Source organism: Nocardia sp. CA-120079 (assembly GCF_050955745.1).
Lineage (GTDB): Bacteria > Actinomycetota > Actinomycetes > Mycobacteriales > Mycobacteriaceae > Nocardia.
The window spans coordinates 8,755,380-8,813,050 of record NZ_CP192088.1; the positions used below are offsets into that span (position 1 = coordinate 8,755,380).

Consider the following 57,671-nt stretch of genomic DNA (forward strand, 5'->3'; position numbering starts at 1 on the left):
GGCAATACGAATCCGACACCGGGCTCCCGGTCCGCAATAAGCCGCACCACCAGGTGAAATGGGTGCAGCGGATCGACAACGGCCGGCTGCTGCGCGAGCAGGCCAATGAAATGGAATGCCCGAAGGACGCTTTCGCCTGGGTCGCGTGTGACGGCCACACCACGCGGTCGATCGTCAAGGCGCTCAAGACCACCCACGAGCTCCCGAAAACCGCCATCAAATCCCGCGCGTACTGGAAATGACAGCCCCGGCCACCTTCGACTCTCCTCGGCAGCGCCGAGCAGACAGCGGGGCGGGTCATCCTCCGGGATGATCTGATCGCGACTTTGTGTCGACGCATCGGTGCACCCCGATGCGCGATGCTGATGCTCGAATTGCCGCCGGATGTCGGTGGCACGGAAGCGAGCGGGCAATGTCGGTCATCGACGCAGTTGTATCCGCCGCCGCCATCCTTTTCACGATGGCCGCGGCGGTATTTCCCAGGCGGGTCGCCTATGCGCTGCCGGTTGCGCTGCCGCTGTTGGTATTCGGCTGCCTGATCCAGTTCGTGCTGGAAGATTTCTACTGGCAGATGGTGCCGTGCTACCTGGCGATCGTGGCCGCGACAGTGCTCGTCGTAAGCCGATCGCGCCGGACGCAGGTCACCGAGCCGACGCGTAAGCGTCGAGTTCGCACCGTCCTCGCACCCGTGACCGTCGGCCTGCTCGCTGTGCTCGCGATTCTGCCGTGGAGTATTCCGCCGGTCCCGACCCTGCCCGAGCCGACCGGCCGATACCGCATCGGCTCGGCGATCTTTCGCTGGATCGACGAGCAGCGACCGGAGACATCAACCGATTCCACCGCCGATCGACGCAATGTCATTGTGCAGGCGTGGTATCCGACGGACGACACCTCGGGGCGGCAGTGGGTCTATCTCGACGGCCAGGAACGGCTGCCGAGCCGGGTGACACAGATTCCCGGCTTCATCATGCACAACTACGGCCGCATCGATACCCACGCCGACGCCGACGTGCCGATCAGCGCGGAACGCGCACGCTGGCCGGTGGTCCTGTTCTCACCGGGATACGGCGCGCCCCGCGCGTTCTACACCGGACTCGTATCCGATCTCGCCAGCCGTACCGACGTGCCGCTATTCCTCGCCGCGCCGGTGCGATTCGCCGTCGCCCAATTCATCGGCGGTGAGCGCGGACCGGTGGATACGCAGCGCGCGACCAACGATATTCTGGTCGCATTCCTCCAGGACGGGGATATCCGGGCAGCGGCGATCGGTCACCCGAATATCCACGGCGGTCCCGTCCCCTAGACCGGTGCGGGCTCCAACCGCCAACCGGTCGCCCGCGACCGCTCGTTCCAGAAGTCGGCATACCGGCCGTCGAGCGCCAAAAGTTCGGCGTGCGTACCGCGTTCGACGATCCGGCCACCATCGAGGAACAGGATCTGATCGGCATGCGCGATGGTGGCCAGCCGATGCGCGACGACGATTACCGTTTTATCCCTGGTGAGTTCGTGCATCCCGCGCACCACGACCGCCTCGCTGTGTGGATCCAGCGCACTGGTCGCCTCGTCGAGTAGCACGATCGGCGCATTCTTGAGCAGCGCGCGGGCAATCGAAACCCGTTGCCGCTCACCACCGGACAGTGTCGCACCGCCCTCGCCGACGGCGGTGTCGTAGCCGTCGGGCAGCCGTTCGACGATTTCGTCCACCCTGGCTGCCTCGGCCGCGCGCCGCAGTTCGGTGTCGGTGGCATCGGGGCGGCCGATCCGAATGTTGTCCGCCACCGACTGATTGAACAGATAGACGTTCTGGAAGACGAGCGAGAGCTGATCCAACAGCGTCTCCGACGGCTGTTCGCGCACATCGTGCTCGCCGACCAAGACCCGACCCGAATCGACATCGTAGAAACGCGCCGCGAGCCGCAGCAGTGTCGTCTTGCCCGCGCCGCTCGGCCCGACGATCGCGGTGGTGGTCCCGGCGGGCACCTCGAAACTCAGCTCCGCCAGCACCGGCTCACCCGGCCGGTAGCCGAAGGAGACATCATCGAAGACGACGGACGGCGCACCCGGTGTCACCGACGACTTCGCCTCGGGCAGTACGGGTTCGGCGAGCAATCCAGTGACCCGGTCGGCGGCGGCCGCGGCCGATCGCAACGCATTGCCCAACTGCGCGGCCTGATTCAGCGGCTCGATGAACCGGGAGCTCACCGCGATGAGCGCGATAGCGGCCGCCGCCGAAACGGCGCCGTCGGTAACCCGGCCCACCGCAATGTAGACCAGCACCAGGAACACGGCCTGCACGAACAGTGCGAATACGATCAGACCGGGCACAGAAGCGAACATCAACCGGGTGATTGCCGAACGCTGCCGCGCCAGGGCAGTGTCGAGCGCCCGGTTGCCCGGTCCCACCGCACCGAAGGCGCGCAGCACCGGCTGCGCCTGTGCGAATTCGACCACCCGCGAATCGGCTTCGGCCGCCGTCTCGTGCATCCGCGCATCGGAGCGGGTGTAGGCGCGATTGGCCAGACCGTTGACCACGAACAGCACCGGCGCGGCGAGCAGCATCGCGAGCGAAATCCGCCAATCGATGAACAGCATGCCGACGGCGACACCGAGCGGAACGACAATGCTGGTGAGCACCTTGGTCAGCAGATACGCGATGAGGCCCTGGATCTCACGCACGTTCTCGACCACGATCCGCGACAGCGGCCCGGCACTGTGCGTCTCGAACCAGCCGAGCGGCAGCGCATTCAGATGATCGCCGAGCCTGGTCTGCAGCCCGCGCTGCATGCCGACGCCGATGCGCAGACCGAGTACGGCCTGCAGATATCCGAAGACGACGACCCCGGCGACCGCGGCCAGCATCCACAGCGCCCAGAACCAGGCGCGGCCGAGCTCGTTGTCGAACAACGCCTCCAGCACCGGCACCAACAGCAGATACGCCGCCGCCTGACTCAGCGCCTGAGCGATGATGGCCGCCAACAGTTTCTGCGTCAGATGGGCGAATTCCGCCGGAATCAACCCGAGCACCTTGCGAATCATCGTGTCACCTCGACATTTCCGACCAGCGCGAGCGCGCCCAGAGCCGCCTCGTTGATTTCCCAGAGTCGCTGATAGGTACCGCCCGCCTCGCGCAGACCGGCGTGCCCACCCTGTTCGACCAGGGATCCCTTCTCCAGCACCAGAATCCGATCGACGCCGGTGATGGTGTGCAGCCGATGCGCGATGACGAGCACGGTCCGACCCGCCACCAGCACCGCGAGCGCATCCTGCACCGCAGCCTCGGACTCCGGATCCGCGAAGGCGGTCGCCTCGTCGAGGACCAGCACCGGAGTATCGGCCAGCAGCGCGCGGGCGATCGAAAGTCGTTGCGCCTCACCGCCCGACAGCGTCGCATCGACGCCGATCTCGGAGTCGTAGCCGCGCGGCAGCGCCAGGATGCGGTCGTGAATCTGGGCCGCCCGTGCCGCCTGTTCCAGTGCGGCATCGTCGGCGTCGGCTCGGGCCAGCCGCAGATTCTCCCGAATGCTGCCGCGGATCAAGCGCACATCCTGGAAGACGAATCCGACTGTGCGATAGAGCTCCTCGGTCGAGAAGTCGCGAATATCGCGGCCCGCGATGGTGATTCGCCCGGCCCCGACGTCGTAGAAGCGCGGCAGGAGCTTCGCGAGCGTCGACTTACCCGACCCGCTCGGCCCGACCAGCGCGGTGATGGTGCCCGGCCGCAGCTCGAGATCGATCTCGCGCAACACTTGGTGATCCGCGCGATATCCGAAACTCACGCCCTCGAACCGCACCACACCCGCGGCCGCCGGATCGGGAGCCGATATCGCCTCGGGCACAGTCAATTCGGGTGTCTGCTGCAGTTCGTAGAGGCGCACCGCGGCCGCACCGGCGGCCCGCAGCGCCTGAGTTCCGTATCCGAGACCGAGCAGCGCACTGCCGAGCCCGAGGCCGACGAGCAAGAACGGCAATACATCCAGCGGCGCGACCCAATCCAGTCCCACCGCGGCGAGTCCGGCGATCACGACGACCAGCATTACGAAGACCGGCGTGACCACGATGTCGGAGGCCGACTGGATGCGAATGATCGGCATCTTCAACCGATTGAGGCTGTCGGCCTGTCCGTCCACCGCCTCCTGGAACACGGTGTGCGCCTTGCCCGCTTGACCGAACGCCCGCACCACCTGGATGCCGTCGACGAATTCGATGGTGGCGTCCTGGGTGCGGCGCTCCCAGCGGGTATAGACCGCCATGCGATCGCGGCCGTCCTGATCCATCATTCGGCTGAACAGCACCATGTAGGCGATCAGCGGAATCAGCAGTGCCAGCGTGAGTCGCCAGTCGACGCTGACCAGGTAGCCGAGGGTGACCAGCGGCACGGTGAGCGCGCCGACGAACTCCAGTCGCGCATGCGCGACCAGATAGTGCAACGCCTCGACATCGTCCTGCAGATACTTCTTCACCTCGCCGGAGGAGCGTTCACCGAACCAGCCGAGCGGCACTCTGGTCAGCTTGGCCGCCAACAACCGGCGCAACGTGAGCTGGTATCCGACATCGACCAGATGCGACCAGGTCAGTGCCGCCGCCTGCAGCAGTCCGCGCGCGACGAGCACCAGCACCGCGATCAGCAGCAGTCGCCACACCCGATCGGTATCCACCTGGTCGGCGAGCAGTTCCCGGCAGGCCGCGACGATCAGCACGAACGGCACGACGGTGCCGACCGAGGCAGTGGCCACGATGATGCTCGCAAGCGTCAGCGTGCGGCGCACGGGCGCAAGGATTTCCTTGCGCGCCGCGGCTTCCTGCTGCTTTCGCGCCTTCAGCACCGTCTTGGGCGGCCGGTTTCCGGTCTCCTCCACCGTCATCTGCCTCGCCCCTCTCGCTCCCTCGCGGAGCCTCTCGCCGGAATCGGCACCCATCTTCACACAAGATCGGCCGAGAAGGTAGGTTAGGCTAAGTTATCTAGTGGTCATTCCAACCGAAGTCGCGCCCGATCACGTCGAACAACTTCTCGTTCCACGGGCGATAGAACTCGCGCAGCAGGGCCACCGAACCCTCGTCGGGCTCCGGGAATTCGAGCGGATTGCGGTTCAAGACGTGATGACGGACCGGCTCGACGGCGGGCAGTCCGAGGAATTCGTGGATGCCGCACACCGTCTTCGAGATATCGGCGAAGAAGTCCTCGGCGGTGACGATGTAGACGTTGTCCTTGTCGAACGCTTCGAGCCAGCGGGACACCGCATTGACGTAGACGCCGGTGCCGAGCACCGGCATGGAGGGCAGCGCGGTCGGTGGCGGCGGCGCGGGGAACATCTCCAGCGCGTACCCGATGTAGTCGGCAAAGGTGTGGCCGTACGGCACGGCGCGCAGGCCGTCCTTGTTACTGAGGAACAGATCCCACTTGTAGTGCGAGTAGGCGCGATCCACCGGGTCGCGCAACATCATCACGATCTTGGCGTCGGGGCGGGCCGCACTGTAGTTGTCGATCAACGGAAGATCGTGCAGCAGTGGGTCGAAATGGCCCGCGAGCGCCTGGCCGGTACATCGCATCACCTCGGCCTTCTGCCGCTCCGTCGGGAAGAACGGGCCCCACATGTGCGGGCAGCCGTGCCCGATCTCCTTGGTGAGCGGCGCCAGGATGCTCGGATGCTGCATGAGGTAGCTGGCCAGGTCGGTGGTGCCGCACTTCAGCGCGCCGACGCAGGCGAAATCCGGCAGAACGCGTGGCCCACCGAACCGCCGCAACCACAGCCGAATCGGCGGCACTCTGCCGAAATAATGCGGCAGCGTCAGATAGCGAATTCCCAGCTGCGCTGTGCGCAACGGATGCCCGAGATAGCTCTCGCGGTTGTAGCGGTGCAGTTGCCATTCTTCGAATACCGCAAGCCCTTTCGTGTATCTATCGGAAGCGAACTCTTGTGCGCTCGACGGCGCCACCCCTGTCGGCATTGGAACATCCCCTCGCACAATGATCTTCGCCGCATAGCGCGCGGCGATCTACTTTCCGAACCAACCGCCAGGAATGGTTCGTCGGACTACTGTCAAGCAATTCGAGGAAACACCCGTTGTTACCTCGTGCCATCGATCCCGCTGCCCGTCGGGAGCCGATTCGCGGATCACGTTAGCGCCGAGTTCATCCCGGTGTTACCGAAATCCCGGCTGTCGATACACAGACGACGACGCAGCCGATCTGGGCAACTTCACAAGACCCGCCAACAAGGGGATACACAGCCACACGCTGGCCGCTGCTGCTCACCCGGCCGAAATCCCGCACAGGGTAGGACACTTGCCGAAGAGTTCGATGTGCAACCCGCACAGTGAGATCTTTCCTCCGACAACGACTTCCACGCCGCAGCCGAGCGTGGCGAGCGACGACCGACCGGCTGCCGCGGGAACCCGCACCTGCTCGATACCGAATGACCGGTTCTCTCATCGCACTTGGCAACACATGTTCGACGTGCCGGGGAAGCTTGTGTGAACGGCACACCATCCCAGCAACTTTCGCGCACGAGCATTACTAGCTTATGCAGCTACACAGATTGCGACTGCGGTTGGAGATGTGAAAATGTTTGTCACGACAATTATTTCGAATATCGGCGATTGCCGCCGTGATCCCGGCACCTTGACCGAGCGACAGGCACACCGAGCGATGCAGGTACATCTGAATTGCAGTGTCGATAGCTGCAAGGTCCGCCGCCGCGCCCGGCAGACGCTGGTCGAGTCCCGGCGAATGGTGCTGGACGAACGCGCCGAGCCGTAGTCGTAATCGCGCAACCGCGCCGCCGCGGAATCGACTGCACGCTGTCGGCGTTGGCAGAATCATGACCACCACCGAATCCGATCGCTCCGCCACGCCCGTCGTAGACACCGGCACCGCATTCGGTGCCAGGGTCGCCGCCCGCCTGGAACGCGAGAATGTCATCTGGCTGACCACCGTCGGCCGCAGCGGAACACCACAGCCGAATCCGGTGTGGTTCCAATGGCGCGACGGTGAATTCCTGATCTTCAGCCAGGCCGACAAGCCGAAGTTGCGCAATATCGCCCGCAATTCTCGGGTGTCGCTGCATCTCAACAGCACCGCGACCGGCGGCGACGTGGTGATTCTCACCGGCACCGCGCGAATCGACGAAACCGGGGCGACACCGGCCGAAGTCGCCGCGTTCACCGAGAAATACGCCGAGGGACTCGCCTCGCTGTCGATGACCGAGGAACAGTTCCACGCCGACTACTCGGTCACAGTGCGCATCATCCCGGACCGACTGCGCGGATTCTGAGCCCGACCCGGCCGTGAGCTGGGGATTCGTCGCCGACTAAGGTCGTCGGTGATGAGAAGGAGGCAGCAGCCGCCGTTGCCCAAGCGGCACGGCCTGGATCCGGCCCGGCTCCGCCTACCGGAGCAGGGCGATTGGGCGACCATTCGGGACCATCTGGTGGATCGGCTGCCTCGTGTTCCCGCCGGGCGCATCGATGAGCTGCTGGATGCGGGCGGGATCGTCGATCTATCCGGTCCGATCGCACCGGACGCGCCGTATGTGCCGGGGGGCGCGGTCTGGTTCCATCGCGACCTACCCGATGAGACCGAAGTTCCGTTCGATATCCCGATCGTCTACCGCGACGACGATCTGCTCGTGGTGGACAAGCCGCACTTCCTGGCGACGATTCCGCGCGGCCAGCACATTCTGCAGACGGCGTTGGTCCGGCTACGTCGCGAACTCGACCTACCCGATCTCATTCCGGCGCACCGGCTCGATCGCGTCACGGCGGGGCTGGTGCTCTTCGTGATCAATCCGGCCCGACGCGGGGCCTATCAGACGATGTTCCACAAGCGCACGGTGCGCAAGGAGTACGAGGCCATCGCCCCCTTCGATCCGGAGCTGACGCTGCCGCGCACGGTGCGCAGCCGGATCATCAAGGAGAAGCAGGTGCTCGCCGCGCAGGAGGTGGCGGGTGACCCCAATGCGGAGACCTGGATCGAATTGCTCGAGCAGCGCGCGGGCCTCGGCCGCTACCGGCTGCGACCGCTGACCGGGCGCACCCATCAACTGCGGTTACATATGAACGGACTCGGCATTCCGATCCTCGGCGACGACTTCTATCCGGTGCTCACCGACAAATCTGTGCACGACTTCACTCGGCCCCTGCAATTGCTGGCCACATCACTCGAATTCACCGACCCGATCAGCGGCGCACCACGCCGGTTCGACAGTGCTCGGACGCTGCAGGCATGGGCGGATCCGCAGGGTTGGCGGGGTCGGCATTAACGCCGACCGAGCGTAGCGCGAAACAAGGTACGACCATGTTGATGACGCAACCCCCCGAAGCCGAAGCCGCCGCGCCAGTTGCGGGCATCCGTAGACTGGGCCGGATGCTTCAACAGGACCTCGACGAAGGGCAGTCGGCGGAGCCGACGGGGTGGGTAGGCGCAGCGGCACCGCCCCGCCACAAACTGCACGCCTATCTCGACGTGGCCGTTGTGGTGATCGTCCTGGCCTGCACGAATCTGATCGCCCACTTCACCACCGCGTGGGCGAGCATCCTCACCGTTCCGATCGCCGCCGTGGTGCTGCTCGGGCTCATGCGGCGACGTGGACTCGGCTGGTCCGAACTCGGACTCGCACCACGGCAGTGGCGACGCAGCACGCTCTGGGCGCTCGGTGCGGTCGGCTTGGTGCTCGCGGTGGTCGCGGTCGGGGCGCTGCTGCCGATCACCCGGCCGTTCTTCCTCGCCGACCGCTACGCCACCATTTCCGGCGCGCTCATCGCATCGATGATCGTCATCCCGCTGCAGACCGCGATTCCGGAAGAACTGGCCTTCCGCGGTGTTTTGCACGGCACGCTCGACCGCGTCTACGGCGTCCGCGGTGTCTTCGCGGCAGGCTCCCTGCTGTTCGGCCTCTGGCATATCGCCTCCTCCCTCGGCCTGACCACCAGCAACCGCGGCCTGACCGGCTTCATCGGCGGCGGCCCGGCCGGTCAGATCATCGGCATCCTGCTCGCCGTCCTCGCCACCGCCGCCGCGGGCGTCGTCTTCACCTGGCTGCGCCGCCGCAGCGGCAGCCTCCTGGCGCCCATCGCCCTGCACTGGTCGATAAACGGCGCGGGCGCATTGGCCGCCGCCATCGTCTGGCACACCACCCTCAGCTGACCCTAATTCAGCGCAAGCCCGGGACCTTGCGATTCGCGCATTTGTTCGAGTTTTCGGGGTGCGCAGCATTGACCTCGGGCGGGTACCGGTTTAATCTCGGTGCGATCACACATATGTTCGAGCATGTAGGTCTGCGTCGGTATGACACCTGCTCCTGGGAAGGCTCGCGATGCGCGACAAACAGTCGACCGGTAGGTCCGAGATCGCCGCATTGGCCGAGCGGGTTGCGAACGCGCGGGGGCGGCTGCCGCTGCAGGATGACGCGGCGCTGGTACAGGCATTATCGGATGACGAGATCGATGCGGAACGCGAACTCGCACAATGGGTTCGGGCGCAGCGGCGGGGGCAGCGGAAACGGGCTGTCCAGGATGAACTCACGGCGGAGAAGCGCAACCGGCGAACCATGTCCGCCATCCAGCGCGCCGATGACGCGGACGCCCGCTGGCATCGGCGCGCACTGGCGGCGCGGCGGCGGGTCTCGAATCAGGATGCGCGCCTTGCCCAGTTGTACCGGCGGGCCGAATGGTCCTCGCGTGCATTGATCGCCGTCGTGGTGCTCGGCATGGTGTGGGCCGGGGTGAATGTGCAGCACAACCTGGTGCCCAGCGGGAATATGGCAGATCCCCTGTACTGGTTGAGCTATGGGATCGAGGCGATGATCTCGATCCCGATCATCACCATCATGGTGGCCGCGACGACGGCCGCCCGCTGGGGCCGCGAACTCGACCGCGGCAAGGTCGTCTTCTTCGAAACCGCCTTGCTCGGCACGACCATCGCGCTCAACGCGGGCCCGCACCTGGCCGCCGGATCCTTCGGTCAGGCCGCCGAATACGCGATCGCACCGGTCATGGTCGGCGTCGTGATCTGGTTGCACGCCTGGGTTTCCGCGCGATACGCCCTGCTCATCGACGGTGTACCGATGGTCGAGGACGAACCCGACCTGCCGCCCCGCCATCGAGTCACCACCGAACGTGGCGCACCCATCGATACGTTCCGTGCCGATGAACCCACCGACCGTCGAGAACTGCTCGCCGCCAGGGGTTTCGATCCCCTGCTCGACCAAGCCGGTGTCCGCTTCCCGGTCGATATGGATCCCCACGTCGCCGATGCAGCGAGGCGGGCCGCCCAACCCGACGCGGTTCCCGTCTCGCGCCTCGATTGCACGGAAACGCTTGTCTATCACGCACAGAGCACCCGCTCGACGAACGGCCGTCTCACCCAACAACTCCCGAGCGACGATCGCGCTGGTCACGCGGTGCGTGCGACAGATCCGATCCATGACACCGCGCGGCCCTATACCCACGCCAACGAAACATTGCCGGCGCATACGTCGGCGAGCGCCGCGAACAGCTTCGGCGAGAACACATTTCATGCCTCGGACCTCGATCAGCGCATAACACCAGACACCGCTGCGAGCGCCGAGCGCGCAGCTCACGCCACTGCGCTCGGCAAGTCCGCGACGGCACCGATGAATGCTCGGGACACGACTTTTGCCGGGTTCGAGCCTCGAGACGCGCCAAGGCCCGGTGCCGATGAGCGCGCGCCCTTCGCCGACCCGGACTTCGCGCCACAAACGGCAGCACCGAGCGCCACCAGCACCCGCGACAAGCACACGGCCGTTGCCGCGAACGGATTCCTCCCCAATACCGGTGCCGCTCAGCGCGCGACCCTCGCCGACACGAACTTCGCGCCACAAACGGCAGCGCCGAGCGCCACCGGCACCCGCGACGAGCACACGGCCGTTGCCGCGAACGGATTCGCACAGACCGGTGCCGATGAGCGCGCGACTTTCGCCGACGCAGGTTCCGAGCCCTGGACAGTTGTATCCAATGCGGCAGGCCCCCACGATGAGCACACGACTCCTGCCGCAATCGGTCTCGATCCCCAGACCGCGGCGACCGCTGTCGATGAGCGCATGTCTCTCACTGCCACAACAGGTTTCGATCCCCGGACCGCGCTGGCGCCCGCCGCCGATGAGCGCACAACTTCCGCGAGCACAGGCTCAGCTCCCCGGACGGCTACGCCGAGTGCCAGCGGCCGCGACCAGCACACGTCTGTTGCCGCAGCAGGACTCGAGCCCCGGACCGCGGCAACTGCGAGCGATGAGCACACGACTGTTGCCGCCAACGTCCGTACCGCGTCCGCGACTACTGCTTCCACTCGCTACGAGCACACGGCTTCCAATACCAGCGGCTTCGAGGCGCGTACAGCACCTGCGGCCGCCGATCGTGGGGCTTTGCCTGCCACAGCAGACGCAGCTCCTGCTACAGATATCGACCTCCGGACTGCAATGGCGGCCGACGCCAGCACGCCGGACGAGCGCACGGCCTCCGCGGCTGCGGGCCTCGAGCCCGATGCCACGACCAGGGCGTCCGGTCGCGACGAACGTTCCAATCGCAGTGCGAGCGCGACTTCTGTTGTCGGAGAAGCGGAACCGCAGCGGGTCGCAGCACACCCTGCAGCGCAGTCGCAGCTGAGCATCTTCGATACGGCAACGGTCGAATCCGTCGCGCAGACCAGTGCGGACACCGGGGACCGGGCCCAGGCCGACACCGATCGCGCCACGGTGTCCCGCACCGCAACCGCTGGGGGCACGGGCACGCCAGCTGACGCTCCCCGCCCTGCGAAGTCCAGCACTCGCACCGAAACCCTCACACGCACAAGCACACCCACCGAACCCCAGCGTGCTACCCGAGGTTCCGCGACACCGGCGCCGGACGAACGAATCACACGAGCAGTGGAGGGTCACCGCAGTTCGAGCGCCGACAATTCCGCAGCCGATCACGAGGATCAGGCCGCAGCATCCGAGGCCGAGGTCGGGCAACTCGTTCCGGAGGACGCACCTCGTCGCACCACCAGCGAGGTGATCAGCGAAGTCGTGCAGTCACTTTCGGCCGAGAACCTGCTGACCGAGAGCCTCGGCTCCGAGAGCGACGATATCGAGGTGTGGTCGGTCGCCCGCGCAATCGCGGGCCGCGGCCTCTCGGTGATCCCCGTGGAACAACTCGCCGAAATCCTCATGCTCGCCGACCAATCCTGGACCCCAACCAGCATCGGCGCCGAAGTCGGCCTCTCCCGCACCGCCATCGCCCAAGTCCTGGAATTCGCCCGCCGAGTCCGCCGCCCCTACGCAATCAGCAGCTAACCAGACCTCACCACGGCAACCGACAACAGCACGGCAGCAGCACCGACAGGACGACATTCGGTGCCTCCCACTCACGAAATACCGCGCCGCTGCGGCCGGTTGCAGCGCGGCAGCAGCAGCGAGAACGACAGGGCGACATTCGGTGCTCCCCACACACACGAATGCCGCGCAGCTGCGGCCGTCAGCGGCTCGGCGGCAGCAGCAACAGCAGTGACAGCGCGAAAGCGACAGCGGCAGTAACGACAGCAGCGGCAGCGACGGCCCGGCGGCGGCAACGCAGCAGAAGCAGCAGCGAACGGGTGGCAGCGGCGCAGCGGCCAGCGGCAACGGCAACGGCAACGGCAACGGCAACGCTGCACCAGCGGCGACAGCGCGACGTCAGCAGCGGCGCAACAGCACAGTCGGCAGCGCGGCGTTCGGTGATTCCTGCTCACGCATACCGAGTGACTACCTCACATAGGTTGCGCCGTATGCGAGGTAGTCGCTGAGTATGCGGCAACGACCATTGAGGACGACGAGAAGGGCCGTCCGACTTGGATATCCCGAGTCGGACGGCCCTGTTCACTCAGCGGCTGGATTGATCTCTGTTGCGAGGTTCGACCTGTTGCCGCTGCCTGTTCGGCCTTTAGTTGTGGAACGTATCCGAGTACGCGTACGGATCCGAGCGCGTATCTGCCGACATCCGCTCGGACGCACCCTTCGAATCCCGATCCCCATGCCCGGGCCACCAGGCACGGTGCCCGATCAGCGCGGTCACCGCCGGGGTGAAGAACATCGCCATGACGAATGCGGCGATCGCGATGCCCACCGAGATCGCAAAGCCCATCTGTGCCAGCACATTGTTGCCCGCCAACATCATCGAGGCGAAGGTGCCCGCCAGGATTACACCGGCCGCGGCGACGGTCGGACCGGTGTGCCGAACCGCGAGGGCAGCAGCCTGTTTCGGCTCGTTTCCGGCCCGCGCCTCCTCACGCAAGCGAGCGACCATCAGAATGTTGTAGTCGGTGCCGAGTGCCACCACGAACAGGTACATGATCACCGGCAGAGTGAAGATCAGTCCGGAGTTGCCCTGGAAGTGCTGGAAAACCAGTACCGCCGCACCGAGCGTCGCGGCGAAGCCGAGGAATACCGAGGCCATCAGGTACCACGGCGCCACCAGACTGCGCAGCAGCAGCGCGAGCACGATCATGATGAGAATCGCCGCCACCGGGAACACGATCTTGTAGTCGTGCACCATCGCGTCCTGGAAGTCGACGTACACCGACGAGATGCCACCCACCACAGCGGTAGTGCCCGCGGGTGCCGCCGAATGCGCGGCATCGCGCAGCGGATCACGCACCGTATCGAGCGCGGCATCCGATTCGGGCGCACCATTGAGGGTCACCTGGAAGTCGGCGGCCAGTCGGTCACTCGATACCGTCGGCGCCCCGACCTGACTCACACCCGGCACCGCGGCGAGTACGGCACGGTAGGCGGTGAGCTGGTCAGCGTCGAGCGGTGCGCCGTTGTCAGAATGCAACAGCACCTCGGACGGTTGGGTCGACCCGGCGGGCATGCCCTTGAGCAATTCTTTGTTGTAGACCGTCGATTCGGAGGAATCCGAGGTCGAGCCCGAGCTCAGATCGAACGTCGGATGGAAGCCGAACGCCAGCACACCCAGGGCCACCAGCAGCCCACCGGACACCGCCGCGAACGCACCGGGCCGCCGCCCCATCGCCGCGCCGATCGCACCGAAGCGCGCCCCCTTCGGCTCCTGCTGCCACGCCTTCGACGGCCAGAACACCTTGGTGCCCAACAGCGAAACCACGGCGGGCACCAGCGTGAGACCGGCCAGCAGCGCCACCGCGACGGCGATCGCCAGCGCGGGACCGAGCGCACGGAACATGCCGAGCGTGGACAGGGTCAGCGCCATGAACGCGATGATCACCGCACCGGCCGCCGAGGTGATCGCCTCGCCGACCTTGGTGACCGCACTGACCATCGCGGTCTTCGGATCCTCGCCGGCCCGCAGTCGCTCCCGGTACCGGAACATCAGGAACAGGATGTAGTCGGTGCCGACACCGAAAAGCACCACCAGCAGAATGGAATTCACCGAACTGTCGACCTTCAGATCGAAGGCCTTGCTCACCATCGCGATCAGGCCGCCGACGGTGCCGGAGACCGCGCCGATCACGACAATCGGCAGCAGCGCGATCACCGGACTGCGGAAGATGATCAGCAGCAACACCAGAATCAGCACCACTGTCGCGATGCCGATAATGGCCATCCCCTTTTCACCGGACTCGGTCTGGTCCAGCATCTGCGCCGCCTGACCGGTGACGCCCGCCTTCAGATCCGAACTCTGCATCTGATCGCGCAATGCGTCGCGCAGTCTCTTGACCGCATCGCTCTGCGTCGTATCGCCCGCGTTGGTCACCTTCGTCATCTGCACGGCGGCGATCTGCACCAACCGATTCTCCGAGGCCGGAACGGCCTGGATGCCGATGACGTCCTTTATTCTCTGGTCGTCGAGCTTCGACGCGATCGCCGTCACGCTCGCCGAATCGGCCTCGGACAGCGGTGCGCCGTCCGCGCGGACGAAGACGAGCAGCGCCGCGGGCGCCTGCTGTTGCGGAAATGCCTTCTGCTGCAATTGCATTGCCTGAATCGACTCGTAATGCGATGGCAGGAATTCGGATTGGTCGGTGGTCGATTTCAGTTGCGGCGCTGTGGCCACCACCGCGATCACGATGAACAGCCAGAGACCGATCACCTTCCACGGGTTGTGCACAACGATCGCGCCCAGTCGAGCGAACATGTGGGAGAAGTCCTTTCGAGGTCCGAACGAGCGGACCGGTCTCAGATGTCGAGTTCGTCGATCTTGGGACTCGTCGCGGTGCCGACGAGTTCGCGGTAGATGCGTGCCGGAATCCGCCCGGCGAGTTCCTCGACCGAGTCGACGATGTCCACCGTGTAGTCGCCCCAGGCCTGGTCGTCGACGTCGAAGATCTCGCGCCAGTTCTTCAGATCCTTGGTCCAGTTGGTCAGCGCGAAGTCCATCCAGTCGGCCCGCTGCCGATGCACAACGTATTTGCCCTTGCGGCTCAGGTAGACCCGGATCACCTCGATTCCCGATTTGGTGAATTCCCTTGTCTCACCGAGCTTTCGCCCGACGAAGCGCTGTCTGCGCAGGCCGCCGGGACCGACCTTCAGCAGCACATCGCGCATATCCGATGCGTTCTTGTCGATATTGATCGTGGTCACATCCGAAGCGGTGTCGGTCGGTGCGCTCGAATCCGGTGTCATGATTCCCCGTCTCATAAATAGATATGCAAAAAAGCATGAGTTCGACGTCAGCGGACCCGATTCGGTCCGCTGCGGTGAGTCGATCTGCTGTTTCCGGTCGCCTCGAGCCCGCTCCTCGGCTTCCTTCGGGAATCACTATAAGTAGATGTATACGTATAACGCAAGACCTGCGTCGAGCGAGTTCAGCGCGCCCCGGCGGGCAGCTCCTCCCGGTCGACCCGACGCACCACCTTGACCAGCAGCAACAGCCCGACACCGAGTCCGAGCCCGAGTGCCGCGGCCGCCGCGAAGCCCGCCGGGAATCCGCCCGCGTCGATCGCGATGCCGCAGAGGGAGCTGCCGATGCCGTTGCCGAGCGTCATCGCGGCGCCGTGCCAGCCGATCGCCTCGCCGCGCCCGCCCTCCGGAACAATTCGACTCAATTGATCCACGGATGCGACAAGCGTTGGCGCACAAAGTGCTCCGGCAATGAGCCCGGTCACCCCGAGCGATAGCGGACCGACGGCGAAGCACATCGGAATGGTGACGGCGCCGAGCCCGGCGAGCAGCACATACGTCGAAATGGAGCGGTGCAAAGCGCCGTAGACGAGCCCGCCGACCAGCGAACCGAAACCCCAGACCGCCATGACCACGCCGAGCCACCGCTGCGCGCCGAACTCGCGAATCGCGGATACGAATGTCAATTCCGAACCCGCGAGCACCGCGATCGCCACACACGCGCCGATGCACAGCGCGACGAACTCGACCCGGAACCATTCGCGCCGCGGCACCGTTGTGGCACCGGCCTTGTCATCCGAGCGCAGCGGCGGATTACGCACCCACACAAAGACTCCCGCCAGCACCAGCGCCATCTGCATCCCAAACAGGGTGAGCGTCGTCGACCATGCCGTCGCGGCGGCAACGCCGAGCACCGGCCCGACCATGAACGCCATCTCCACCGACACCGACTCCAGTGCCAGCGCCGGTTGACGGCTCTGCTCGGTGGTCGTTGCGATCACGGCCTGCCGAACCACCGTGAAGATCGGAATATCGAAAAGCCCGGCGACCGCAGCCAGCACCAGCAGCGCCCCGTACCCGACGAACGGAGCGATCGACCAGCACACCGCCCCGACCACGATCGACGGCAGAATCGTCCGTCGCAGCCCGAACCGGTCCAACATCCGCCCACGCCACGGCCCACTCGCCGCGACGCACAGCGTGACAACCGAACTCAGCGCCCCGGCCTGCCCATACGACCCGTGCAAGGTCTGCACTACATGCAGTGCGAGCAGCACCGACCCGGCGAAGAACGGAATGCGAACCATCACCCCCAGCAGCAGCACATTGCGTACCGCCGAGTCAGCCAGCACCTCCCTGTAGGCCCGCACCCGACCGAGCGTCCCACGCCCGCCCACTCGCACGCCACCGATTAATCCCATGATTCGATCCGACGGCGCGCAACCACGCACGCTCGAGCCCGGATCACATCGGCGCAGGCTCCCCGTGTTCGAGGTAGACGGTACGGCTCTCCGAACGTGCGATATGTGCTCGACGTAGTCGGCGGGCGAGCCGCGGGATCAGGTAGTCATCGAACTTCGACAACCCGACCCACGCCCAGCGGTCGAGTTCGCTCTCCTGGAGGCTGATGGCTCGTTCATCGGCTCCGATCTCGCCACAATCGAAAACGTAGAGAATCTTGTCGCCTTCGCCCTCGCTCGGGGCCCAATCGTGAACCAGCAAATGCCTTGGTGCACGGTCGATTCCGAGCTCTTCGCGAACCTCGCGACGGCACGCCGCACCTGGCGACTCCCCGGGCTCGACATACCCGCCGGGAATATCCCAACCGCTGCCGTAGGTCTTGTGCACCAACAGCACCTCGTCGCCGCGCACGAAAAGCGCTCCCGCCGCCAGACGTGCGTGTGCAAACCGATTGTCCGCATTGGTCATTGGTTACCTCACGACGTGCATTCGTTGGGCCAAGGCTTGCAAGGCGAACGAAGGACTGCCGTGCGCGTTGCGCATCCAGGTGAGTACGAGTTGTCGGCTGAGGTAATGATGGCGAACCTGTTCCGGGGCCGCCTGCTCGGCGTCGAGCAGAGCCGATACCGAATCCTGTTGGCGGCCAGCCAGATTGAACGCGCGAGCAAGCTCGAGTTGATGCCGAATCCGGCGCTCGACCGGGAGGGCGGAGGTATCCAGCCCGGGACCCAACCGAAGCGCGATCTGCACATCACCGAGTTCCATTGCGGTGTTGACCCGATGGATTGCGACATTGGTGGGCCCGAACGCGGTCCACAGGCAGTTCCGATCGCCACCCAGTTTCCGCGCAGCCACATCCGCCTCGGCCAGAAACTCCTGCACGGTGTCGCGGCGATTGCTCCGCGCGGCGGCCATCGAGCCGACGAGCAGCAGCGTTCCGTATACCGACAACATGTCGTCGCGACCCTCGTGCAGGTACGGCTGCAGGTAGGCTGCTCCGGCTTCGACCAGATCGACAGCGGGTTGCACACGGCCCGTAGACATCACCGTGAAGGCGACCGATCGCATCAGGGAACCGACAATCGCGAGATCATCGGTTCGCTGAGCCGCCGCGAGACCTCGTTCCGCGGCGTTCCAAGCCAAATCGGTTTCGCCGAGCTTGGTCAATACCGAGGCGGCCACTTGATAGCACAGCGCCAACAGTCGGTACCCGGATTCGTCTTCCGCTCGCTGGGCCACCGCCAGCGCGGCAGACAACAGGCCGGGCAATCGGCCTGCCACAAATCCGAACCTGGCCCCCTGATAGGCATCGAAAACACCACGCAGCTCCCGTTCGAGCGCGGGGAGTTGAAAGGACTCCGGATCACGAGCGGGCGGCACCGGCGCAGGCATCAAATGGCTGTAGTCCATCAACGCGGCCCGGAGCGCGGGGATGGTCGAACTCCCGCTGTCGGTGGTCCATGCCAACAGACTCGGATCACCGATCAGGTCTCCCAGCGAAACATCGAGTGCGTCTGCGAGTAGGCGGATCACCGACAGGCGGTCCAGCGGAATCCGATTGTTCTCGACCTTGCTCATCCAATCGTCTGTCCGCCCGACAAGACCGGCTAGCACGTCTTGGGACATACCGCGACGCCGTCGGTACCAAGACACCCGCTCACCGATGGTGAGGTTCTGGGTCATTCCGCGCACAACACAATCTTCCGACTCGGCTGGGCAACAATCCCGGAAAGATATTCCGGGCATACATCTGATCCGGCCTCAGGCTACTTGCAAAGCAAACGACATCAGTGCTGAACGGGACAAAGGCCACCGTGGACACCGAGGAACTCGAGAGCGTCGTCGATTGGGCGGACTACTACCGCCAACAGTTTCATCTTCCCGCAGAGGAACGCGGCGGTTACGTCATGCTGCCGGTGACGACCCATCTGGGCATTATCCACATGCCGAAGCTATTGGCCGAAAAAGTCCGAAATTCCTTGCTACAGCAGGGAACTCCAGGCCCGGTGCTGGCGCGGCAGATCCGCTGGACCTTCGTCGCGGCCGTGGACTACTCCCCGGGTAATCAAGTCCTGGAACTGCTGGCACGCAAAAACATTTGCGTGCCCGTCGTAGGCAGCGCGCTGATGATACCGACCGGCCTCGGGCGGTGGACCCGCGAAGGGGCGCACTGGATCAATCCGCCGGGTCGCGATCAATTGCTGCCAATACTGTCGAACGTCATCAGCACAACGCTGGCATCGTTATTCGATCGAAACGATAGACCGGCTCCGCCGCAGACCGGGTGAATAATCGCAAATATGAAAAAGGCCCGCTTCCCAAATGGGAAGCGGGCCTTTGCTTTCCGCCGGAAAAGGCTTACTTGGCCTTCTCCAGGACCTCGACCAACCGCCAGTGCTTGGTGGCGGACAGCGGGCGGGTCTCCATCAGCTGGACGCGGTCGCCGACACCGGCGATCTCGTTCTCGTCATGCGCCTTCACCTTGGTGGTGGAGCGAATGATCTTGCCGTAGAGCTTGTGCCGCGTGCGGTCTTCCAGCTCGACGACGATGGTCTTGTTCATCTTGTCCGAGACCACGTAGCCGATGCGAACCTTGCGGGTGCCGCGCTTGACCTCGGGGGTCACGTTCTCTTCACTCATGCCGCATCTCCCTTGCCAGCGGGTGCCGAGGCCAGGCCGAGCTCGCGCTCACGCATGACCGTGTAGATGCGCGCGATCTCGTGACGCACGACGCGCAGGCGACGGTTGTTGTCCAACTGACCCGTCGCCATCTGGAAGCGCAGATTGAACAGCTCTTCCTTCGACTCGCGCAGGCGGGCGACGAGCTCCTCTTCGTTGAGCTCGCGGAGCTCTGCGGCCGGTGTACCGGTAGCCATCAGAACTGCTCCTCCCTGGTCACGATCCTGCACTTCATGGGGAGCTTGTGCATCGCGCGGCGCAGGGCCTCACGAGCGATCTCCTCATTGGGGTAACTCATTTCGAACATCACGCGCCCGGGCTTGACGTTCGCGATCCACCACTCCGGCGAACCCTTACCGGAACCCATGCGGGTTTCGGCCGGCTTCTTGGTAAGCGGGCGATCCGGGTAGATGTTGATCCAGATCTTGCCGCCACGCTTGATGTGACGGGTCATCGCGATACGCGCGGACTCGATCTGCCGGTTGGTGACGTAGGCGGGCTCGAGAGCCTGGATGCCGAATTCACCGAACGCGACCGAAGTGCCGCCCTTGGCCATGCCGCTGCGGCTCGGGTGATGCTGCTTCCGGTGCTTGACCTTCCGTGGCATCAACATGCGTCAGCCCTCCTGTGTTTCTGCCGGGGCGTCGGCAACCGCGGTAGCGGCGCCTGCACGCCCGGCCTCGGTGCTGGTCGCGGTGGTGCCTGCGGAACCGGACCGACGCGGGCGGCTCGGCCGCTCCCGGCGCTCACGGCGGTCACCAGCGGCGGGCGCGGCCGCGGCCGTGACCTCACGCTTGCCACCGACGATGTCGCCCTTGTAGATCCAGACCTTCACGCCGATGCGACCGAAGGTGGTCTTGGCCTCGTAGAGGCCGTAGTCGATGTCCGCGCGCAGCGTGTGCAGCGGGACGCGACCCTCACGGTAGAACTCCGAGCGCGACATTTCGGCGCCACCGAGGCGGCCCGAGCACTGCACCCGGATGCCCTTGACGTTCGGCGAACGCATGGCCGACTGGATGGCCTTGCGCATCGCGCGACGGAACGCCACACGGTTGGACAGCTGCTCGGCGACACCCTGGGCAACGAGCTGCGCATCCGACTCGGGGTTCTTGACCTCGAGGATGTTCAGCTGCACCTGCTTCTTGGTGAGCTTCTCCAGCTCGGCGCGAATGCGATCGGCCTCGGCGCCGCGGCGACCGATGACGATGCCCGGACGCGCGGTGTGGATGTCGACGCGAACCCGGTCACGGGTGCGCTCGATCTCCACCTTGGAGATGCCCGCCCGCTCCATGCCGGTGGCGAGGAGCTTGCGGATGGCGACGTCTTCCTTCACGTAGTCCGCGTACTGCTTGTCCGCGTACCAACGCGACTTCCAGTCGGTGGTGATACCGAGGCGGAAGCCATGGGGATTGATCTTCTGTCCCATTTACTTTGCCCCTCCCTTCCGGCGGCTGCGAGCAGCACCAGCAGTGGGCACGCTCTCGACCTCGATGGTGATGTGGCTGGTGCGCTTGCGAATCCGGAACGCGCGGCCCTGGGCCCGCGGCTGGAAACGCTTCATGGTCGCGCCCTCGTCGACGTAGGCGGTCGAGATGACCAGCGTGGCCGGGTTCAGGCCGAGGTTGTTCTCGGCGTTGGCCGCGGCGCTGGCGACAACCTTCGCGACCGGCTCGCTCGCGGCCTGGGGTGCGAACTTGAGGATTGCGAGTGCATCCTCGACCCGCTTGCCGCGGACCAGGTCCACGACACGGCGAGCCTTCATCGGGGTGACGCGAACGTGCTTCGCCGTCGCCCGGGCAGTCGGGTTCTGAACCGTCGCTGTGTTTGATTCGCTCATCGCCGCTTGCTCTTCCGGTCTTCCTTGACGTGGCTCTTGAACGTCCTGGTGGGCGCGAACTCACCCAGCTTGTGGCCGACCATGGACTCCGAGACGAACACCGGCACGTGCTTGCGGCCGTCGTGGACGGCGAAGGTGTGACCGATGAAATCGGGGATGATGGTCGAACGACGGGACCAGGTCTTGATGACCTGCTTGCTGCCCTTTTCGTTCTGAACGTCCACCTTCGCGAGGAGGTGGTCGTCGACGAACGGGCCCTTCTTGAGGCTGCGTGGCATTTCTTACCTCCTCCTTCAGCGCTTCTTGCCGGTCTTGCGACGGCGGACGATGAGCTTGTCGCTCGGACGGTTGGGCTTGCGGGTGCGGCCTTCCGGCTGACCCCACGGCGAGACCGGGTGGCGACCACCGGAGGTCTTGCCTTCACCACCACCATGCGGGTGGTCGACCGGGTTCATGACGACACCACGGACCGTGGGGCGGCGACCCTTCCAGCGCATACGGCCGGCCTTACCCCAGTTGATGTTCGACTGTTCGGCGTTGCCGACCTCGCCGACGGTGGCGCGGCAGCGCACGTCGACGCGACGGATCTCACCGGAGGGCATACGCAGCGTGGCGTAGGGGCCTTCCTTACCGAGCAGCTGGATGCTCATGCCGGCGGCGCGGGCCATCTTGGCGCCACCGCCCGGACGCAGCTCCACGTTGTGAATCGTGGTACCGGTCGGGATGTTGCGCAGCGGCAGGTTGTTACCCGGCTTGATGTCGGCGGTCGGGCCGGACTCGATCGGGGTGCCCTGCTGGATACCCTTCGGCGCCAGGATGTAGCGCTTCTCGCCGTCGCGGTAGTGCAGCAGCGCGATATTGGCGGTGCGGTTCGGGTCGTACTCGATGTGCGCGACCTTGGCCGGGATGCCGTCCTTGTCCAGGCGACGGAAGTCGATCAGACGGTAGGCACGCTTGTGGCCGCCACCGCGGTGACGAGTGGTGATGCGACCGTGCGCGTTGCGGCCACCCTTGCTGTGCAGCGGGCGGATCAGCGACTTCTCGGGGGTCGACCGAGTGATCTCAGCGAAGTCCGAGACGCTGGAGCCACGACGGCCCGGCGTAGTCGGCTTGTACTTACGGATTGCCATGAGTTCTTCTCTGCTTTCTGGATTCCCAGGCGCTTACGCGACCGGGCCTCCGAAGATCTCGATGGGCTTGCTGTCGGCCGAGATGGTCACGAGCGCGCGCTTGGTGTCCTTGCGCTTGCCGTAACCGAAGCGGGTCCGCTTGCGCTTGCCCTGACGGTTGGCGGTGTTGACGCTGGTCACCTTCACACCGAAGACCTTCTCGACGGCGATCTTGATCTGCGTCTTGTTGGAATCCGGGTGCACGATGAAGGTGTAAGTACCTTCCTCGATCAGTCCGTAGGACTTCTCCGAGATGACCGGCGCCAGCAGAATGTCGCGGGGGTCGGCGATCGTGGTCACTTGCTCTCCTCCTGTGCGGATTCGGCGGGGCCGTGCACGAAGGCGTTCAAGGCCTCGACGCTGAACACCACTTCGTCGCTCTCGAGCACGTCGTAGGTGTTGAGCTGATCCGGCGCGATCGGGTGCACGAACTCCAGGTTCTGCACGCTCTTCCAGCCCGCGATGTCCTCGCGTCCGAGGACGAGCAGGAACTTCTTCCGGTCCGACAGCTCGGACAGGAACGACTTCGCGGTCTTGGTCGACGGGGTCTGACCCGAGACCAGTTCGGTGATCACGTGGATGCGCTCGTTGCGCGCACGATCCGAGAGGGCGCCACGCAGCGCGGCGCGGATCATCTTCTTGGGGGTGCGCTGGCTGTAGTCACGCGGCTGCGGACCGTGCACGGTGCCACCGCCGGTGAACTGCGGCGCGCGGGTCGAGCCCTGACGGGCGCGGCCGGTGCCCTTCTGGCGGTACGGCTTCTTGCCACCACCGCGGACTTCACCGCGGGTCTTGGTGGAGTGGGTGCCCTGGCGAGCGGCGGCGAGCTGCGCGATGACCACCTGGTGCATCAGCGAGATGTTCGCGGTCGCGTCGAAGATCTCCGAGGGGAGTTCGACGGTGCCATTGGTCTTGCCACCCAGTTCTTTGACCGGAAGCGTCAGGTTGGTCTTCTTCTCAACGCTGGTCATGCGTGTGCACCACCCTTCACGGCGCTCTTGACGACGACGACGTTGCCGCGGCGACCCGGGATCGCTCCCTTGATCAGCAGCAGGCCGTTCTCGACGTCCACCTTGTGAACCGACAGGTTCTGCGTGGTGACGCGGTCATTGCCCATCCGGCCCGACATGCGCATGCCCTTGAACACGCGGCCGGGGGTGGCGCAGCCACCGATGGAACCCGGGCGACGGTGCACGGCCTGCGCACCGTGCGAGGCGCCCTGACCGGCGAAGCCGTGACGCTTCATGGTGCCGGCGAAGCCCTTGCCCTTGCTGGTGCCGGTGACGTCGACGTAGGCGCCCTCTTCGAAGACATCGGCGTTGATCTCCTGGCCGACCTCGAAGGTGGAGGCGTCCGCGACGCGGATCTCGGCGACGTGGCGGCGCGGGGTGACACCGGCCTTGGCGAACTGACCGGAAACCGGCTTGTTCACCTTGCGCGGGTCGATGGCGCCGAAAGCGACCTGGACGGCGCTGTAGCCGTCGCGCTCCACGGTGCGGATCTGGGTAACGACGTTCGGTCCGGCCTTGATGACGGTCACGGGGACGACACGGTTCTTGTCGTCGAACACCTGGGTCATACCGAGCTTGGTGCCCAGGATGCCGGCCGCCGGCCTGTTCTTGTTGTCAGTCATATCTCGAGTCCCCGTCACTGAATGTTGACGTCGACGCTGGCCGGCAGGTCGATGCGCATAAGGGCATCAACCGTCTTCGGCGTCGGGTCGAGGATGTCGATCAGCCGCTTGTGCGTCCGCATCTCGAAGTGCTCGCGCGAGTCCTTGTACTTGTGCGGCGAACGGATGACGCAGTACACGTTCTTTTCGGTCGGCAACGGCACCGGCCCGACCACACGGGCCCCGGTGCGGGTCACCGTCTCCACGATCTTGCGCGCAGACGCGTCGATCGCTTCGTGGTCATAGGCCTTGAGCCTGATGCGGATCTTCTGTCCCGCCACGCTAAGTGTCCTTTTCTCCGCTTATCGTTCGTGGTCCGGAAGCCGGCTTCCGTACCACCTTCAATTGCACAGCCCGAACACACGAAGACGTCCCAGCCCGATCGGATCAGGCCCGGAGGCGGCAGCCTGCGTAACCACGCAGGGCCCCCACTCGGACAAGATCCAACACCGTGAGACCGCGACCGGGCACGCCCGATCCTCGCCGCTGTTCATCTGTCATGGTTCTCCGGTCCACGCGGTCGGGCGTGTCGCGCCGATCTCCGATCGGAATTCCACGCAGCCGCTCATTCCTCGGCCCCGGTCGAAAACTTCACCTGGCCTGGAACGTTTGTCCCGGACGCACCCACGCTGGATGTCCAGCGAGGTACACGATTGGGTGTTGCTCGCCTCGCCACCCGCCACAACCGCCGAACGGCATGACCTGGTGCAAGGCAACCCGAACAGTATGCCCGACTGCGTTGGCGACTTCAAATCCGCCCCCTACCAACACTTCGCCAGCAGGTCAGGGTGCGAATCCCGGGCGCGCCCGACCACTACCGCGCACGAACTTACTTCTGAGTAAGATAGAGCCATGACGAAACCGACCGCGACTCATCGGATCTGGAACAAGCTGCCGGACAACCGGCTGGGACACACCCTGTTCTCGCTCGGCATGGTGGCCCGGGTGCCCTACTTCGGGACGGTGCTGCCGAGCGTCGTGCGGCTGGAGCCCGGACTGTGTGAGGTGACCTCGCCGAAGTGGTTCGGCATCCACAACCACCTGGGCACCTATCACGCGATCGCGGCCTGCAACCTGGCCGAAGTCGCCATGGGCATGCTGAGCGAGGCCACGGTGCCCGATACGCACCGTTGGATTCCCAAGGCCATGAATGTGCAGTATCTGGCCAAGGCCGAGACCGGTCTGCGCGCGGTGGCGAAGCTGGCCGAGGTGCCCGACTTCACCCGGATCACCGAGGGGCAGGAGCTGACCGTTCCGGTGTCCATCTACGACAAGCACGGCCTCGAGGTCGTGCACGCCGACATCACCACCTGGATCACCCCCAAGTAGGTGACCGGCGGGACGCAGTGTTGCGGGCGAACGGACGGAGCGGTTTGAATGCGAAGCATGGGTGACAGGGCGGTCCGGGAATTCGACCTCTGCGTGGTCGGGCTCGGACCGACCGGTCGAGCGCTGGCGCATCGGGCCATGCGGGCCGGGTGCCACGTCGTCGCCGTCGATCCGCGGCCGGAGCGGCTCTGGCCGCCGACGTTCTCCTGCTGGATCGATGAACTGCCGGAGTGGTTGCCCTCGAGCGCGATTGCCGCGCGTATTCCGAAGCCGACGGTCTGGACAAAGGCCGAGCATCGGATCGACCGCCCCTACTGCGTGCTGTCGAAAACCGGACTGCGCGACGCACTGCCGCTCGATGACGCCACCGTTGTAGCCGGGCGGGCAACTCGTGTCGAGGCCCATGAGGTGGAGCTCGCGGACGGCACGATCCTCAGGGCCGCAGCGGTTTTCGACAGCCGTGGGCTGCCGACGCTCGGACAGCGTCGCGCGGCAAGTGCACACGGGATCTTCGTCGACGCCGAAACCGCCGCGCCCATGGTGACCGATGGCGAGGGTCTACTGCTCGATTGGCGTCCGGAGAACGGCGCGGGGCCGGATGAGCCGCCGTCGTTCCTCTATGCCGTCCCGCTCGGTGACGGCACGGTGATCTTCGAGGAGACCAGCCTCGGCCTGCGCGGCGGCATGCCGCAGCACGAGTTGCGCAGACGCACCCTGAACCGCCTTGCCGCACACGGCATTCGGCTCACCGGCGACGAGCCGACCGAGGCCGCGCACTACCCACTGGACCAGCCGCCGCCGAAAAAGGGGACCGCCCAAGCGATTCCGTTCGGCTCCCGCGGTGGCATGATGCATCCCTGCACCGGCTATAGCGTCGCCGATTCGCTGGCCCTGGTCGACACGGCCGTCGCCGCCCTCCGGCAAGGCCACGACCCCATCGCCGAACTCTGGCCGTGGCAGGCCCGGCTGGTGTACTGGATGCGCATGCGCGGCCTCTGGGGCATGGGCCGCTTGACCACCGAACAGTCCATCGCCATGTTCGACGCGTTCTTCAACGCATCGCCGCGCGGCCAGCGCGCCCTGCTCTCCGCCCACGACGACTACACCGTCCTCGGCGCCGTCCTGTTCAACACCGTCGCACGCACCTGGCCGTTCCGCTGGCGCTACGACCTGGTCGGCTGGACGAATCGAAACCGCTGGGCCGGTTTCGATTTCGACGCAGCCGAACGCGAAGAGGGCCGGATCGGCTGAGGAAGGTCAGGCGCCGGTTTCGGCGGCGCGCTGGTAGCCGCGGACCGCCGGATACGCGAATACGACGATGAGCCCGAGAACCCAGGCGACGGTCTTCAACAGGGGTTCGGCGACGGCGCCGCCGTAGGACAGTCCCTTCATCGCATCGATGGCGCAGCTCATCGGCTGATTCGCGACCACGTCCTGCAACCAGACCGGATAGGCGATCACCGGCACGAACCCGGAATTGAAGAACATCAGCAGGGTATTGACGATGCCGATGATGCTGACCAGCATGACGCCCTCGGTAATGGTCGCCAGCGCCGTGACCAGCACCGCGAAGCCGACACCGAACAGCACCGGAATACCGACCAACGCGATGGCCGCCAACGGCCCCTGCCCGAAACGGAAACCGAGGGTGAAGCCGACCGCGATCACGAACAGCGTGGTGACCAGCACGCGGACCGCCTCGGCGAGCAGCCTGCCGGTCAGTCCGGCCGCCCGGTGCACCGGCATGGTCCAGAACCGACCGAGCAGTCCGGTGAACTTCTCACCCTTGAAACCGAGGGCGCTGACCACCGCACCGGACATCGCCGCGACCAACGTGATCAGCGCGACCTGTCCGTAGATGCTCGGCTTACCGGTGGCCGCGGTGATCGAATTGCCGAGCACGACGCGGAACATGAAAAGCGTCAGCGCCGGATAGATCAGCGTCTGGATGGTGGTCGCGGGATCGCGCGCCCACACCAGCAGCAGCCGCTTGCACTGGATCAGGCTGTGCGTGATCCAGGTCGACAGCGCGCGTTCGGATGGTGTGGCCACCCGCGGCAGCGGGTCGAATCCGTCCACCTCGATGCGCTCCAAGGTCTCGACAGAACTCATGACCGCCTCACACTCGCCCAGATCGCCAACGGAGTAAAGACGATCGCCATACCGCCGAGCCAGGTCAGCGGCACCCACAGCACATCCCAGGTCACCCCGTTGTGGGCCATATCGCGCAGCGCGAAGGAGAACTGGGAGATCGGCTGATTGCGCACGAACGGCCGGATCCACATCGGAAAACTGCGTTCCGGGACGAATCCGCAGGACAGCATGCCGAAGATCAAGGTGGGCAGCGTCAATGCCTGACTCAGCGATTCCGGACTCTTGGTCAGGCTGCCGAGCGCGTCCGCGCCGAGTGCGAGCACGGTACCGACCGCGATCGAGAACACGCAGAACAGCACGGCCTGACCGAGTCCGGCGACGAACCGGAAGCCGATCATGTAGCCGAAGATGATCGCCGCGGTCAGCGCGGTCAGCGAACGAACCAGACCCGCGCCGATCCGCGCGCTCAACGGCACCAGCATGCCGATCGGCATCGTCTGTAGTCGCGTGCTCAGACCGGTCAGCGCCTCGTATGCGGACAGCTGCGCATTCGACATCATCGTGAACGCCATGGTCTGCAGCACGATGATCGGCATGACGAACTGGGCGTAATCGATGCCCTGGAACTTCATGACATAGCGCAGCGGCAGATAGAAGCCGAGCGTGAACACCAGTGGGGTGATCATCGCGACGATCAGTTCGCCCTTGACGGCCATGGTCCGCACAATGCGTCCGGACAGCGCACGCCACTGCGCGAAGTAAGAGAGCCTGGCGGCGGGCAGCTCGGCGAAGAGCAGTGCCGAATCGGCCCGCTCGACGGTGGTGGAACTCACGACGGCGCCTCGCTGGCGCTCGGCTCCGTCGTGACTTCCAGTCCTTTGTTGTTGGTTCGCTCGCTGCGCTCGCTCACGACTGCGCCTCGCTGACGCTCGGCTCCGCCGTGCGCGATGCGCGCTGTGTTGTTGGTTCGCTCGCTGCGCTCGCTCACGCGTGGCCGCCCGAATGGCCGGTGATGGAGAGGAAGACATCGTCGAGCGAGGGCCTGCGCAGCGCGATATCGGCCAACTGGATCCCGGCGGCATCGAGCCTGCGCAACGCCTCCGACAGCGTGCCCGCACCGTCGGGTGCGGGAATCGAGATCCGGTCGCCGCCATCGACGTCGGCGAGTACGGCGGCGGGCACCAGATCACCGAGTGCGTTGGCGGCCTTGCCGAGCTGCCCCGGATCCAGCGGCACCACCTCGCAGTAGCTGCCGCCGGTCTTCTCCTTGAGTTCGTCGGCGGTGCCCTCGGCGATCACCGTGCCCTTATCGATGACGATGATGTTGTCGCTGAGCACATCGGCTTCCTCGAGGTACTGCGTGGTGAGCAGCACCGTGATGCCCTGATTCTTCAGCGCGGTCACCAGATCCCACACGCCCTGCCTGCTGCGCGGATCCAGACCGGTGGTCGGCTCGTCGAGGAAGACCACCTCGGGCCGCACCACCAGTCCACAGGCGATATCGACCCGACGACGCATACCGCCGGAATAGTGACGCACCGCGCGACGGCCCGCGTGCACCAGGTCGAATTCCTCGAGCAGAGTGTCGGCGCGCTTGCGGGCGGCCGATTTGCCCAGGCCCATCAGCCTGCCGAACAATTCCAGGTTCTCCCGGCCGGAGAGGTTCTCGTCGAGCGCGGCGTACTGGCCGGTCATCATGATCGAGCGGCGCACACCCGCCGGATCCTTCAGCACATCGTGGCCCGCGACCACAGCGGTGCCGGAGTCCGGGCGCAGCAGGGTCGAGAGCACTTTGACCATGGTGGTCTTGCCCGCGCCGTTGGGCCCGAGGATGCCGAGCACGCTCGCCCGCTCGGCGGTGAAGCTGATGCCCTGCAGCGCGTGCACATCGCCGAATGACTTCCGGACATCCGCAACCGCGACCGCGACCTCACCACCACCGTCGATGGGTGGTGGCTCGCTGGTATGCGAATCCGCTTGGTTCAAGCTCGGCATCAACTCTCCACTGTGTCTGATCGGCGGCGTTCGCGGGCCGGGGCGGCGACCCGGGTCGCCGAGAGCGCGGGCAATGAATACGTCCCGGTTGGTGATCCCTGCCGCCAAGCGTGATGTTACCGGCAGAGGCATCCGCGCATGGCCGACCGCGTCATACCCAGCGACCCGCGACCTAACTGTGTCCTTACTCACATTTCTTACGGCCGATCCACGCGACCCGAGAACGTCGCTGGTGGCGGCCTCGAGGGGCAGCGTAGGGGCGGTAGCGACACCTTGTCCGGCCGTCGCGGCGACCATAGTCTGCTAGACGGGGGAAAACGCACTAACTCGTTTGCGGCAGCGCTGTTTCGCCAAAGCGTTCAGTGGCTGCGGCGGATCGACCCTGCGAGAGGTGACCATGGCCGAGACCGCGCAGCCGAGACTGGCAGCGCATACGGGAGGATCGGGCCGACCGAACGTGCTGACGTCCTATGACCCGCGCACCGGTGAGATCGTCGGCAACTATGCCGTGATGGGCGCGGGCGAAATCAACCGCACCGTGCGCGCCGCGCGCTCCGCCGAAAAATGGTGGGCGGAACTGGGATTCAACGCCCGCAAACGCTGGCTACTGGACTGGAAACGCAGTATCGCCAGGCGCGCAGGCGAATTGGCGGAAATCCTGTGCGAGGAAACCGGAAAACCACAGGCGGACGCGGTGATCGAGGTGATGCTCGCCGTCGAGAATCTGGATTGGGCGGCCCGCAATGCCGCGCGCGTGCTGGATCGGCGCAAGCTCGGCTCCACCTGGCTGACCCGCAACCAGCACGCCTCGGTCGGCTATCTGCCGCTCGGCGTGGTCGGGGTGCTCGGACCGTGGAACAACCCGGTGTTCACCCCGATGGGCTCGATCGCCTACGCGATGGCCGCGGGCAATGCCGTGGTGTTCAAACCCGATGAGCTGACCACCGGCGTCGGGGTCTGGCTCGCCGACAGCTGGAACAAGCTCGCGCCGAATCAGCCTGTGCTGCAGGTCGTTACCGGCGATCACGCCACCACCGCGTCGCTGTGCCGCGCCAAGGTGGACAAGATCGCCTATGCCGGTTCGGATGCGGGTGCGCGCGAGGTGATCACGCTGTGCGCGCAGACGTTGACGCCGGTGGTGGTCGAGCGGAATGGCAAGGGCACCATGGTGGTTCACGTCGACGCCAAACTCGACGAGGCCGCCGAAGCCGCGGTGTTCGGCGCGATGGCCAATGCGGGCCAGAACTCCACCGGCATCCAGCGGGCCTACGTCGCCAACTCCGTCTACGACCGATTCCTGGAACTGGTGATCGAGCAGGCGCGGCGGCTGCGCCCCGGCGCGGACAAGCGCGCGTCCTACGGTCCGATGATTCTGGAATCGCAGGTCGACGTGGTGCGCAAACAGGTGCGCGACGCACTGGCCAGAGGCGGGCGCGCGGTGGTCGGCGGACTGGATTCGATTCGCGATCCCTACATCGAACCGATCGTGTTGGCCGAGGTGCCGGAGGAGAGCGTCGCGATCACCGGCGAGGGCATCGGGCCGCTTCTGATCGTCAACAGGGTCGCGAATATGGACGAAGCGGCACAGCGGATCAATGCGGTCGGCAATGGTGTCGCGGTGTCGGTGTTCACCCGGGATGTGCACGGTATCGAATCCTTCGCCGAGCAACTACGGGTCGGCGTTGTGACCATCAATTCTTCGAGCACCTACGCCGGGATTCCGGCGCTGCCGTTCGGCGGGGTCGGCGAATACGGGCAGGGACACCATCACGGCGATCAGGGACTGCGCGAGTTCAGCCGGACGCTGGCGATCGCACGCAAGCGGTATCGCGCGGCGGTGAACCTGTCCACCTTCGACCGACACCCACGGCATCTACGCACAGCCAAGGCCATCTTCCGCATGCGCCACGGCTGAGTTATTGGCAGCGCCTCCGGCGCTGCGTGTTCGCGGCCCCCTGGTGTCTCGCGTCCGAGCCGTCGAGACTCGCGACTTCGTCGCATGCGCTTCGACGGCTCGGACGCGAGACGGGCCGCGAACGGTCGCTCGTAAGACTCGCTCCGTGGTGGTCACCTATAGCGGATCGTTCGGCACCGATGCCTACGCACCGGACAGTCCCCACCCAGCGCACGCGCATCCACAACTCGGACACCAGACGAGCCGCAAACGGGTCACTCGCAAGACTCCCTCCGACGGAGTCACCGATAGCGGACCATTCAGCACCGATCCCTACGCACCGGACAGTCCCCACCCAGCGCACGCGCATCCACAACTCGGACACCAGACGAGCCGCAAACGGGTCACTCGCAAGACTCCCTCCGTGGTGGCCGGCTCGGCAGGGGGCTAGCTGTTAGCCCAAGAGCACGGCCTCCATCAGGGCGCAGACGCGGGCCAGTTGTTCGGGCCGGGGATCGAATTTGGTCAACCGGCCCACGTCGATCACCTGAGCGATGGCGGCGTGCACGCGGAAGCGCGCCTCCACCGGATCGCCGTCGAGCAGGTTGGCCCACTCCAGTACGTTCTGGCGCTGGATGGCGCGCAGCTTGTGCTGTTCGGCCTGCGGCAGATTACTGAATTCGGCGTAGTAGACCGGCATGATCTCCGGCATCGAGAAGGTGAGCCGGGCCTGGCGGTAGGCGATGCGCCGGACGGCGTCCGGACGGCTGGTGGCCTCGGCCAGCGCCTCGGTGATCGCGATGGCCACCCGGTCGCCGGTGCGGTGGAAAGCTGCGGCGAGTAGGTCGGCCTTACTGGTGAAGTACCGGTAGACGCTGGATGCGTTGATGCCGACGGCCGCGCCGATTTCCTCGATGCTGGCCTCGTGATAGCCCTGCCTGCCGAAGATCCGGATCGCCTCGGTGAGCAGCTGTTCGCGTTTCGAGGTGACCGGCAGACCGCGGGTGGCCGGTCCGGGCTGGGGCGCGGTCGGTGCGGGCGGCAGTTCGGCGCGCAGGATCGACCAGCTCATCTCGCGCAGCAGCGGCATCAGCCGGGCGGTGGCGAGCGTAGTGCGATGCGAGGAGATGCTGGCGATGGCACTGAGTACCCCGGCGGCGAGCATGGCCACATCGGCGGGCGGTGCGGTGGGGCGCAGCTGTCCGATCGGTTCGGCCAGTGTCGCGTTGAGCGCGTCGTAGACCTTCCTGATCCGGGCGCGGTCCTCGGCCTCCAGGTAGCGCCGCTCCCAGCGATACAGTCCGGCCTCGCGGCGGATATCGATGGTGTGTTCGCTGATCGCCTTGATCAGGGCGTCGAGCCTGGCTTCGGGCTCCAGATCCGGGTTGTCGGCGGCGCGCGCGACCTGCAGCAGGTGCAGTGCGCCTTCTTCGGCGGCCGCGACCAGCAGCGCGTACTTGTTCGCGAAGTGGCGATACAGCGCGGGCCCCGAGATGCCGACCTCCGCGGCGATCTCGTCGACGCCGACCGGGTAGTACCCGCGCTCGCTGAACGCGCGCGCGGCGGCCCGGATGATCTGGACCTTGCGATCCTTCGGGCGACGCCGCACCGGCTCCGCGCCGGTCCTGCTCGCACCCGCGTCAGGCCGCGCGGAAGCGAGACCGACCTCGCTGCGATCCGCGACCATGTAGCTCTCCGTTCCGGTACGGCGCCGCTGGTTGACAGCGCCGGACAAATCATCCTAAGTTAACCACAATTCGCAAAGTTAACCATCATTCATGGGAATGCCCCCGCTGAATTCCAGACCAGGAGCACCAAATGAGCCAACCGGATTCCGCGACCACATCCGCGGGTTTCAGCGCGGTCCACGACGGCAAGGTGCTCCGGGTCACCATCACCAAGCCCAAGCGCAAAAACGCCATCGACTACGACACAATGGTCGCCCTGGGTGACACCTTCCTCGCCGCCGCCGAGGACCGCTCGGTGCGGGTGATCGTACTGACCGGCGAGGGCGGCGACTTCTGCACCGGCGCCGATCTTGCCGCGTCGGCCGCCGAGGCGCAGCGCGGCATCACCTCGGACATGGTCATGGATGTGGCCAACCGGCTCGTGAAAGCCATTGTGGACGCGCCGATTCCGGTCATCGCCCGGGTCAGGGGCGCAGCCGCGGGAGTCGGCGTCGGCATCGCGCTGGCCGCCGATCTGGTCTACGCCGCCGAGGATTCCTACCTGCTGCTGGCCTTCATCAATATCGGCCTGATGCCCGACGGCGGCGCGGCAGCCATGGTCGCCGCCGCGGCCGGACGCCCGCTGGCCGCCGAAATGGCCCTGCTCGGCGAACGACTTCCCGCGCCTGCTGCCAAGGCGGCCGGGCTGTTCACCGCCGTGGTTCCCGAGGATGAACTCGACGCGAAGGTCGAGGCGGCGGCAGCCAAGATCGCCGCGGGCCCGCGTCGTGCCCTCGAACTCACGAAGAAGGCGCTCAACGCCGCAACCCTCTCGGCACTGGACACCGCCCTCGCCGCCGAAAAAACCGGCCAGAGCGAACTGCTCCAGTCCCCCGACTTCTTCGAGGGCGCGACCGCCATGCTCACCAAGCGCAAGCCGGTCTTCGCCGACTGATCGCACGAATCGGGCGCGCCGTGATCCCGGACACAAGCGCGCCCGCACAAGCGACTATGTTGATCGGCTATGGCTTACCTGGTTACCGGAGCAACTGGGTTCATCGGTCGATTTCTTATTCCCGAGCTGCTGAAACGGGAGGGGGATATCCATGTACTGGTCCGGCCGGGAGTCGATTCCGCGGACCGATATACCTGTTGTGCTCGGGAGTGGATGGGTGGCGAGCGGGTGCGGCCGGTGCGCGGGGATATGGGCGCACCCGGGCTCGGTATCGATCCGGCGTGGATCGCCGAGCACCGAGGGTCGATCGACCACGTCTTCCATCTGGCGTCGAGCTATGACCTCGCCGAACGCGACGGCGGCACCAGACATGTCGTCGATGTCGCGGAGCAGCTGAAAGCCACTCTGCTGCACCATGTCTCGACGGTTGAGGTGGCGGGCGGGTTCGCCGGTCTGTTCACCGAGGACATGTTCGACGAGGGGCAGGTGCTGAGTTCGCCCGTGCAGCGGGCGAAATTCGAGGCCGAGAAGATCGTGCGCGAGTCCGAGTTGGGCTGGCGGATCTATCGGCCCTCGATCGTGATCGGGCATTCGCGCACCGGTGAGATCGATCGAATCGCTGGGCCGTACTACTTCTTCCGGCTGCTGCGCATGGCCGCGCAGCTGCCGAGGATTCTGCCGGTGCTGGTGCCGAAGCTGGGTGAAACCAATATGGTCCCGGTCGATTTCGTGGCTCGCGCGCTGGCCCATATCGCACACCGGCCCGACTCGATCCGCACCACCTACCACCTGGCCGATCCGCGCCGACAGAGCGCCGCCGAGGCGCTGAATCTGTTCGCCGACGAGGCCGGTGCACCGCATCTGGTGGAGGTGATGCCCAAGCGCACCCTCGAGATGATGCTGCGCGTCCCCGGCACGAGCTGGCTGCTCCCGCGCGTCGGCGTCCCCCAGGATGTGTTGGAGCACAGTGAATTCAGCTGCTGGTTCGACTGCCGCAATGCCACCGCCGCACTCGCGGGCACCGATATCAAGGTGCAGCCGCTGGCCGCCTATGCCCCGATGATCTGGAAATACTGGATCGAGAACTGGGTCTGACTACCCCGCCTGCTCGTATTCGGCTCTGGCCGCGTCGATTTCATCGATGTGTTCGATGGCCCAGGCCCGCAGCACGTCTACGGCGGCACTGAGGCTGTGCCCGAGCGGTGTCAGCGTGTATTCGACGGTGACCGGCACGGTCGGATACACCGTGCGCGACACCATGCCGTCGCGCTCCAGGCCACGCAGCGTCTGGGTGAGCATCTTCTGCGTGATGCCCTGCACCTGCCTGCGCAACTCCGAGAAGCGCAGCGTGCCCGGCTTCAGGGCCAGCAGCACGAGGCCGGTCCAGCGTTCACCGAGCCGGTCGAAAACCGCGCGGGACGGACAGTTCAGATCGAAGATGTCGTACGCCATGGGATCGTTGGTATCCACCAGGTACCTATACCACTAATTACTGCCTTCTTTCATCTGGAAACCAACCCTCTTAGTGTCGTTTTCGTCGCAACGACCAGGAGGAAGTCAGATGAAAGCCCTTGCCGCAACCGGTGATCGGACCTTGGTGCGGTTCGCCGACACCCCCGAACCCACGGCCGCCGCCGATGCCGTGATCATCCGAGTCGAAGCCTATTCGGTGAACCGCGGCGAGATTCTCGCCATGACCGGCGCCTACGGCACGCCGACCGCACCGGGCACCGTGATGGGACAGGACGTTGTCGGCCGGGTCATCACGGCCGCCGCCGACGGCTCGGGGCCTGCCGTCGGCACCCGCGTGGTCGGTCACGCCGAGGGCGGCGGGTGGGCCGAGCGGGTGGCCGTCCCGACTGCCGCACTGGCCGAGTTGCCCGACACCGTCACCGCCACCACCGCGGCAGCTTTGCCACTCGCGGGTTTGACCGCATTGCGTCTACTCCGGCACGTCGAGGCACCCGCGGGCAAGCAGGCACTGATCACCGGAGCATCCGGCGGAGTCGGTCACTACCTGGTGGAATTGGCAACGGCCGCAGGCATTTCGGTGACCGTGCTGGCGGCCTCGCCCGAACGCGGCGCCCGGCTGGCCGAACTCGGCGCGGCAGCCGTCGTCCATGATGTCGCGGACGCCGACGGTCCCTTCGATGTCATCTTCGAATCGGTCGGCGGCGATGTCTTGGCGGCCGCGCTCGCCCGGATCGCGCCCGGCGGCACCGTGCTGTGGTTCGGTCAGGCGAGCCTGCAACCGATCCGGCTCAGCTTCTTCGAATACTTGACGGTCTCGCCGTTCACACTGCGGCATTTCCCGCACTGGGTCGCCGACACCACCGATGCCGAGGATCTGCGCGTCCTGGTCGACCTGACGGCCACCGGCCGCCTGCATCCGGAACTCGGTAGGGTCGCCGACTGGGCCGAAACGGCGAGCGTGCTCACCGATCTGAACAACCGCAGGATCCGCGGCAACGCGGTCCTCACCATCGACGCCTGAAGGAGCGATCATGTCGACCACCGAGCAGACCCGCGCCACCATCCTTGCCTATATCGAGGCACTCGGATCCGGTGACGCCGAACGCGCCGCAGGCTTTTTCACCCCGGATTCGACCTGGACGCTGTTCGGTGACCTGCCGACCGCGCGCACCTGGACCGGACCGCAGGAGATCTTCGGGCAATTCGTCGCGCAGATGATCGAGCGGATGGATGCGTCACAGCCGATCGGCCAGGAGGTGCGGACCGTGCTGGCCGACGGCGCGCAGGCGGTCGCCGAATGGACTACCCGCGCGACCACCAAGGCCGGCGATCCGTACGTCAACAATGTGGCGATCGTCTTCCGGGTCGAGAACGGCAAGATCGCCGAGGCCCGTGAGTATTTCGATACGGGCTATGCGCAGCGCATGCTGTTCGCCTAGTTGCCCGTGACGGTCAAGTAAATCAGTGCCACGTTCAGCAGGCTGATGATGATGGCGACCAGCCAGGCCAGGCCGGTGGTCACCCGGTGGTTGACGTCGGTGCCCATCAGGATGCGGTCGCTGGTGAAGCGGACCAGCGGGATCAGGGCGAACGGGATGCCGAACGACAGCACCACCTGCGAAATGATCAGTGCGCGAGTGGGATCGATGCCGACCGCGAGAATGATGATGGCCGGAATCAGGGTGACCAGCCGCCGGACCAGAAGTGGAATCTTGCGGCGCAGCAACCCTTCCATGATCATCGCCCCGGCGTACGCGCCGACCGACGTCGATGCCAGACCGGAGGCCAGCAGGCCGATCGCGAGCAGCAGCGCGGCGACCGGGCCGAGCGCATCGCCGACGGCGGCGTGCGCACCCTCGAGGGTGTCGACATTCTCGCGGCCGCGCAGGGTGTTCGCGGCCATCAGCAGCATGGCCAGATTGACCGTGCCCGCGAGCACCATGGCGAGTCCGACGTCGTATCGGGTGACCCGCAGCAGCCGGGTCCGCAGCGGACCGACCTCGGGCTGACCGTGGCGGTCCCGGGCCAGCCCGGAATGCAGGTACACCGCGTGCGGCATGACGGTCGCGCCGATCATGGCCGCCGCGAGCAGCACGCTCTCCGTGCCCTGGAACCGCGGCAGCAGACCACCGACGGTGCCGGAGGCCGACGGCGGCGAAATCACCACGCTGGCCAGGAAGCCGATGGCGACGACGGCGAGCAGACCGGTGATGACCCGCTCGAACGGCTTCTGCCCGCGATGGTTCTGCACCAGTAGCAGCGCCATCGAGACCACACCGGTGATCACGCCGCCGACCAGCAGCGGCAGATCGAACAGCAGCTTCAGTGCGATCGCGCCGCCGACCACCTCGGCCAGGTCGGTGGCCATCGCGACGGTCTCCGCCTGCACCCAATAGGCAAGGCGCACCGGACGACTCGACTTGTGCCGCACCGCCTCCGGTAGCGACATACCGGTGACCAACCCCAGCTTCGCCGACAGGAACTGCACCAGCCCGGCCATCACATTGGCCATCACGATGACCCACACGAGTAGGTAGCCGAACTGGGCGCCCGCGCTGATATTCGACGCCACATTGCCGGGATCGACATAGGCGATGGCCGCTACGAAGGCCGGACCGAGCAAGACACTGACGGATCTCGCCCGGGTCGTCGCGTTCCGCGCCGACTCGACCAGGGTTGTACTCATAGAACAGAATTTTACGGCTTCCCGAACTTTTTGTTTAGCTCTATCTATAAAAAACAGACCGCCCCGATTGTGCGATAGCGCACAATCGGGGCGGTCGGCTGGAAGTCGCGGGGATCAGCTCAGATGCCGAGGCCCTTCGCGAGGGTAGGCCAGGAGGCGTGCAGCTCGTCGTTCCAGTAGCCCCAGGAGTGGGTGCCGTTGGGGCGGAAGTCGTAGGTGGCGGGGATGCCCAGCGAATCCAGCTTCGCCTGCATGTTGTGGGTGCAGTAATTGGTGCCGGCCTCGATGACACCGCCGATCAGGATCTGGTTGGCCAGACCGCCCGGGCCGGGCAGTGTGTACGGACCGTCCAGGGTGTCGTACGGGCCGGGCAGACCGCTGCCGGTCGAGATGTAGAGATCGGTGCCGCGCAGACCCTCGGCATTGACGTAAGGATCGTTCGCAACCCACTCCGGCCCACCGACCGGGCCCCACATGTTGTCGACATTGCCGCCGCCCCAGGTCTCGACGGTCAGCTTGACGAACTCCGAGCCGACCGGGTCACTGGTCTGGGCGCAGCCGCTGTAGGCCGCGGCGGCCTTGTACAGGCCCGGCTTGGCGATCGGCAGCGAGAGCACGGTGGTGCCCGAGGTGGACAGGCCCGCGATGGCATTGGTTCCGTTGGTGCCGAGCGAGCCGTCGATCAGCGGCGGCAGTTCCTCGGTGAAGAAGGTCTTCCACTTGTTGCGGCCGAGTACCGGATCATCCTTGATCCAGTCGGTGTAGTAGCTCCACTTGCCGCCGATGGGCTGGACCACATTGACGTTCTTGTCGCCGAGGAACTTCAGCGCATCGGTCTTTGCCACCCAGGACGCACTGTCCTCACCGCCGCCCGCACCGTTGAGCAGGTAGAGCACCGGACGCGGCACCGAGGCGTCGGCGGGGCGCTGCACATCGATCGGGAAGGTCCGGTCCATGGCCGCGGACCAGACATACAGGCGGATGCTGCGGTCGTCCTTGTACTCGGCCTTGGTGATCTTCGAGCCGTCCGGTGCGACCGGGTTCGCCAGCAGCGTCTTCGAATCGATGATCGGATCAGCCGTCGCGGTAGATGCGCCGAAGCCGGACATGACTCCCGCGAATACCGCGGTTGCCGCGATCACCGCCGCCGCACGTGTGCCGCGACGCCGGATCAGACTACGCATCAATTTCACACCTTCACTTCGTATCGTGATTACGGGAGGGCTTCCCCTGGCCGCGGGCATGCACCGCGGCCGACCATACGGCCTATTTAGTCGTGACGATAGTGGACATCGTTACCGCAATGTTGCTCCATCATGCCTCAGCGGCCGGAATGTGATCATGGTCGCCCCGGATATCGCTGACCGTATTCGGCCAGCCCGCCGAGGGCCCGGATCCAGTGTTCGGCGAAAGTCTTGACCTCGTCACCACCGAATACCTCGGCCGCGTAGTCGAAGCGCACGAGCAGGCCTTCGGCCGTGGCGTCGGCGGTGATGTCGAGCAGCAGATCAGCGGCCGGTGCGTCGGTGTGCACGCGCGCCGGGCGCAGATCTCGGTAACGCAACGCACACCGGCCGGCGGGGAGTGCGGTCAGGGCGGCGGCGGTATCGGGATTGAGGTAGCGCAGCAGGCCGTAACCGACGCCAAAGGACGGCACGGCTCCGGTGAGCCTTTTGACCTGCTCGATCGCGATACCCGCCGCGCGACCACCGACGAGCGCCTCCTGGATGTTCACACCATCCAGTTGCAGCGGGAGCGGGTAATCGGTGGTGAAGGCGCCGACGAGGGTATCGGTCTCGGCCATCGACCGGCTGTCGGCAGGTAGCCGGACCACCGGGCCCATGGCCTCGGTGACGGTTTCACCCGCTGAGGTGATCTGTGCGATCGCCAGCGCGGTGAGCAGGACTTCGTCGACGCCGACACCGTGCGCCGCGGCCGCGGCGACGACAGCGGCGGTGCCCTCGGTGGTGATGGTCAGCGAGACCCGGCGCCGCGCTCGCAGGTTCTTGTTCGTGGCTCCGGCCTTGGCGGCGGGGACCGCGCTCAAGGTGTGGTGCCACCACGCCACTTCCTCGATTGCTGCCGGGCCGCTCGCCCCCTCGGACAGCACCCGGAGCAGGCCGGACAGTCCGGCCTCGGGGACGGCGGGCGAGCGGTGCCTGCCACGCGACCAGGCCAGCGACAGCTTGTCGATGATGGTGCGCCAGGAGGTGTCGTCCACGACGAGGCCATTGGCGACGATGACCATGGTCGATGGCACCTCGCGGCCGCCGACCAGTACGAAGCGGATATTGCGGCCATGGACCGGATCGAGTTCGGTGGCGACGGCACGCACTACATCGTCGACCGGCGGTGGGGTCTGTTCGATGCCGTATTCCAGGCTGAGGAAGGCCTCGTCGACACGCTGCGCCTCGGCCGGGATTTCGAAGACGGGATCGGCGCCCGCACCGTCACGGTGCAGCCGGACCCACAGCATCGGATGCTGTTCGAGCACCGTATCGACGGCGAATTGCACCGCTTCCGGTGAGTAGTTGGGCGGGATCTCGAGGGTGACGACGCGCAGTTCGACACCGGAGTCCAAGAGCCGCACGGCATTCGGAGTCAGTGACAGCGGGATGGGGGCGTCGTCGGGTTCGTCGCGGCGGTGCGCGACGGCGTACTCGATCGGATCGTCGTCGTGGATGACCGCGAACGGGATACGCTCGGGTTGGACCTCGATCTCGGGTTCGTCGGCAATCTCGGGTTCGTCGTCGTCGAGGTCCAGTACCGGCGCCTCGACCGTCGGGGGCAGGTCCTCGGTCGGTGCCGGCACATCGGTTTGCACCGGGACCAGGACCGATGTCGGGTAGTCGTGGTCGAATCCGGCCGGATCGGCGAGCGGTGCCGCGTACTCGTATCCCTCCGGTGCGGCGGCGTATTCGACCGGTCCCTCGGCTTCGATTGGCTCCGCGGCATTCTCGACCGGGGGCTCGGGCTCGGTGAGCAAGGCGGCCAGGACGGGTCCGATTTCGGCGAGGGCCGCCGGTGACGTCATCAGCTCATGGGTCGCCTCGACCGGATGCTCGTTGATCGTGCCGTCGACATACGGCCGCCAGGCCCGGGATTCGGCGGTATGGCCGGTGGCGCTGAAGAAATCGAGTGTGCCGTGGAAAACCTTGTGCTGATGGTTGATTCCGAGCTCCACCGAGCGCACCGCGCCACGGTAGCTCTGACGCAGGCGTTCCGGGGTCAGCAGTGCCAGTTCCGGCGGGATATTGGCGTACAGCACCGCGAGCGCCTCTTCGGTGAGGTTGCGGATATTGCTGTCACCCAGCATGTCCGGGCCGATGCCGAGTTCGGCGAAGGCCGAGCGCAGTTCCGCCCAGAAGTCGGCGATATTGCCGCCGGTGCGGCTGTCCAGCATGGCGAGCAGTGCGACTTGCGCACCTGCGGACTGCAATTCGACGGCGACCGCGTGGGCCAGCGCACCGCCTAGCGACCACCCGAGCAGCCGGTACGGCCCCTCTGGCTGCACCGCGCGGATCTCCTCGACATAGCGCCGAGCCATGGCATCCAGCGAATCCGGCCGGAAGTCGGATTCGGACAGCGCGGGCGACTGCACACCGAAGATCGGGCGCTCGGCGGGCAGATACTGCGCGAGACCGGTATAGCACCAGGACAATCCGGCCATCGGATGGATGCAGAACAGCGCTTCGCCGGTACCGTGGCGGATCGGCAGCAGCACGTCGAGTGCGGCCTCGGCGTTCAATCCGTATTCGTAGGCCTCGGTTTCGTCGGCGGCCATGATGCGCTGGGTGAGCGCCGCGACGGTCGGATCGGTGAAGAACCACTGCACCTGGACCGCGATGCCGGTCAGCTCGCGCAGCTTGTTCACCGCGCGCATGGCGGCCAGCGAACTGCCGCCGAGTGCGAAGAAGTCGTCATCGGAGCCGACCAGGTCGAGGCCGAGTACCTCGGCGTATACGTCGGCGACGGCCTGTTCCTGCGGGGTCGCGGGCGCGAAATAGGGACGCGGGGCGAGTTCGGGTGCGGGCAGCGCCGCGCGATCGAGCTTGCCGACCGGGGTCAGCGGCACGTGGTCGAGGACCACCACCGCCGAGGGGACCATGTGCCGAGGCAGACTGCGCGCGGCGTATTCGGTGAGCGCGCCGGTATCGATGGTCCGCCCCACCACCGGAAGCACGTAGGCGACGAGAATCTTTTCACCCGTCGGGTTTTCCCGACCGATCGTGACGGCGAACTCGACATCGTCGTGCCCACCCAACACCGCATCGATCTCACCGAGTTCGATGCGCAGACCGCGGATCTTGAGCTGGAAGTCCGTCCGACCGACGTATTCGAGCTCCCACTCCCCCGGTTCGCCGACCCAGCGCACCAGATCACCGGTGCGGTACATCCGGGCACCGGGCGGACCCCACGGGTCGGCGACGAAACGTCCCGCGGTCAGCGTCGGGCGGTCGTGATAGCCGCGTGCCAGCGCGTTGCCACCGAGATAGAGCTCGCCGACCGCACCCGGCGGCACCGGGCGCAGCCGCGAATCCAGCACCACCATCGGCGTTCCCGGCACCGGGCCGCCGATCGTAATGCGCCCTCCGGCGATCATCTCGCTCCAGGACGCGGCCACCGTGGCCTCGGTCGGACCGTAGCCGTTGATGAAATGCCGTCCCGGCTGCCATTTGGCGACCAACTCGGGCGAACTGGAATCGCCACCGCAGCACAGGAATCGGAATTCGTCCAGACCGGCCGGATCGACGGTGCCGAGCACGGCGGGGGTGAAGATCGCGTGCGTGACCCGCTCGGTGCGCAGCAGCGCGGTCAGCTCCGGTCCGCCGAGGATGGTGGACGGCACGATGACCAGTGTCGCGCCGTTGTGGAAGGTGCACAGCCACTCCAGAATCGACGGATCGAAGCTCGGCGAGCACAGATGTAGGAACCGATGCTGCGGACCGAGCTGGAACACGGCGGTGGCGTTGTCCACGGCACCGCCGACCCCGACCTGGGTGACGGTGACGCCCTTGGGTGTGCCCGTCGACCCGGATGTGTAGATCACGTACGCCGGATGCTGCGGCAGCAGCGTGCGCAACCGCTCGGCATCGGTGATCGGCGATGGCGACTTACCGGCCACGGCCGCGTGGATCGCGGGATCGTCGAGCTGTAGCCAGCTGGTTTCGGTCGACTCCTCGGGCAGCCGCTCGGTGTAGGTGGAGGTGGTGATGCCGAGGACGGCACCGGAATCGGTCACCATGTGCCGGATCCGGTCCGTCGGATAGGTCGGGTCGATCGGCACGTGCGCGCCACCGGCCTTGGCGATGGCCCAGAAGGCCGCGACCATCTCCAGCGAACGCGGGAAGGCAAGGGCGACAAGGCTCTCCGGGCCGACACCCCGATCGATCAGCACCCGAGCCAGCCGCGACGAGTATTCGTCCAGTTCGCGGTAGGAGATCGAGCGACCGGCGGTGCGCACCGCGACATGTTCGGGATCGACGCTGACCGCGCTGGTCAGCAGGTCCGGTAGCAGCCGGACGGCGGGTGTCTCGCCGCGCCGCACCGGTGTCAGCGCCTGCTCTTCGGCGGCGCCGAGCAGCCGCAGGTCGCCGATCGGGGCATCCGGCCGCGCGACGATCTCGGTGAGCAGCCGGGTGAACCGGGCGGCGAACATCTCGACCGTCTTGTCGTCGAACAGGTCTCGCGCGAAGTTGAACTCACCGCGTAGGCTCTCCTCGGCGGTACCGGGGGCCCACATGGTCAGCGAGAGATCGAATTTCGCGGTGTCGACTGCGAAATCGAAGGTCTCCGCACGTAATCCGGGGAGCTCGAAGGTGCTGGTCGGCAGGTTCAGATACGACATCGACACTTGGAACAGCGGGTGCCGAGCCGTGGAACGCGGCGGGTTCAGCAGTTCGACCAGCCGCTCGAACGGCAGGTCGGCATGCGAAAAGGCTTGCAGGTCGGTGTCTTTGGCATGGGCGAGCAGATCACCGAAGGTACGGTCGTCGGGCACTGGTAGCCGCAGCACCAGCGTATTGACGAACATGCCGATCATGTCGTCGAGCTCGGCCGCGCCGCGACCGGCGACCGGGGTGCCGATGGCGATATCGTCGGTGCCGGATATGCGCGCCAGGAATACCGACAGCGCGGCGTGCACCACCATGAACATGGTGGCGTTGTGCCGGCGGGCCAGGCGCATCAGCCCGGCGTGCACCAGCGGGTCGATCTCGAATTCGGTGCGACCGCCCGCGAAGGTCCGCAGCGCCGGGCGCGGCCGGTCCGCGGGCAGGTTCAGTTCGTCGGGCAGATCGGCCAGCGCCGTCCGCCAATATGCGACCTGTGCCGAGATCAAGCTCTCCGGATCGTCCTCGGAGCCGAGCACATCGCGTTGCCAGACACTGAAATCCGCATACTGCACCGGCAGCGGTGACCACGAGGGCAGCTCACCCGCGCTGCGGGCCGAGTAGGCCAGCATGACGTCGCGGACCAGCGGCGACATCGACCACCCGTCGGCGCCGATGTGATGGGCGACGAACACCAGGATGTGATCACCACTATCGAGCCGGAACAGGGTGGCGCGGAAGGGTACCTCGACGGTGACGTCGAAGCCCGCCGCGACGATCTGCTGCACCTGCTGCAGCGCATCCGATTCCGCGATCGGAATCGGGACCAGATCGATCGGCACTTCGTTGGGCGCGAGCACCTCCTGCACCGGACCGTCGGCGGTCTGCGGGTAGAAGGTGCGCAGCACCTCGTGCCGCGCCACCATGTCCTCGACCGCCGAACCCAATGCGGCGACATCGAGTTCACCGGAGAGCCGGATCGCCACCGGAATGTGGTAGGCCGCCGAGTTGGGATCGAACTGGTTGATGAACCACATCCGCAACTGCGCCAGCGACAGCGGGATCTGCTCCGGCCGCAGTCCGGCCAGCAGCGGCTGTCGCCGACCGGAACCGGCATGGGTTTCGACCTTGGCGGCGAGTCCGGCCACAGTCGGCGTCTCGAAGATCGAGCGCACCAGCACCTTGGTATCCAGCGCGTCGCCCACCCGGGCCGCCACCTGTGTGGCAAGCAGCGAGTTACCGCCCATGGCAAAGAAATCGTCATCGCGTCCGACGCGCTGCACGCCGAGCACATCGCCGAAGACACCTGCCACGATCTCCTCGACCGGCGTCGCAGGCGCGCGGAAGACCTGGGCCTCGAACTCCGGTTCGGGTAGCGCGGCGCGATCGAGCTTGCCATTCGCATTGCGCGGCAAGGCCGTCAGCGTGACGAACGCATTGGGCATCATGTACGACGGCAGCACCGCGGCCAGCGCGGCCTTCAGTTCGGCGACCACGACCGGCATCGCCTCGTCGGCAGGCACGACATAGGCCACCAGCCAATCACCGATCCGCGCATCGGATTTGACGAGCACCGCGGCCTGCGCGATCTCGCGCCGGGCGAGCAGTGCCATCTCGATCTCGCCGAGTTCGATCCGGAAGCCGCGGATCTTCACCTGGAAGTCGGTGCGGCCGTGGTATTCCAGCTCACCGTGCTCGTTCCAGGACACCAGGTCGCCGGTGCGGTACATGCGAGCACCGGATTCGAATGGGTTGGCCACGAACCGTTCCGCGGTGAGGTCGGTCCGCCCGAAGTAGCCACGTGCCAATTGTGCACCGGCCAGGTACAACTCGCCGGATACGCCCACCGGCACCGGCCGCAGGCGCGAATCCAGTACGTAGACACGGCTGTTCCACTCCGGCCCACCGATCGGCACCGAAACCGCGTCGGCGTCGGTCACCCGATGGTTGGTGATCGAGACCGCGGCTTCGGTGGGGCCGTACAGGTTGAACAGGTCCGCGCCGTAGCCCTGGCGGAATCGCTGCGCGGTGGCGGCCGGTAGCGTCTCACCGATGGCCAGCACCCGGCGCAGCGATCGGGACAGCTGACCCATCGACAGCGCGTCCAGCATCGACGGCACCACATGCAGGGTCGTCACCGACTCGCGCGCCATCAATTCGTTCAGATAGGCCGGATCCCGATGACCATCCGGCGCGGCGACGACCACCGTGCCACCGCATATCGCCGCCGTCCAGAACTCCCAGACCGACAGGTCGAAGGTGGCGACCGTCTTGAGCAACAGCACATCATCGGCTCCGAGGCCGAATTCGGCCGTCTCCCAGAGCAACTGGTTGACGATCGCGCCGTGCGGAACCGCGACGCCCTTCGGCTGCCCGGTCGAACCCGACGTGTAGATCACGTACGCGGTATTGCCTGGCAGCAGTGCGCCACGGCGTTCGTGCGCCGCGAGCGGAGCGTCCGAGTAGCGCGACAGGTCGAGCTCATCGATCGTCACGGAATCGACGGCGTCGGTGTGGAAGCCGTCTTGCACGGAGCTCAGCAGGCAGACCGGTTGTGCGGTTTGCAGGATGTGCTCGACGCGTTCGACGGGTTGATCAGGATCGATGGGCACATACGCCGCACCGGATTTCGCCACCGCGTACATGGCGACGATCAGATCGATGGACCGGCGGATGCCCAATGCCACCCGGTCCTCCGGGCGCACACCGCGCTCGATCAGGTACCGCGCCAACCGGTTCACCCGGGCGTCGAGCTCCGCATAGCTGAGCTTGCGCCCCGGCTGATCGGATACCACCGCCACCGCATCCGGCGCGGCGGCCACCGTCGCATCCAACAGCGACACCAGCGTCGCGGTCGCATCGATCGGATGCGCGGTGTCGTTCCAACCCGCCAGAATCCGCGAACTCTCGTCAACGGCGAGCAGATCGATCTCGCCGACCCGCACCGACACATCGTTGAGCACGGCGTCGAGCACCCGGACGAATCGGTCGGCGAAGCCTTGCACCGTCGACTCGTCGAATAGGTCGGTGGCATAGCCGAAGTTCGCCACGATCCCGGCGGGCGCGCCGTCGTCGGTGTAGCGGTCGGCCAGCGAGATGTGCAGATCCGTCTTGGCCAGCTGCAGATCGAAATCGACCGTGGCGACCGAGAGTCCGGGCAGCTCCAAGGTGGTCTCGGCCAGGTTCTGGAAGGAAAGACCCACCTGGAACAGCGGATTGCGGGCGATCGAGCGAACCGGATTCAGCGCCTCGACGATTCGCTCGAAGGGCACATCGGCATTGGCGAAGGCCTCGAGATCGCGCTCGCGCACGTCGGCGAGCAGGGCGGCGAAGCTGTCACCGGGACGCACCCGCGTCCGGAACACCAAAGTGTTGACGAACATGCCGATCAGATCATCGAGTTCGCGCTCGCCACGACCCGCGATGGGCGTACCGACCGCGATGTCGTCGGTGCCCGACAACCGGGCCAGCAGCACTGCGAGCGCCGCATGCACGACCATGAACAGCGAGGCGTGATTGGCCCGCGCCAGCGCATGCAGTTCCGCGTGCCGATCCGCCGAGATCTCGAACCGCACCAACCTGCCCTGGAACGATTGGGCAGGCGGGCGCGGACGATCGGTCGGCAGTTCCAACTGGTCCGGCAACTGCGCCAAGGTCCGTCGCCAGTAGGCGATCTGCTGTGCGGCCGGCGATTCCGGATCGTCCTCGTCACCGAGTGCCTCGCGCTCCCACAGCGCGTAGTCGGCGTACTGCACCGGCAGCGGCTGCCACAGCGGCGCCTGCCCCTGCACCCGCGCGGCATAGGCGACCATGAGATCGCGGGCGAGCGGTCCCATCGATGCGCCGTCGGCCGCGACATGGTGCACGGTCAGCGCGATCACATGCTCGCGCGGCGCCAGGCGGAAAAGCTCGACCGCGACCGGAACCTCGACGGTCACATCGAAGGTCAGCACCGCGAAATCGATGAGCCGACGTACCAGTTCGTCCTCGGCCACATCGACCGGCACCATGGCGAACCGCGTGTCCGGCACCGGATGGATGACCTGATGCGGCCGCCCGCCGATGCTCGGATAGGTGGTTCGCAGCACCTCGTGCCGGGACAGCACATCGCCGATGGCCAGCCCGAGCGCCGCCGCATCGAGCTCACCCGTGAGCCGCACGGCGAGCGGAATATTGTCCACCGCCGAGGTTTCGGTATCGAACTGGTTGAGGAACCAGTACCGCTGCTGCGCCAGCGACAGCGGAATCAGTTCGGGCCGTTCCCCCGCGACCAGCCGCGGCCGACTCCGGCCGGATCCGGCGGTGCGTTCGACCACGGCGGTGAAGGCGGCGACCGTAGACGCGTGGAACAGATCGCGGACCGCCAACTGCGTATCCAGCGCGGCATCCAGCCGTGCGGTCACCTGGGTGGCCAGCAGTGAATTGCCGCCTAGCTCGAAGAAGTCGTCGTCCAGGCCGACGCGCGCGACACCGAGCACATCACCGAAGGTGCCCGCGACGATCTCCTCGACCGGTGTGGAAGGTGCGCGGAACACCTTGGCCTCGAATACCGGTGCGGGCAGCGCCTTGCGGTCCAGTTTGCCCATCGGCGTCAGCGGCACCTTGTCGAGCACCGTGATGCACGCGGGCACCATATGCGCCGGCAATTTCCGCTCTACCAGGGCCTTCAGCTCCGCCATATCGACGGTCAGCCCGTCGATGGGGTGCACATAGGAGGCCAGGACGGTGGTACCGCTGTCGAGTTCGTGCCCGACGGTCACCGCGAAATCCACATGGTCGTATGAGCCAAGTACCGCGTCGATTTCGGTGAGTTCGATGCGGAAGCCGCGGATCTTGACCTGGGAGTCGTTGCGGCCGAGGTACTCCAGTTCGCCGGTCGCGGTCCAGCGCACCAGATCGCCGGTGCGGTAGAGCCGGGTGCCCGGTTCGAACGGATTGGCCACGAATCGGGCGGCGGTGAGCGATTGTTGGCCCAGGTAACCGCGCGCGAGTTGCGCACCGGCGACATACAGTTCGCCGACCACCCGGTTCGGCACCGGCACCAGCCGATCATTGAGCACATAGGCGGCGATGCCGTGGATCGGCGAGCCCAGGGTCACCGGCTCCCACGGCACCATCGGCGCGGTGATATTGGTGGCGATGGTGGCCTCGGTCGGACCGTAGGCATCGAAGAATTCGCGCAGCAGCCCGCCCGCGATCGGTAATACCCAGCGCCGCACCAACTGCGGCGGGCAGGCCTCACCACCGGTCACCACGACCCGCAGTTCGTCGAGTCCGGCGGGCTCCACCGAGGCCAGGGCCGCAGGTGTCACGAAGGCGTGGGTCACCCGCTCACGCCGCAGCACCGCGGCCAGTTCCGCGCCACCGTAAACAGTCGGCGATACGACCACCATGGTTGCCGCGCCGCCCAATGCCAACAGCAGTTCCAGCACCGACGCGTCGAAGGACGGCGAGGCGAAATGCAGTGTCCGGGCCGCGCTCGTCACCCGGTATCGGGTCCGCTGTTCATCGCAGAAGCCGGATAGTCCCTGATGGGTGACCACCACGCCCTTGGGGACGCCGGTCGAGCCCGAGGTGTAGATGACGTAGGCCGGATGCGCGCCGTGCAGTGGTCGCACCCGATCCTGATTGGTCACCCGGTCCACCGGATACCGCTGCAGCTGTTGGGCGGTGATCGGGTCGTCGAGCATCAGCCATTCGGCACCGCTTGCGACTGCTTGCAGGTCGCTCGAAACAACACGGCCGGGCAGGCCGCGGCGGACCGCGGCGACGGTCAGGCCGAAGCTCACACCGGAGTCGGTCAGCATGTGCGCGATCCGATCCGCCGGATAATGCGGGTCCACCGGCACGAATCCGGCGCCGGTCTTGGCTACCGCCCAGACCGCGAGCACCGAATCCACCGACCGCGGCACGGCCACCGCGACCAGATCCTCCGGTCCGACGCCACGATCGATGAGCAGCCGGGCCAGCCGGGTCGAACGCTCATCCAGCTCGGCGTAGCTCAACCCGCCGGAGGTGGCGGCGGCATCGGCGAATACGACGGCGAGGCCGCCGGGATTCGCCTCGACGGCGGCCGCCATCAGCTGCGGCAGGGTGATGACGCGCGTCCGCTGTGTCCGTGTCCGAGCCGGCCGCACCCGAGCCTGGCGCGTCACCTGCTCACCGCTTCCTCATGCCGACGTTGTCCAACCACCCGAAACATGAAGGAGCTCACCTACCCTGTAATCCCTAAAAAGTGCTCCCCTCCCAGCGCTTGCTCAGAAGCATCGCATGGTCAGACGCCGATCGTAACCGCATTGGCAGCTTGTTCCCGTCGACGATCCACCTGCGTTCCCCGGCCGATTGCTACCGCTCAGGGGTTTCGAGCAGCTCAGCGAGCCGGGGACCGATCTCGGCCAACGCTTCGGCAGAGGTCATCAACTCGTGCGTCGACCCGATCGGGCGATCGATGATCTCATCGGAGACGAAAGGCTGCCAGTCGGCGGGGGTGCGATCTGGTCGAGCCTCGGCATCGACCGTGGCGCGGAAGAACTCGAGCGTCCCCTCGAATACCCCCGGCCGGTACTGCGACTCCAGCTCGACCGTGCGCATGGCCGTGCGGTAGATCAGCCGCAGTCGTTCGGGGGTGAGCACGTCCACGCCCTGGCCGATGGCCATGGTGTGCAGCGCCGCCACGGCCTCGTCACCGATTTCCTGCAGATTTTCCGCCGCGGGCAGAGCCGCCGTGTCCAGTCCCAATTCGGTGAAGGCCTGGCGGATCTGGTTCCGGAAATCGGTGAAATCACCGCCCGGGTAGGCGTCCAGAATCGCGAGCAGCGCGACCTGCGCGCCGTCGGCCTGCAGTTCGGTCGCCACCGCGTGGGCCAGCTTGCCCCCGAGCGACCAACCGAGGATCCGATACGGCCCCTCGGGCTGCACCGCCCGCATCTCGGCGACATAGCGACGCGCGATCTCGACCATCGAGCCCGGGTGGTAGTCGTCTTCGGTGAGCGCGGGCGTCTGGATGCCGTAGATCGGTTGGTCGGCCGGGAGGACCCGGGCCAGTCCGGCATAGGACCACGACAGTCCGGCCAGCGGGTGCACGCAGAACAGCGGCGGCCTGGTGCCGGCGGTGCGGAGCGGGAGGATCACGCCGAGTGCGGCCGCGGAGCCGGAGTCGCGCCCGTGCTCGAACACCGCGCTGATCTGTTTCGAAATGCCGAGCACCGTCGGCTCGGTGAAGAACCAGGCGACCTTGATCTGCGCGCCGGTCACCTTGCGCAGTCGGCTGACGACCTGGGCGGCCAGCAGCGAATTACCGCCGAGGCCGAAGAAGTCGTCATCGATGCCGACCCGGTCGATGCCGATGACCTCGGCGAAGACAGCGGCGACGGTCGATTCGAGCGGGGTCGTCGGTGCGCGGAACTCCCGTGCCGCGAAGACGGGATCGGGCAGGGCGCGGCGATCGAGCTTGCCGTTGGGGTTCAACGGCATGGCGTCGAGGACCATGATGACGGCCGGAACCATATAGGACGGCAGACGTTCGGCGACATGGGTCCGCAGTGCCTCGGCGTCGACTGTGGTGGTGGTTACGACATAGGCGACGAGCTGATCCGAACGCACCGAGGCCACCGCCCGGGCCACCGAATCGTGTGCGGTGAGTGCGGTTTCGACCTCGCCGAGTTCGATGCGCAGGCCGCGCAGTTTGACCTGGAAGTCGGTGCGGCCGAGATAGCCGATCGAACCGTCGGCCTTGCGGGTGACCAGGTCGCCAGTGCGGTACATCCGGGAACCGGGCGCACCGAACGGGTTGGCGACGAAGCGATCCGATGTCAGGTCGGTGCGACCGGCGTAGCCGCGGGCCAATTGCGCACCGGCCAGGTACAACTCGCCCGCGACACCCGACGGCACCGGATGCAGCCGGGAATCCAGTACGTACGCTTGGGCATTCCAGACCGGCAGGCCGATCGGTACCGCGCCCTCGATATCGGCGGCCACCGGACTGTGCGTCGCGTGGACGGCGAATTCGGTCGGTCCGTACAGGTTGTAGAGCTCGGCTGAGCTGACCTTTCGGATGGCCTGCACCGCGTCGGCGGTGAAGGCCTCACCGGCGATCAACAGGGTGCGCAGCGATGCCAGTGCGGAGCCGTCGACCGCGCCCGCGAAGACGGTCAGCATCGAGGGCACGAACGAGGTCATGGTGACCCGCTCGGCCGCAATGACCTCCGCCAGGTACTGCGGGTCACGATGCCCATCCGGGCTCGCGACGACAATCCGGCCACCGGTGGACAACGGGCCGAACAACTCCCACACCGACACGTCGAACGTGGCCGGGGTCTTGAACAGCACGACGTCATCGGCACCGATGCCGTATTCACCGGTGATCCAACGGATCTGGTTCACCACTGCGAAATGCGGCACCACCACACCCTTCGGGCGACCGGTCGAACCGGAGGTGAAGATGACGTACGCGGGGTTGCTCGGCCGCAGCGGCGCAATCCGCTCGGTGTCGGTGACCGGCTGCTCCGAATAGCCGGACAGGTCCAGCTCATCGATCGTGATCGTAGGCAGTTCAGTCTGGAAGTCGTCGCGCGAACTGGTCAGAACGCACACCGGTGCGGCCGACTCGAGCACATGCCCGATCCGCTCCGCGGGCTGCTCGAGGTCGAGCGGCACGTAACCGCCGCCGGCCTCCTGCACGGCGTAGGCCGCGATCACGAAATCGACCGAACGCCGCAGGGCAAGGGCGACCAGCTTTTCCGGTCCGACGCCGGCCTCGATCAACCGCCGCGCCAACCGGTGCACATGCGCACCGAATTCGGAATAGGTCAGCGTCGCGTAGCGACTCGATGAGGGGTGGTGGTCGGGCGACGGGTGGGCCAGCGTCGCGTAGCGACTCGATGAGGGGTGGTGGTCGGGCGACGGGTGGGCAAACGAAGTGCCGGTCGCCGGATCGACGATCGCGACCGCATCCGGCGTCGCCGCGGCCTGCCCGGCGAATTCATCCACAAGCGTCCCCACCGCAGCGAACTCACGGTTGGTGTCGTTCCACCGCCACAGCACCGCGGCCCGTTCGGTATCACTGAGCAGATCGATATCGCCGACCGGTGTGTCGGGCCGGGCAATGATCTGTTCGAGCAGCCCCACGAACCGCTCCGCGAACCCTTGGACGGCGGCGTCATCGAAAAGATCCCTGGCGAAGGACAATTCGGCGACCATACCGGCACCGCGAGCCGCCTCCTGAATGGTCAGCGACAGATCGAATTTCGCGGCATCGATCTCCAGATCGACCGCGCCGATGCGCAATCCGGGCAGTTCGAACGAGGTGTCGGGCAGATTCTGGAACGACAGCATGACCTGGAACAGCGGATGCCGCGCAGTCGAGCGCACCGGGTTCAACAGGTCGACCAGTCGCTCGAACGGAATGTCCGCGTGTGCGAAGGCCCGCAGATCCGCATCCTTCGTATGTGCCAGCAGCGCACCGAAACTCAGTTCGCCCGACACCGCGCTGCGCAGCACGAGGGTATTGACGAACATGCCGATCACATCGTCGAGTTCGGCCTCACCGCGACCGGCGACCGGGGTCCCGATTGCGATGTCATCGGTGCCGGACAACCGCGCCAGCAAGACCGCGAGCGCGGTGTGCACGACCATGAACATGGTCGCATTCTCGGCCCGCGCGAGTTCCTGCAGGCCACGGTGCAATTCGGTGCCGATCGCGAAGGCCACCCGGCCACCGCGGAACGACTGCGTCGGCGGACGCGGCCTATTCGTAGGCAGATTGAGCTCGTCCGGAACACCGGCCAGCGCGTTGCGCCAATAGTTCGCCTGGGCCGTGATGACGCTGTCCGGATCGGCTTCGGAACCCAGCACCTCACGCTGCCAGATGCTGAAATCGGCGTACTGCACCGGAAGTGGCGACCAAGCCGGTGGCGAACCGGCCGAGCGGGATGCGTAGGCGATCATCAGATCCCGGGTCAGCGGGCCCATGGACCAGCCGTCCGCGCTGATGTGATGCGCCACCAACACAAGCACATGCTCGTCCGACTCGACCTGGAAGAGCTTGGCCCGCACTGGAACCTCGACCGTCACATCGAAACCGGCCGAGGCCGTGGCGAGGACCTGTATGGGCAGATCGACCGCGCTCACCCGCACCGGCGTCAGATCCGGCACCGCCTGTTCGGCGGGCACGATCAATTGCACAGGACCGTCATCGGTCTGTGGATAAACGGTGCGCAGTACCTCGTGCCGCTCGATCAGATCCATGACGGCCAGCTCCAGCGCGACCAGATCGAGCGCACCGGTCAGGCGCACGGCGGCCGGAATATTGTTGACCGCGGAGGACGGATCGAGCTGGTTGAGGAACCACATCCGCTGCTGTGCCATCGACAGCGGAATCCGTTCCGGGCGCGGACCGGCGGTCAGTGCGCGGCGACCACCGGATCCGGCGTGCTGCTCGATCTTGACCGCGAGCCCGCCGACCGTCGACGCCTCGAACAGGGTGCGCACCGGCACCCGGCCGCCGATGGCCGCACCGAGCCGGGCCACCACCTGGGTGGCGATCAGCGAGTTGCCGCCGAGTGCGAAGAAGTCGTCGTCGGCGCCGACTCGTTCCAAGCCGAGCACATCGCCGAAGACGCCCGCCACGATTTCCTCGACCGGTGTTGCCGGGGCCCGGAATTCGCGGCTGGCGAAGGTGGGTGCCGGCAGCGCCTTGCGATCCAGCTTGCCGCTGGTATTCAACGGGAGTGAGTCGAGCGCCACGATGGTGGCCGGAACCATATATGCCGGAAGAGTTCCCGCGATCACGGTCAGCAGTTCGGTCTGATCGATCTGGTGACCGGGGGCAGGCACGGCGTACGCGACCAACTGGTCGCCCAACGTCGACGGCAGCACAACGGCCACCGCCTGGCTCACCGAAGCCTCGGCCAGCAGCGCGGTTTCGATCTCGCCGAGTTCGATGCGCTGGCCGCGGAACTTGACCTGGAAGTCGGTGCGGCCGATGTATTCGAGCACACCGCCGGACACGGTCGCACGCCAGACGACCAGGTCACCGGTGCGGTACATGCGTGTGCCAGCGCCGAAGGGGTTGGCCACGAACCGATCCGAGGTCAGATCGGGTCGGCGCACATAACCGCGGGCCAGCTGGTCACCGGCCAGGTACAGCTCACCGGCCACGCCGGCAGGCACCGGATGCAGTCGCGAATCCAGTACGTACACCTGGGTGTTCCACTGCGGCAGTCCGATCGGGACGCCGGGGCGGTCGTCGCCGCGCGCCTCCCAGTAGGTCACCGAGACCGCGGCCTCGGTCGGACCGTAGAGGTTGTGCACGCGGGCATTCGACATGGTCCGCACGGCGTCGACGGTTTCCGGCGGCAGCGCCTCGCCGATCACGAAGATGTCCCGCAGCGTCGGGCAGGAGCCCGCCGGGGTGTGCGCGGCGAAAACGGTGAGCATCGATGGAACGAAATCGGTGACGGTGACGCCCTGTGCAGCAATGGTTTCCGCGACATAGGTGGGGTCACGGTGGCCGTCGTGCGTGGCGACCACCAGTTTCGCGCCCGCGCGCAGTGGCATGAAATAGCCCCACAGCGAGACGTCGAAGGTGGTCGCGGTCTTCTGCAGGTACACATCGCCGACGTCGAGCGGATACTCCGCGAGCATCCACGTGGTCTGGTTGTGGATGGCCGCATGCGAAATCGCCACGCCCTTGGGACGTCCGGTCGAACCCGAGGTGAAGATGACGTAGGCCGGGTTCTCCGGACGCACCGGGCGCAATAGTTCGTCGGCGCGCACCGGATTCGCGTCGAATCCGTCCAGTGCCAACGTATCCAGGTGCAGCACCGGCGTATTATCGGGCACCGCAACCGCATCCGCGGTGGTGGTCAGCACCGCTACGGGCTGGGCGGTATCCAGAATGTGCGCGATCCGCTCCGCCGGATGATCCGGATCCAACGGCACATACGCGCCACCGGCCGTCACGATCGCGTACATCCCGACGACCAGGTCCAGCGAACGCCGAATCGCCAGGCCGACCAGGGATTCCGTGCCGACGCCCCGATCGATCAGCAACCGCGCCAAACGGTTGACCCGCTGATCGAATTCCCGATAAGTCAGCGTCGCGGAGCGACTCGATGAGGGGTGGTGGTCGGGTGACGGGTGGGCCAGCGTCGCTCTCTCATAGACCACCGCGATCGCGTCGGGATGGTCCGCGACCGCTCGGCGATAACTGTCGAGCAATAGTTCCGGGGCCACCGGATTGGCGGTCTGGTTCCAGTCGAGCAGGATTTGCTCCTGCTCGGCGGTGGCCAGCAGGTCGAGTTCGCCGACCGGGATGCGCGGTGCGGCGACAATCCGGTCGAGCAGGCGTATGAAGCGCTCAGCGAACCCCTCGACGGTCGCCTGATCGAAAAGGTCCCTGGCATAGACGAATCGACCGGTGATGCCGGCGGGCACGCCGTTCGCGTCGTAGGCATCGCTGACGATGAGGTTGAGATCGAACTGCGCCACCTGGATGTCGATACCGACACCGGATACGGTGAGGCCGGGCAGTTCGAGGCTGGACTGCTCCAGATTCTGGAACGACAGCCCGACCTGGAACAGCGGATGCCGCGCGGTCGAGCGGACCGGGTTGAGCACCTCGACCAGCCGTTCGAACGGGATATCCGCATGGGCGAAGGCCCGGATATCGGCTTCTCGCTGACGCGCGGTCAGCTCAGCGAAGGTGGAACCGGCGGCCACTCGGGTGCGGAACACCAGGGTGTTGACGAACATGCCGATCAGATCATCCAGCGCGGCTTCACCGCGGCCGGACATCGGTGTGCCGATGGCGATGTCGTCGGTGCCCGAGAGCCGCGCCAGCAGTACGGCCAGCGCGGTGTGCACGACCATGAACAGTGTCGCGCCCTCGGCACGGGCCAATTCGAGGAGGGCACGGTGAGTTTCGGGATCGATGCGCACCTCGGCCGTGCCGCCCGCGAAGGACTGCATCGCGGGGCGCGGCCGGTCCGACGGCAGATCCAGCTGTTCGGGCAGATCGGCCAGTGCGTCACGCCAGTAGGCGACCTGCTCGGCCGCCAGTGATTCCGGATCGTCCTCGCTGCCGAGCAGTTCGCGCTGCCAGATGCTGTAGTCCGCGTACTGCACGGGCAGTGGTGCCCAGCCCGGCGCGGCGTTCGCGGAGCGGGCCGCGTACGCGCGCATCAGGTCGCGGGTCAGCGGTGCGACCGACGAACCGTCACCTGAGATGTGGTGCACCACCATGGCGAGCACATATTCGTGTTCGACAGCGAACAGCACGACCCGGACCGGCACCTCGCTGGTGACGTCGAAGGTCGTCGAAGTCAGCTCGACGACCGCGGATTCGAGTTCATTCGGCGCG

43 protein-coding genes (2 of these 43 cut by a window edge) are annotated in these 57,671 nt (G+C 66.1%); 14 read left to right on the plus strand and 29 right to left on the minus strand.

Annotated features, from left to right (window positions below; genetic code table 11):
* Both ACQPYR_RS39725 and ACQPYR_RS39730 read left to right on the plus strand, forming a co-directional pair.
* Positions 1-242, plus strand: the end of a protein-coding gene (locus tag ACQPYR_RS39725) for a siderophore-interacting protein (protein ID WP_433624721.1). Its footprint begins 460 nt before the window's first position; only the last 242 of its 702 coding nucleotides appear in the window; its start codon lies off the left edge, out of view; it ends in the stop codon at positions 240-242.
* A gap of 170 nt (positions 243-412) precedes the next feature.
* Positions 413-1,303 carry a hypothetical protein gene (locus ACQPYR_RS39730; RefSeq protein WP_433624723.1) on the plus strand — a complete coding sequence of 297 codons (891 nt, stop codon included), beginning with the start codon at positions 413-415 and terminating at the stop codon, positions 1,301-1,303.
* Here ACQPYR_RS39730 and ACQPYR_RS39735 read toward each other — a convergent pair.
* The 4 genes from ACQPYR_RS39735 to ACQPYR_RS39750 form a co-directional block, all read right to left on the minus strand.
* The gene (locus ACQPYR_RS39735; RefSeq protein ID WP_433624725.1) at positions 1,300-3,036 is read right to left on the minus strand and encodes an ABC transporter ATP-binding protein; all 1,737 of its coding nucleotides are present in this window, start codon (positions 3,034-3,036) and stop codon (positions 1,300-1,302) included. The genes ACQPYR_RS39730 and ACQPYR_RS39735 overlap by 4 nt on opposite strands.
* Positions 3,033-4,862, minus strand: coding sequence for an ABC transporter ATP-binding protein (locus ACQPYR_RS39740; RefSeq protein ID WP_433624727.1), 1,830 nt, complete (start codon positions 4,860-4,862; stop codon positions 3,033-3,035). The genes ACQPYR_RS39735 and ACQPYR_RS39740 overlap by 4 nt, the downstream gene beginning before the upstream one ends.
* A 97-nt stretch (positions 4,863-4,959) precedes the next feature.
* A complete protein-coding gene (locus ACQPYR_RS39745; RefSeq protein WP_433624729.1) occupies positions 4,960-5,946 on the minus strand; it encodes a sulfotransferase domain-containing protein in 987 nt (328 codons plus the stop codon).
* A 568-nt stretch (positions 5,947-6,514) separates the two neighbouring features.
* Positions 6,515-6,820, minus strand: a complete 306-nt coding sequence (locus tag ACQPYR_RS39750) for a hypothetical protein (protein ID WP_433624731.1) — start codon at positions 6,818-6,820, stop codon at positions 6,515-6,517.
* Here ACQPYR_RS39750 and ACQPYR_RS39755 point away from each other — a divergent pair.
* The 4 genes from ACQPYR_RS39755 (at position 6,819) to ACQPYR_RS39770 (ending at position 12,287) form a co-directional block, all read left to right on the plus strand.
* Positions 6,819-7,271 (plus strand): TIGR03667 family PPOX class F420-dependent oxidoreductase, encoded by a 453-nt coding sequence (locus ACQPYR_RS39755; protein ID WP_433624733.1) that lies wholly within the window; start codon positions 6,819-6,821, stop codon positions 7,269-7,271. The genes ACQPYR_RS39750 and ACQPYR_RS39755 overlap by 2 nt on opposite strands.
* A gap of 51 nt (positions 7,272-7,322) precedes the next feature.
* Positions 7,323-8,258, plus strand: a complete 936-nt coding sequence (locus tag ACQPYR_RS39760) for an RluA family pseudouridine synthase (RefSeq protein WP_433624734.1) — start codon at positions 7,323-7,325, stop codon at positions 8,256-8,258.
* Positions 8,259-8,362: 104 nt separating this feature from the next.
* Entirely contained in the window at positions 8,363-9,142 is a 780-nt protein-coding gene (locus tag ACQPYR_RS39765; RefSeq protein WP_433624735.1) for a lysostaphin resistance A-like protein, read from the plus strand.
* Positions 9,143-9,311: 169 nt separating this feature from the next.
* A complete protein-coding gene (locus ACQPYR_RS39770) occupies positions 9,312-12,287 on the plus strand; it encodes a hypothetical protein (RefSeq protein ID WP_433624736.1) in 2,976 nt (991 codons plus the stop codon).
* Between the two features lie 625 nt (positions 12,288-12,912).
* Here ACQPYR_RS39770 and ACQPYR_RS39775 read toward each other — a convergent pair.
* From ACQPYR_RS39775 to ACQPYR_RS39795, 5 genes are all read right to left on the minus strand, one after another.
* Positions 12,913-15,084, minus strand: a complete 2,172-nt coding sequence (locus tag ACQPYR_RS39775; protein WP_433624737.1) for an MMPL family transporter — start codon at positions 15,082-15,084, stop codon at positions 12,913-12,915.
* A gap of 41 nt (positions 15,085-15,125) precedes the next feature.
* Entirely contained in the window at positions 15,126-15,572 is a 447-nt protein-coding gene (locus tag ACQPYR_RS39780) for an EXLDI protein (protein ID WP_433624738.1), read from the minus strand.
* Positions 15,573-15,754: 182 nt separating this feature from the next.
* Complete coding sequence (locus tag ACQPYR_RS39785) at positions 15,755-16,990, minus strand: MFS transporter (protein WP_433624739.1); 1,236 nt, start codon at positions 16,988-16,990, stop codon at positions 15,755-15,757.
* Positions 16,991-17,033: 43 nt separating this feature from the next.
* Positions 17,034-17,498, minus strand: a complete 465-nt coding sequence (locus ACQPYR_RS39790) for an NUDIX domain-containing protein (RefSeq protein WP_433599776.1) — start codon at positions 17,496-17,498, stop codon at positions 17,034-17,036.
* A gap of 3 nt (positions 17,499-17,501) precedes the next feature.
* A complete protein-coding gene (locus tag ACQPYR_RS39795; RefSeq protein WP_433624741.1) occupies positions 17,502-18,713 on the minus strand; it encodes a helix-turn-helix domain-containing protein in 1,212 nt (403 codons plus the stop codon).
* Positions 18,714-18,844: 131 nt separating this feature from the next.
* On the opposite strand from ACQPYR_RS39795, the gene ACQPYR_RS39800 reads away from it, so the two are divergent.
* The gene (locus ACQPYR_RS39800; RefSeq protein WP_433624743.1) at positions 18,845-19,318 is read left to right on the plus strand and encodes a hypothetical protein; all 474 of its coding nucleotides are present in this window, start codon (positions 18,845-18,847) and stop codon (positions 19,316-19,318) included.
* Positions 19,319-19,388: 70 nt separating this feature from the next.
* Here the strand turns inward: ACQPYR_RS39800 and rpsQ are convergent, their stop codons facing one another.
* From rpsQ to rpsJ, 11 genes are read right to left on the minus strand one after another with little or no spacing between them, the layout of a single operon-like run.
* On the minus strand, positions 19,389-19,670 hold the full coding sequence (gene rpsQ, locus ACQPYR_RS39805; RefSeq protein ID WP_063047820.1) for a 30S ribosomal protein S17: 282 nt from the start codon (positions 19,668-19,670) through the stop codon (positions 19,389-19,391).
* A complete protein-coding gene (gene rpmC / locus ACQPYR_RS39810; protein ID WP_040686552.1) occupies positions 19,667-19,906 on the minus strand; it encodes a 50S ribosomal protein L29 in 240 nt (79 codons plus the stop codon). Before rpmC ends, rpsQ begins: the two co-directional genes overlap by 4 nt.
* Positions 19,906-20,322, minus strand: coding sequence for a 50S ribosomal protein L16 (gene rplP, locus ACQPYR_RS39815; RefSeq protein WP_014981662.1), 417 nt, complete (start codon positions 20,320-20,322; stop codon positions 19,906-19,908). The genes rpmC and rplP overlap by 1 nt, the downstream gene beginning before the upstream one ends.
* 3 nt (positions 20,323-20,325) lie before the next feature.
* Entirely contained in the window at positions 20,326-21,135 is an 810-nt protein-coding gene (gene rpsC, locus ACQPYR_RS39820) for a 30S ribosomal protein S3 (RefSeq protein WP_040686551.1), read from the minus strand.
* Entirely contained in the window at positions 21,136-21,546 is a 411-nt protein-coding gene (gene rplV, locus ACQPYR_RS39825) for a 50S ribosomal protein L22 (RefSeq protein ID WP_387295067.1), read from the minus strand.
* Entirely contained in the window at positions 21,543-21,824 is a 282-nt protein-coding gene (gene rpsS / locus ACQPYR_RS39830; RefSeq protein ID WP_040686549.1) for a 30S ribosomal protein S19, read from the minus strand. The genes rplV and rpsS overlap by 4 nt, the downstream gene beginning before the upstream one ends.
* Positions 21,825-21,839: 15 nt before the next feature.
* Positions 21,840-22,676, minus strand: a complete 837-nt coding sequence (gene rplB, locus ACQPYR_RS39835; protein ID WP_433624745.1) for a 50S ribosomal protein L2 — start codon at positions 22,674-22,676, stop codon at positions 21,840-21,842.
* Between the two features lie 33 nt (positions 22,677-22,709).
* Positions 22,710-23,015 (minus strand): 50S ribosomal protein L23, encoded by a 306-nt coding sequence (gene rplW, locus ACQPYR_RS39840; RefSeq protein ID WP_040686547.1) that lies wholly within the window; start codon positions 23,013-23,015, stop codon positions 22,710-22,712.
* Complete coding sequence (rplD, locus tag ACQPYR_RS39845) at positions 23,012-23,686, minus strand: 50S ribosomal protein L4 (protein ID WP_433624747.1); 675 nt, start codon at positions 23,684-23,686, stop codon at positions 23,012-23,014. Before rplD ends, rplW begins: the two co-directional genes overlap by 4 nt.
* A complete protein-coding gene (rplC, locus tag ACQPYR_RS39850) occupies positions 23,683-24,348 on the minus strand; it encodes a 50S ribosomal protein L3 (RefSeq protein ID WP_433624749.1) in 666 nt (221 codons plus the stop codon). The genes rplD and rplC overlap by 4 nt, the downstream gene beginning before the upstream one ends.
* Before the next feature lie 14 nt (positions 24,349-24,362).
* Positions 24,363-24,668: a 30S ribosomal protein S10 gene (gene rpsJ / locus ACQPYR_RS39855; protein WP_003938093.1), complete on the minus strand. Its 306-nt coding sequence runs from the start codon at positions 24,666-24,668 to the stop codon at positions 24,363-24,365.
* Positions 24,669-25,239: 571 nt separating this feature from the next.
* Between rpsJ and ACQPYR_RS39860 the strand changes: the two genes are divergently transcribed.
* A complete protein-coding gene (locus ACQPYR_RS39860) occupies positions 25,240-25,716 on the plus strand; it encodes a hotdog fold domain-containing protein (RefSeq protein ID WP_433624751.1) in 477 nt (158 codons plus the stop codon).
* Positions 25,717-25,773: 57 nt separating this feature from the next.
* Positions 25,774-26,967, plus strand: a complete 1,194-nt coding sequence (locus tag ACQPYR_RS39865; protein ID WP_433624753.1) for a lycopene cyclase family protein — start codon at positions 25,774-25,776, stop codon at positions 26,965-26,967.
* Between the two features lie 6 nt (positions 26,968-26,973).
* On the opposite strand, the gene ACQPYR_RS39870 is transcribed toward ACQPYR_RS39865, so the two are convergent.
* The 3 genes from ACQPYR_RS39870 to ACQPYR_RS39880 all read right to left on the minus strand — a co-directional run bounded on the left by ACQPYR_RS39870 (position 26,974) and on the right by ACQPYR_RS39880 (position 29,805).
* Positions 26,974-27,828, minus strand: a complete 855-nt coding sequence (locus tag ACQPYR_RS39870) for an ABC transporter permease (protein ID WP_433624755.1) — start codon at positions 27,826-27,828, stop codon at positions 26,974-26,976.
* On the minus strand, positions 27,825-28,643 hold the full coding sequence (locus tag ACQPYR_RS39875; protein WP_433624757.1) for an ABC transporter permease: 819 nt from the start codon (positions 28,641-28,643) through the stop codon (positions 27,825-27,827). Before ACQPYR_RS39875 ends, ACQPYR_RS39870 begins: the two co-directional genes overlap by 4 nt.
* Positions 28,644-28,794: 151 nt before the next feature.
* Entirely contained in the window at positions 28,795-29,805 is a 1,011-nt protein-coding gene (locus ACQPYR_RS39880; RefSeq protein WP_433624759.1) for an ATP-binding cassette domain-containing protein, read from the minus strand.
* Between the two features lie 397 nt (positions 29,806-30,202).
* On the opposite strand from ACQPYR_RS39880, the gene ACQPYR_RS39885 reads away from it, so the two are divergent.
* Positions 30,203-31,720, plus strand: coding sequence for an aldehyde dehydrogenase family protein (locus ACQPYR_RS39885; protein ID WP_433635369.1), 1,518 nt, complete (start codon positions 30,203-30,205; stop codon positions 31,718-31,720).
* A 433-nt stretch (positions 31,721-32,153) separates the two neighbouring features.
* Here the strand turns inward: ACQPYR_RS39885 and ACQPYR_RS39890 are convergent, their stop codons facing one another.
* Positions 32,154-33,386: a TetR/AcrR family transcriptional regulator gene (locus ACQPYR_RS39890; RefSeq protein ID WP_433624761.1), complete on the minus strand. Its 1,233-nt coding sequence runs from the start codon at positions 33,384-33,386 to the stop codon at positions 32,154-32,156.
* 131 nt (positions 33,387-33,517) lie between these two features.
* Between ACQPYR_RS39890 and ACQPYR_RS39895 the strand changes: the two genes are divergently transcribed.
* Positions 33,518-34,321, plus strand: a complete 804-nt coding sequence (locus ACQPYR_RS39895; protein WP_433624763.1) for an enoyl-CoA hydratase-related protein — start codon at positions 33,518-33,520, stop codon at positions 34,319-34,321.
* A 69-nt stretch (positions 34,322-34,390) separates the two neighbouring features.
* On the plus strand, positions 34,391-35,416 hold the full coding sequence (locus tag ACQPYR_RS39900; protein ID WP_433624765.1) for an SDR family oxidoreductase: 1,026 nt from the start codon (positions 34,391-34,393) through the stop codon (positions 35,414-35,416).
* Here ACQPYR_RS39900 and ACQPYR_RS39905 read toward each other — a convergent pair whose 3' ends face one another.
* Positions 35,417-35,791: a winged helix-turn-helix transcriptional regulator gene (locus tag ACQPYR_RS39905; protein WP_433624767.1), complete on the minus strand. Its 375-nt coding sequence runs from the start codon at positions 35,789-35,791 to the stop codon at positions 35,417-35,419. It abuts the gene before it with no gap.
* A 91-nt stretch (positions 35,792-35,882) separates the two neighbouring features.
* Here ACQPYR_RS39905 and ACQPYR_RS39910 point away from each other — a divergent pair, with 91 nt between their 5' ends.
* Together ACQPYR_RS39910 and ACQPYR_RS39915 are read left to right on the plus strand one after the other, a co-directional pair.
* Positions 35,883-36,815, plus strand: coding sequence for a zinc-binding dehydrogenase (locus ACQPYR_RS39910; RefSeq protein ID WP_433624769.1), 933 nt, complete (start codon positions 35,883-35,885; stop codon positions 36,813-36,815).
* Between the two features lie 10 nt (positions 36,816-36,825).
* Positions 36,826-37,233 (plus strand): nuclear transport factor 2 family protein, encoded by a 408-nt coding sequence (locus ACQPYR_RS39915; RefSeq protein ID WP_433624771.1) that lies wholly within the window; start codon positions 36,826-36,828, stop codon positions 37,231-37,233.
* On the opposite strand, the gene ACQPYR_RS39920 is transcribed toward ACQPYR_RS39915, so the two are convergent.
* The 4 genes from ACQPYR_RS39920 to ACQPYR_RS39935 form a co-directional block, all read right to left on the minus strand.
* The gene (locus ACQPYR_RS39920) at positions 37,230-38,480 is read right to left on the minus strand and encodes an Nramp family divalent metal transporter (RefSeq protein WP_433624773.1); all 1,251 of its coding nucleotides are present in this window, start codon (positions 38,478-38,480) and stop codon (positions 37,230-37,232) included. The genes ACQPYR_RS39915 and ACQPYR_RS39920 overlap by 4 nt on opposite strands.
* A 119-nt stretch (positions 38,481-38,599) precedes the next feature.
* Entirely contained in the window at positions 38,600-39,589 is a 990-nt protein-coding gene (locus ACQPYR_RS39925) for an alpha/beta hydrolase (protein ID WP_433635370.1), read from the minus strand.
* A 230-nt stretch (positions 39,590-39,819) separates the two neighbouring features.
* Entirely contained in the window at positions 39,820-50,466 is a 10,647-nt protein-coding gene (locus tag ACQPYR_RS39930) for an amino acid adenylation domain-containing protein (RefSeq protein WP_433624775.1), read from the minus strand.
* Positions 50,467-50,656: 190 nt separating this feature from the next.
* Positions 50,657-57,671, minus strand: the final stretch of a protein-coding gene (locus ACQPYR_RS39935) for an amino acid adenylation domain-containing protein (RefSeq protein ID WP_433624777.1). The gene runs 8,600 nt beyond the window's last position; only the last 7,015 of its 15,615 coding nucleotides appear in the window; the start codon falls outside the window, past its right edge — the gene reads right to left on this strand; it ends in the stop codon at positions 50,657-50,659.

Coding starts and splice junctions, on each gene's coding strand:
- ACQPYR_RS39925 (WP_433635370.1), bottom strand. CDS start 39,589: ATGTCCGGCTTCGGCGCATCTACCGCGACGGCTGATCCGATCATCGAT.
- rplV (WP_387295067.1), bottom strand. CDS start 21,546: ATGAGCGAATCAAACACAGCGACGGTTCAGAACCCGACTGCCCGGGCG.
- ACQPYR_RS39915 (WP_433624771.1), top strand. CDS start 36,826: ATGTCGACCACCGAGCAGACCCGCGCCACCATCCTTGCCTATATCGAG.
- ACQPYR_RS39775 (WP_433624737.1), bottom strand. CDS start 15,084: ATGTTCGCTCGACTGGGCGCGATCGTTGTGCACAACCCGTGGAAGGTG.
- ACQPYR_RS39730 (WP_433624723.1), top strand. CDS start 413: ATGTCGGTCATCGACGCAGTTGTATCCGCCGCCGCCATCCTTTTCACG.
- ACQPYR_RS39910 (WP_433624769.1), top strand. CDS start 35,883: ATGAAAGCCCTTGCCGCAACCGGTGATCGGACCTTGGTGCGGTTCGCC.
- ACQPYR_RS39735 (WP_433624725.1), bottom strand. CDS start 3,036: ATGATTCGCAAGGTGCTCGGGTTGATTCCGGCGGAATTCGCCCATCTG.
- ACQPYR_RS39780 (WP_433624738.1), bottom strand. CDS start 15,572: ATGACACCGGATTCGAGCGCACCGACCGACACCGCTTCGGATGTGACC.
- ACQPYR_RS39920 (WP_433624773.1), bottom strand. CDS start 38,480: ATGAGTACAACCCTGGTCGAGTCGGCGCGGAACGCGACGACCCGGGCG.
- rpsS (WP_040686549.1), bottom strand. CDS start 21,824: ATGCCACGCAGCCTCAAGAAGGGCCCGTTCGTCGACGACCACCTCCTC.
- ACQPYR_RS39885 (WP_433635369.1), top strand. CDS start 30,203: ATGGCCGAGACCGCGCAGCCGAGACTGGCAGCGCATACGGGAGGATCG.
- rpsQ (WP_063047820.1), bottom strand. CDS start 19,670: ATGAGTGAAGAGAACGTGACCCCCGAGGTCAAGCGCGGCACCCGCAAG.
- ACQPYR_RS39865 (WP_433624753.1), top strand. CDS start 25,774: ATGGGTGACAGGGCGGTCCGGGAATTCGACCTCTGCGTGGTCGGGCTC.
- ACQPYR_RS39790 (WP_433599776.1), bottom strand. CDS start 17,498: ATGACCAATGCGGACAATCGGTTTGCACACGCACGTCTGGCGGCGGGA.
- ACQPYR_RS39895 (WP_433624763.1), top strand. CDS start 33,518: ATGAGCCAACCGGATTCCGCGACCACATCCGCGGGTTTCAGCGCGGTC.
- ACQPYR_RS39765 (WP_433624735.1), top strand. CDS start 8,363: ATGCTTCAACAGGACCTCGACGAAGGGCAGTCGGCGGAGCCGACGGGG.
- ACQPYR_RS39890 (WP_433624761.1), bottom strand. CDS start 33,386: ATGGTCGCGGATCGCAGCGAGGTCGGTCTCGCTTCCGCGCGGCCTGAC.
- ACQPYR_RS39755 (WP_433624733.1), top strand. CDS start 6,819: ATGACCACCACCGAATCCGATCGCTCCGCCACGCCCGTCGTAGACACC.
- rplD (WP_433624747.1), bottom strand. CDS start 23,686: ATGACCAGCGTTGAGAAGAAGACCAACCTGACGCTTCCGGTCAAAGAA.
- rplB (WP_433624745.1), bottom strand. CDS start 22,676: ATGGCAATCCGTAAGTACAAGCCGACTACGCCGGGCCGTCGTGGCTCC.
- ACQPYR_RS39880 (WP_433624759.1), bottom strand. CDS start 29,805: ATGCCGAGCTTGAACCAAGCGGATTCGCATACCAGCGAGCCACCACCC.
- rpmC (WP_040686552.1), bottom strand. CDS start 19,906: ATGGCTACCGGTACACCGGCCGCAGAGCTCCGCGAGCTCAACGAAGAG.
- ACQPYR_RS39745 (WP_433624729.1), bottom strand. CDS start 5,946: ATGCCGACAGGGGTGGCGCCGTCGAGCGCACAAGAGTTCGCTTCCGAT.
- ACQPYR_RS39860 (WP_433624751.1), top strand. CDS start 25,240: ATGACGAAACCGACCGCGACTCATCGGATCTGGAACAAGCTGCCGGAC.
- rpsC (WP_040686551.1), bottom strand. CDS start 21,135: ATGGGACAGAAGATCAATCCCCATGGCTTCCGCCTCGGTATCACCACC.
- ACQPYR_RS39770 (WP_433624736.1), top strand. CDS start 9,312: ATGCGCGACAAACAGTCGACCGGTAGGTCCGAGATCGCCGCATTGGCC.
- ACQPYR_RS39760 (WP_433624734.1), top strand. CDS start 7,323: ATGAGAAGGAGGCAGCAGCCGCCGTTGCCCAAGCGGCACGGCCTGGAT.
- rplC (WP_433624749.1), bottom strand. CDS start 24,348: ATGACTGACAACAAGAACAGGCCGGCGGCCGGCATCCTGGGCACCAAG.
- ACQPYR_RS39900 (WP_433624765.1), top strand. CDS start 34,391: ATGGCTTACCTGGTTACCGGAGCAACTGGGTTCATCGGTCGATTTCTT.
- ACQPYR_RS39870 (WP_433624755.1), bottom strand. CDS start 27,828: ATGAGTTCTGTCGAGACCTTGGAGCGCATCGAGGTGGACGGATTCGAC.
- rplP (WP_014981662.1), bottom strand. CDS start 20,322: ATGTTGATGCCACGGAAGGTCAAGCACCGGAAGCAGCATCACCCGAGC.
- ACQPYR_RS39750 (WP_433624731.1), bottom strand. CDS start 6,820: ATGATTCTGCCAACGCCGACAGCGTGCAGTCGATTCCGCGGCGGCGCG.
- ACQPYR_RS39795 (WP_433624741.1), bottom strand. CDS start 18,713: ATGACCCAGAACCTCACCATCGGTGAGCGGGTGTCTTGGTACCGACGG.
- ACQPYR_RS39740 (WP_433624727.1), bottom strand. CDS start 4,862: ATGACGGTGGAGGAGACCGGAAACCGGCCGCCCAAGACGGTGCTGAAG.
- ACQPYR_RS39785 (WP_433624739.1), bottom strand. CDS start 16,990: ATGGGATTAATCGGTGGCGTGCGAGTGGGCGGGCGTGGGACGCTCGGT.